Genomic DNA, 56817 nt, shown 5'->3' with positions numbered 1-56817 from the left:
GTGGCAAACCCCGGCATTTTATCCGCTGTCGGGGCTATTCCCGGGCAACGTCGTCGAGTCGGTTAAATTCCTGGCATTGTTCCGGCCGTTTCCGGCCGCTCTACAGGAGTCCCGCTTTGCTGCGCATCACGTCGATCAACCTCAACGGCATCCGGTCCGCCTTCCGCAAGGGCCTGCAACCCTGGATGGAGAAGCACGCCGCCGACGTGCTGTGCCTGCAGGAAATCAAGGTGTCGGACGAGGATCTGACCGAAGACCTGCGCCACCCGCCCGGCTACACCGGCCACTTCCACCACGCCGTCAAGAAGGGCTACAGCGGCGTCGGCATCTACCTGCGCGACGCCGCCGAGCGCGTCAACATCGGCCTGGGCTGCGAAGAATTCGACCCCGAAGGCCGCATCATCCGCGCCGACTGGAAGAACCTGTCCGTCATCAGCGCCTACCTGCCGTCGGGCTCCAGCGGCGACGAACGCCAGCAGGCCAAGTACCGCTTCCTGGACCGCTTCGGCCCGTGGATCGACGAACTGATGCACGAGCACAAGAAGACCGGCCGCGAATTCATCATCTGTGGCGACTGGAACATTGCCCACAAGGAAATCGACCTGAAGAACTGGAAGGGCAACCTGAAGAACTCCGGTTTCCTGCCCGAGGAACGCGCCTGGCTGACCGACGTGTTCGACAAGCGCGGCTTCGTCGACGTGTTCCGCGCCATCGACGACCGGCCAGACCAATACACCTGGTGGAGCAATCGCGGCCAGGCCTGGGCCAAGAACGTCGGGTGGCGCATCGACTACCAGATCGCCACGCCGGGCATCGCCGCCCGCGCGCGCAGCGTCGCCATCTACAAGGACGAACGCTTTTCCGACCACGCGCCGTTGACCATCGACTACGACGCCACGCTTTGAAGCCCCCGGGCGGCGGAACCGGGATTACGCCGCCCGCGCATGATCTGGCTCAAAATATAATTAGGGACATATAGAGCGGAAAGGGACGGGCTGAAATAGGACCATGCCCTGCGTCGGACATGGATTCCCCTATGAGGCGGGCATCCCCCACCGCTTTCAAAAATTGAATAATATTGGGGACGTATTAATTTTCCCTGTGAATTCAATGCCTCACGACCTTCCCTATGGCAGCAGGGGTTCCCTCTCCCTTGGCCAAAGCCCTATGCGACCCCAATAAAATAAGAAAAAAGTGCTTTGATATCAAGGTGATGGCGCGCTTTTCGGCTTTGCGCGGGGCAACAAATTAGCCCTACAATCTCGCACCAAGCCGGTGCGCATTGCACCAACTCGGAGATTCGACGCCCCAAAACAGCGCATCTCCGCACTCATTCGAAGCACCCCCAAGGAGATCATGTTGAAAGTGCAGCGTCTGGACGACTTCCTGCGTAGCGTCGCCGTGCGCGATCCGCAGCAACCGGAATTCATGCAAGCCGTCCAGGAGGTGATGCTGAGCCTGTGGCCTTTCATCGAAAAGCACCCCCACTACGCCGAGCACGCCCTGCTCGAGCGCCTGGTGGAGCCGGAACGCGTGATCCAGTTCCGCGTGTGCTGGACCGACGACAAGGGCCAGGCGCAGGTCAACCGCGCTTTCCGCATCCAGCACAGCTCGGCCATCGGCCCGTTCAAGGGCGGCATGCGTTTCCACCCCTCGGTGAACCTGTCGATCCTGAAGTTCCTGGCTTTCGAGCAGACCCTGAAGAACTCGCTGACCACGCTGCCCATGGGCGGCGGCAAGGGCGGCTCCGACTTCGACCCCAAGGGCAAGTCCGACGCCGAAGTCATGCGCTTCTGCCAGGCCCTGATGATCGAGCTGTACCGCCACCTGGGTCCGGACACCGACGTGCCGGCCGGCGATATCGGCGTGGGCGCGCGTGAAGTCGGCTTCATGGCCGGCATGATGAAGAAGCTGTCGAACTCCACCGCCAGCGTCTTCACCGGCAAGGGCCTGACCTTCGGCGGCAGCCTGATCCGCCCCGAAGCGACCGGCTACGGCACCGTCTACTTCGCCGAGGAAATGCTCAAGCGCGTCGGCAAGTCGTTCGACGGCCTGCGCGTGTCGGTCTCGGGCTCGGGCAACGTGGCCCAGTACGCCATCGAAAAGGCCATGGCGCTGGGCGCCAAGGTCGTGACGGTGTCCGACTCGAACGGCACGGTGGTCGACGAAGCCGGCTTCAACCACGAGAAGCTGGTGGCGCTGATGCACGTCAAGAACGACCTGCGCGGCCGCCTGGACACCTATGCCCGCCAGTTCGGCCTGGCCTATGAACCCGGCAAGCGCCCCTGGCACGTGCCGGTGGACGTGGCCCTGCCCTGCGCCACCCAGAACGAACTGGAACTGGCCGACGCCGAAACGCTGATCAAGAACGGCGTGCAGTGCGTGGCCGAGGGCGCCAACATGCCCGCCACCCTGGAAGCCGCCAAGGCCTTCATCGCCGCCCGCGTGCTGTACGCTCCCGGCAAGGCCAGCAACGCCGGCGGCGTGGCCGTCTCGGGCCTGGAAATGGCCCAGAACTCGGCCCGCCTGGCCTGGACCCGCGAGGAAGTGGACGCGCGCCTGCACGCCATCATGCGCGACATCCACGAGAACTGCGTGCGCCACGGTCACAGCGAGCGCGAATACGTGAACTACCTGGACGGCGCCAACATCGCCGGCTTCGTCAAGGTCGCGGACGCGATGCGCCAGCAAGGGCTGTACTGATCCACCGGCCGGCGCCCGCGGGCGCCGGTTGGCGGCAAAAGAAAGGCGGCAGGCTCGAACAGCCTGCCGCCTTTCTTCATTCCGGACCGCCCGGCGGGATCAGTGCTTCATCGCGCCGTGGTCGTGGCTCATGCCGGGGTTGTACGAAGCCGGCTTGACCTTGAACTGCACCGCCACCTCGCCCGCCTTCTCGAACTTGAGCGTGGCCGGCACCGTGGCGCCCTCGGCGAACGGCGCCTTCAGCTTGATGAACATGACGTGGTAGCCGCCCGGGGACAGCTTGATCTCGCCGTTGGCCGGCAGCGCGATGCCGCCCTCGACCTGGCGCATCTTGGCCACGCCGTTGGCGGTCTCGACCGTATGCAGCTCGACGCGCTCGGCGGCATCGGAAGAGATCGACAGCAGGCGGTCGGCCGTCTTGGCCTCGTTGTCGATGTCCATGTAGCCGGCGCCGTTGGACTGGCCCGGGGCGGACGCGCGCACCCAGAGATCATCGACCTCGACCTCGCCGACCTTGTAGTCCTTGGCCCAGGCCGAGCCGGCCGCGCACAGGCCCAGGACGGCGACAGCGGCGAACTTGCGGATGTTCATGGGGTGTTCTCCTATGGGGTTAACGCCGCCGGACCAGGCTGCGGGCGGCTGACAGGACCGAATCCGTCAAAGCTTCCATCGCTTCGGAGTTTACCCGCCAATGCTGCCAGTACAGCGGCACGTCCTCCCAGGCGCGGCCCCGCAGCAGCACCAGATGACCTGCGTCAAGGTGTTCCTGCACCAACGGCAGCGGATTCATGGTCCAGCCCAGCCCGCCCAGCGTCGCCTGCACGAAGGCACGGGTCGATGGCACCCACCAGACTGGCGGCTGCCACGGCGCCGGATCGGAGATCTTGTGCGCGAAGCGCGCCTGCAGCGCGTCCTTGCGGTTGAACACCAGCACCGGCGCCTGCGCCAGCGTCTGCGCGTTCACGCCCTGGGCGAAATAGCGCTTGTGAAAGGCCGGCGTGCACGTCGCCACGTAGCGCATGCTGCCCAGCGCATGGATGCGGCAGCCCTGCACCGGATCGGCCAGCGTCGTCACCGCGCCCAGCACCGACCCGTTGCGCAGCAGCGCGGCGGTGTGGTCCTGGTCCTCGGACTGCATGTCGAGCGTGGCGCGGGTGCGGCTGGAAAACTGCAGCGCCGCGTCGACGAACCAGGTTTCCAGGCTGTCGTGGTTGACCGCGATGGGGATGCTGGCGTGCGGCACGTCGTCGTCCGCCACGCCCAGCCGGTTCAGCGCGTCGTGCTCGAGCAGCGCGGTCTGTTCGGCCAGCTGCACCAGCACCTGGCCATCGCCGGTGGCCGCGGCCGGCACGGTGCGCTGGACCAGCAGCCGGCCCATGCGGTCTTCAAGCGCCTTGATCCGCTGCGAGACCGCCGACGGCGTCACGCTCAGCGCCAGCGCGGCGCGTTCGAAACTGCCTTCCCGCACCACCGCGGCCAGGGCGCGCAGGTTGCCGTGATCGATTTTCATGTAATTAGTTTTGCTTAAGATAGTGAAGGAAAATTAGCTGTATTTCATATTGGCCGCAAGCGAAAATGACATATTGCCGGTATGCGCGACGCTGCCGGCCCGGTATCCCAAGCGCCACCACAAGGCGTTGCAGTCAAAAAGGTTCGCAGTCATGTTCGCCACGTTGTCATCCCCCCTCTTCCTCACCGCCTGGGCCAGCGGCACGGCCACCGGGCTGGGCCTGTTCGCCGTCGTCGGCGCGCAAAGCGCGTTCATCCTGCGCCAGGGATTGATGCGCGCGCACCTGCTGTCCGTGGTCGCCATCTGCGCGCTGATCGACGCGATCTTCATCTTCGCCAGCGTCTCGGGCCTGCAGGCCCTGACCGCCTGGTTCCCGTGGCTGACCACCGCGGTGCTGTGGTTCGGCGTGGCCTTCCTCACCTGGTACGCGCTGCAATCGGCGCGCCGCGCCTGGACCTCCACCGGCGGGCTGGCCGCCGCGCGCGACGTGGTGCCCTCGCGCCGCGCCGCGATGCTGGGCGCGCTGGGCTTTTCGCTGCTGAACCCGCACTTCTGGCTCGACATGGTGGTGGTGGGTTCGCTGGCCCACGGCTTCGATGACGCCCGCATGGCGTTCGCCGCCGGCGCCTTCACCGCCAGCCTGCTGTGGCTGGCCGTGCTGGGCATCGGTTCGCGCCTGTTCGCGCGCTTTTTCGCCAGCGCCTCGGCCTGGCGCGTGCTGGACGGCGTCATCGCCGTGGTCATGGCCGGCCTGGCGATCAGCCTGGCGGTCAAGGGCGTCTGACGGCCGTGCCCGACGCCGCCGCCTGTCCCGCCAGCCCCGCCCACCCGGGGCCGACGCGCTATACCGCCACCTTCATTTTCGCCAAGAAGCAGTTCGACGACGACTTTCACCGGCTCGACCAAGCCATCGCCGAAGCGGCGCGGGCCACCCCCGGCTACCTGGGCGAAGAAGCCTGGGAAGATCCCGCGCGCGGCCTGTACGCCAACGTCTACTACTGGGAATCGCTGGAAGCCCTGGAGGTCCTGATCCGCCACCCCGCCCACCAGCGGGCCAAGGCGGCGCACTCGCGCTGGCTGGACGGCTACCGGGTCGTCATCGCCCAGGTGCTAAGGGAATACGGGGACGGACTACCGGGCCCAGCACTTTTATAATCGCCGGGTTGCCACTCTTTCGTCGGGCGCATGGCCGGCCCGCCAGACGATCATGCGCGGACCCTCTCCCTCCAAAGACGTGCGCCTGCCGCCCCTGGCCGCCATCCAGGCCTTCGAGGCGGCCGCCCGGCTCGGCTCGTTCGAGCGCGCCAGCGAAGAACTGTTCGTCACCGCCAGCGCCATCGGCAAGCGCATCGCCGCGCTGGAAGCGCAGCTCGACGTCACCCTGTTCATCCGCAGCAGCCGCGGCGCCACCCTGAGCGCCGCCGGGCGCGAATACCTGGAACAGGTGCGCACCGCGCTGGACCTGCTGTCGGACGCCTCGCTGCACAAGCGCGGCGAACCCAAGCTCGAACCCCTGCGGGTCGTGTCCACGCCCACTTTCGCCCGCCAGGTGCTGATCCCCGCCCTGCCCGGCTTCACCGCCGCCCATCCCGACGTCGAGCTGGAGATCATGCTGTCCATTCCCTACCTGGACATCATGCCGCCCAACGCCGACGTCTGGATCCGCTTCGGCAGCGGCAAGTACCCCGGCCTGCATGCCCGCCCGCTGACCAGCGACCCGGTGTTCGCCGTCTGCTCGCCGGCCTACCGCGACACCCATGGCCCCTTTGACCGTCCCCAGGACCTGTCGCGCGCCGCGCTGCTGCGCTGCCCGATGGAGCCCTGGCGCCCGTGGCTGGCCGCGGCGGGACTGGACTGGCCCGAGCCCGCCCGCGGCGTCTGGCTGGTAGACCTGGGCATGATGCTGGCGGCCGCCCGCGCCGGCCAGGGTATCGCCCTGACCCGCCGCACGCTCGCCGCCGAATGGCTCGACGAAGGCAAATTGCTGCGCGTGCTCGACATCGAGACCCCGGGCGAATCGCAGTACCACCTGTGCACCGAAATCTCGCGTCCGCCCGGCGGCGCGGCCCAAGCGTTTTCCCTATGGCTGGCCGAGGTCTGCGAACGCGCATCCCAATGGCCACGCGGCCTGCCGGCCAAGCCGGAATAAATTTCCAGCCCCGGGCGGAAGGAAATTCCGCGCACCATGGCGCATCGCTGGCTAGAATGCGCCGAACATGGCCGCGCCCGCCCGCAACCCGTGCGTCCGTACTAGGTATTTACGCGGAAAAACCCCGCCGGGTCAGATTCGCGTAAGCGATTAAGCAGACAGTCACAACACGCAACAGGAGTGCGCCACCCATCTTCTTTCCCCGCCGCCTGGCGCCGGCACACGGTTTTCCACGCAGTTCTACTAATTACAACGGAGACATCCATGGATTTTCGTTTGAAGCTGCTTGCAGGAACCCTTGCTTTTGCCGTATCGGCCGCGGGCTACGCCGCCGACCCCATCAAGATCGGCGTGGCCGGTCCCTACACCGGGGGCTCGTCCTCCATGGGCGTCAGCATGCGCGACGGCGTGCGCCTGGCCATCGAGGAAATCAACAAGAGCGGCGGCGTGCTCGGCCGGCAACTGGTCGCGGTGGAACGTGACGACGAAGCCAAGAACGAGCGCGGCGTGCAGATCGCCCAGGAACTGATCAACAAGGAGCAGGTCACCGCCACGGTCGGCTACATCAACACCGGCGTGGCGCTGGCCTCGCAGCGCTTCTACCAGGACGCCAAGATCCCGGTGTTCAACAACGTCGCCACCGGCAGCGTCATCACGCACCAGTTCAAGGCGCCGGAATACCCGGACAACTACGTGTTCCGCAACGCGGCGCACGACAGCATCCAGGCGCCGATGATCGTCGAAGAGGCCGTGACCCGCCGCGGCTTCAAGAAGGTCGCGATCCTGGCCGACTCCACCAACTACGGCCAGCTCGGCCGCGAGGACCTGGAAAAGGCCCTGGACGCCAAGGGCATCAAGCCGGTGGCCGTCGAGAAGTTCAACATCAAGGACGTCGACATGACGGCCCAGCTGCTCAAGGCCAAGGCCGCGGGCGCCGAAGCCGTGCTGACCTACGGCATCGGCCCCGAACTGGCGCAGATCGCCAACGGCATGGCCAAGCTGGGCTGGAAGGTGCCGATCATCGGCAGCTGGACGCTGTCGATGGCCAACTACATCGACAACTCCGGCGCCAACGGCGAAGGCGCGCGCATGCCGCAGACCTTCATCCAGGATCCGGACACGCCCAAGCGCAAGGCCTTCATCGACGCCTACCTGGCCAAGTTCAAGCCCAAGAACAACCGCATCGACTCGCCGGTGTCGGCGGCCCAGGGCTACGACTCGATCTTCCTGCTGGCCGCGGCCATCAAGCAGGCCAACTCCACGGAAGGCCCGAAGATCCGTGAAGCGCTCGAGAACCTGCAGACGCCCGTCGAAGGCGTGGTGATGACCTACAACAAACCCTTCACCCACGACAACCACGACGCCATCGGCGTCAAGGAAGTGGTCATCGGCGAGGTCAAGGGCGGCCGCGTGGTCAAGGCCAACTAAGTTCGTCCGAAGCAATGCGGCGGCGGCTGCCCGGTCGCCGCCGCCGGCGTCCCCGCGCGCGGGGCGCCGGCATGCAGTCGCCTGACAACAGCGTTCTGCCCAAGGGGGTTGGGACGGAACACAGCGCCTCACGACACACACCATGATTCTTCTACAGCTTATCTATAGCGGTATCGCGCTAGGCATGATCTATGCCGTCATCGCGTTCGGGTACCAGCTCACCTTCGCCACGTCCGGCACCCTGAACTTCGGCCAGGGCGAAGCCCTGATGCTGGGCGCGCTGGTCGGGCTCACGCTGGTCGGCCTGGGCGTGAACTACTGGGTGATGATTCCCATCGTCTGCCTCTTCGGCTTCGCGCAAGGCGTGCTGGTCGAGCGGGTCGGCGTGCGGCCGGCCATCAAGACGCGCTCCGAGTTCGGCTGGATCATGGCCACCATCGCGCTGGGCATCATCTTCAAGAACGTGGCCGAGAACATCTGGGGCCGCGACGACCTGCGCTTTCCCTCGCCGCTGCCCGAGGCGCCGATCGAGGTGCTGGGCGCCAACGTGCTGCCGATGGAACTGCTGGTGGTGTTCGGCGCGCTGGCCATGATGCTGCTGGTGGAAGTGTTCAACCGCAAGTCCATCTACGGCAAGGCCTTCGTCGCCACATCCAATGACCGCGACGCCGCCGGCCTGATGGGCATCAACACCGGAATGGTGATCACGTTTTCGTATGCCCTGTCGTCGCTGACCGCCGCCTTCGCGGGCGTGCTGGTGGCGCCGCTGACGCTGACTGGCGCCACCATGGGCGCGGTGCTCGGCCTGAAGGCCTTCGCCGTCGCCATCATCGGCGGCCTGTCCAGCGGCATGGGCGTGGTGGTGGGCGGGCTGATCCTGGGGATCGCCGAGACCACGACCGGTTTCTATCTTTCGACGGGGTACAAAGACGTGCCGGGACTGGTCCTGCTGCTGCTCGTACTGACCTTCAAGCCCGCCGGCCTGTTCGGCAAGACCGCGATCAAGAAGGTGTAAGCGATGAAACCCCTGCACCTTCTGCTATCCATCGTGGCCGTGGCCTGCCTGGCCGCCGTGCCGCTGGGCGTGACCAACACGTATTACCTGCACCTGATCGAAACCATCATGATCTATTCGATCCTGCTGTTCGGGCTCGATATCGTGGTGGGCTATACCGGCCAGGTGTCGCTGGGCCATGCCGGCCTGTTCGGCATCGGCTCGTATGTGGCCGGCGTGCTGTTCTTCCACCTGCAGATGCCGATCTGGGTGATCCTGCCGGCCGCCATCCTGATCGCGGCGGCCTTCGGCGCGGTGCTGGCGCTGCCCGCGCTGCGGGTCACCGGGCCGTACCAGGCGATGGTGACGCTGGCCTTCGGCACCATCATCCAGATCCTGATCAACGAGATGACCTTCATGACCGAAGGCCCGCTCGGCATCAAGATCCCCAAGCCGTCGATCGGCGGCCACATCCTGACCAAGAGCGAGTACTTCTGGCTGGTGGGGGCATTGCTGGTGCTGTCGCTGATCGTGGTGCACCGGATCCTGAAATCGCACCTGGGCCGTTCGTTCGAAGCCTTGCGCGACAGCCCGATCGCCTCGGACTGCATGGGCGTGTCGGTCTACCGGCACAAGGTGTTCGCCTTCGTCATCAGCGCCGGCTTCGCCGGCCTCGCGGGCGCGCTGTATTCGTATTCCGAGCAGTACATCTCGCCCAACACCTACAACTTCGAACTGACCATCCTGTTCCTGCTGGCCATCATCATGGGCGGGCGCAAGAGCCGCACCGGCGCGCTGCTGGGCGCGTCGATCATCGTGCTGCTGCCCAAGATGCTGGACGATATCGGCACCTTCCGCCTGATCGCGCTGGGCGTGGCGATCCTGGTGACGGTCGGCAGCGCCATCGCCATCTCCAAGGGCCGCACCGAGGCCCGCCGCGTGGCGGTGCCGGTGGTCGGCACCATCCTGCTGGCGGTGTTCTCGTACTGGCTGGACGCGGTGACCGACTGGCGCCTGACGATCTTCGGCGCCATGATCCTGTTCGTCGTGTACTACCTGCCCGACGGCATCGTCGGCTTCGTGCGCAACCTGTTCTTCTCGACCCGCCGCGCGGCGCTGTCGGTCAAAAAGGACCTGGTCAAGGAACAGGAGGCCGTGCCCGACGCGGCGCGCGGCCAGGGCGAGACGCTGCTGTCGGCCAAGCAGGTGCTGATGCAGTTCGGCGGCCTGAAGGCGCTGAACCAGGTCGACCTGACGGTCAAGCGCGGCACCATCCACGGGCTGATCGGGCCGAACGGCTCGGGCAAGAGCACCATGATGAACGTGCTGACGGGCATCTACGTGCCCACGGCCGGTTCGGTGGAGTTCTCCGGCAAGTCGCTGGTGGGCCTGGCGCCGGCCGACATCGCGGCCACCGGCATCGCGCGCACGTTCCAGAACGTGCAGCTGTTCGGCGAGATGACGGCGCTGGAGAACGTGCTGGTCGGCCTGCACCACACCTTCACCACCGGCCTGGCGGGCATCGCGCTGCGCACGCCGAAGTGGAAGGGCGAGGAACAAGGCGCCCGCGCCCGCGCGCTGGCGCTGCTGGAGTTCGTCGGCCTGGAGAGCATGGCTAACGAGGAGGCCCGCAACCTGCCCTACGGCAAGCAGCGGCTGCTGGAGATCGCCCGTGCGCTGGCGCTGGATCCGCAATTGCTGCTGCTGGACGAACCGGCGGCCGGCCTGACGGCGCCCGACATCGTCGAACTGCTGGCCATCATCCGCAAGGTGCGCGACCACGGCATCACGCTGATCCTGATCGAGCACCACATGGATGTGGTGATGGGAGTGTGCGACACCGTGTCGGTGCTGGACTTCGGCCAGAAGATCGCCGAGGGGCTGCCCAACGAAGTGCAGAGCAACGCCAAGGTTATCGAGGCGTATCTGGGCGGCGCGCCCGCCTGACGCCAAGGACGACAACATGCTATCGATCAAGAATCTGGAAGCGGGCTACGGGAAGGTGAAGGTGCTGCACGGCATCAGCATGGAGGTCCCGAAGGCCAAGGTGGTGACGTTGATCGGCTCGAATGGAGCCGGCAAGACGACGACGATGCGGGCGCTGTCGGGGATGATCCGGCCGACCGCGGGCGAGGTCACGCTGGGCGGCAAGCGCATCGACGGGCTGGAATCGCATCGGATCGCGCGTCTGGGGCTGGCGCATTCGCCGGAAGGGCGGCGGGTGTTTCCGACGCTGTCCGTCACCGACAATCTGCTGTTGGGCGCGTTTCCGCGCTTGACGGGGAGCCGGCCCAAGGGCGACGTGCAGGCGGATCTGGGACGGGCGATGGATCTGTTCCCTCGCCTGAAGGAGCGGCGCGAGCAGTTGGCGGGAACGCTGTCCGGCGGCGAGCAGCAGATGCTGGCGATGGCGCGGGCGGTGATGCTGAATCCGGAGCTGGTGCTCCTGGATGAGCCGTCGATGGGGTTGGCGCCGATCCTGGTGGAAGAGGTTTTCCGGATCATTGCGCGGCTCAAGGATGAAGGGGTGACGATGTTGCTGGTCGAGCAGTTTGCGGCGGCGGCGTTGAATGTGGCTGATTATGGGTATGTGTTGGAGAACGGGCGGATCTCGGTGCATGGGAGTGCGGAGAAGTTGAAGCATGATCCGGCTGTGGTGGCGGCTTATCTTGGGGGGTCGCACTGACTTTGCTGGCGGGTTGTTGAGTTCTTGAGACGCACGGCGGGGCGGCGGGCGGGGCTACGATTGCGGTCCGGAGCGTTCGCTCCGGACTAGCCTCGGCGGCCCCCCCCTTCGTCATCTTCGTCACAGCCTGCGGCTGTTCCTTCAGATTCCCTCGGGCGCATCTACACGCCCCGCCCGCCACCGGCCGCCGCCCCGCCGTGCTCGCGATTACGTTGGTGCCTGCGTTGCTGGGGTGGGTTGTGTGCTTGGCGTTCTGTTGACGCGCTAGCTTATCGCCAAAGATCTTGCGGGGCCCGCCCAAAGGCGGCCGCGCGGGCGGCCTTTTTGGGCTTACAGGGTGTTTTTGCGTTGGCGGATGACGCTGCGCGCCGATGGAGAGCGGGTTGGTGGGTCGCCTGCTCTTGGAGTGATGCGGATGAAAAAAAGGCAGGATTGCACTGGGTGCAATCCTGCCTTTGCTTTTTGCGCGCGGAACGCGCGCTTTGCTTAGACGGTGATGGTCAGGGTGACGTCGATGTTGCCGCGGGTGGCGTTCGAGTAGGGGCAGACGATGTGGGCGGCGGCGACGAGCTTTTCGGCTTCGGCGCGGTCCATGCCGGGCAGCGAGATCTTCAGTTCGGCTTCGATGCCGAAACCGGTGGGGATGGGGCCGATGCCGACCGAGCCGTCGATGGTGGCGTTGGCGGGCATGGCGATCTTGTCGCGGCCGGCGACGAACTTCATGGCGCCCATGAAGCAGGCCGAGTAGCCCACGGCGAACAGTTGCTCGGGGTTGGTGCCCGCGGCGCCGGCGCCGCCCAGTTCCTTCGGGGTGGTCAGCTTGACGTTCAGGTTGCCGTCGCTGGAGACGCCGGTGCCTTCACGGCCGCCGGTGACGTGGGCTTGGGCGCGGTACAGGACTTTTTCGATCGACATGGTGCTTTCCTTTTGGATGAAGGTTGGACTGCCGGGCTGGCGGGACCTTTCCCGCTGCGGCCCTTACTAATTAAATAGCACACAATTTCATAGCGCACTATCTTTAAGCGGGGATGACAGCACCTGCCATCATCCACCTCAAACACTAACAATCAAAGACTGCTGACCAGCTTTTCCCGCAATTCGTGCAACGCGCGCATGGTGCCCTGCACTTCGTCGAGCGAGCACTGGGCCGCGGCGGCGATGGCGTGCGGCACGGCCTCGGCCTGTTCGCGCAGGTTGCGGCCCTGCTTTGTCAGGGTGACGATGACCTGGCGCTCGTCCTGCTGGGCCCGGGCGCGGGTGACCAGGCCCGCCGCCTCGAGCCGCTTGAGCAGGGGCGTGAGGGTGGCGGAATCCAGGAACAGGCGTTCGCCGATGTCGGTGACCGTGACTTCGTCGCGCTCCCACAGCACCAGCATGACCAGATACTGCGGGTACGTCAGATCCAGGCCGCGCAGCAGCTTGCGGTACACCTTGTTCATCGCCAGCGAGGTCGAGTACAGGGCGAAGCACAGCTGGCTGTCTAGCAGCAGCGGGTTGAACGCGCTTTTGGGCTGGGATCTGGATTTCATTGCGCAATATTAAATAGCGCGCTATTTATCGTCAAGCACTTTTTTCTCCGACTTTTGTATCCGCCATGGTTGCTGGACGGTTGGCGTTCCTGCGCGTGCTGCGCCGCGGCAGGAAGGACGGGGCCGTCGAAGGTACCGGGGATCAGGCCAAGTACCCGGGGGCCTGGGTCTCGATCTGGGCGCCGCGCCCTCGCGACCCAGGCTGGCGCCGGCGCCTCGGCCGCCATCAGGCGGCGTGTTCGCCTTCCAGCGCGCCGCGGTCGGAGCCGTACAGTTTCAGCCCGTCCAGGTCCAGCACCCGCACCGCGCCGTATTCGACGTTCAGCAGGCCCGCCTCTTCCAGCTTGCGCAGCGCCTGGTTGGCGCGCTGGCGCGAGACCCGCGCCAGGTAGCCGACCTCTTCCTGCGTGATGGTCAGGCGCATGCCCATGCCGGGGTACAGCAGCGGGTTGAACAGTTCCGCCAGGCAGCGGGCCACGCGCGCGTCCGGATCCAGCAGGCGGTCGTACTCGGCCTTGCCGATGAACTGGGCGACGCGCTCGTTCAGCTGGTGCAGCAGGTAGCGGTTGAAGGGGATGCTGGTGTCCAGCAGCCAATCGAAGGTGGCGGCCGGCAGGCGCGCGACGACGGAATCGCGCAGCGCCACGATGTCGTACTTGCGGACTTCGCGCTTGAGCAGCGAGCCCTCGCCGATCCAGCCGCCGGCGGGCACGCCCGTCAGCGACGCGACCTTGCCCTCGGCATTGCCCACCGACACCTTCACCAGGCCGGCCAGCACGCCGATCCATGCCTGGGCGAGTTCGCCTTTGCGCTCTATGATCGACCCGGCGGCGGCTTGCTGCACGGACAGGTCTCGTTCGACGCGCGCTTGCTGCTCGCCGTCGAGTACGCGAAACCAGGCCGCGGCAAGTTGCAGGGAGTCGGATAGCTGCATCGGGAATACCCTAAAAGTTCCTTGAATGTCGCGATGGTGACAGTTGGTAGCAACCCAACCTTATACCTTAACTCCTGCCGTAAATCTAAAACCAACTGGTCAAGCGCAACCGCTCGTGCGCCGCGTTTCGTGGCTGCGGGTCCGATGCGCCCAAACCGGAGGAGACAACGTGGCACATTCTTCGCCCGCATCCGCACAGATGCCGGCGGCGCTGGATACTTTTCCGGCGCTGCTGTTCGCGCATGCCGACGTACGCGGGTCGCGGCCCGCGATACGTGAGAAAGACCTGGGTATCTGGCAAACCCTTACCTGGGCCGATGTGGCGGAGCACGTGCGCCAGGTCGCCCACGGGCTCGCGTCATTGGGCATCCAGCCCGGCATGCACGTGGCCGTGATCGGCGAGAACCGCCCGCGCCTGTACATGGCCATGATGGCCGCGCAATCGCTCGGCGCGATCCCCGTGCCGCTCTACCAGGACGCCGTGGCCCAGGAAATGGTCTACGTGCTGCAGGACGCCGAGATCAGCGTCGCGGTGGTAGAGGACCAGGAACAGGTCGACAAGATGCTGGAAGTGCGCGAGCAATGCCCCGCGCTCAAGCACGTGGTCTACGACGACCCGCGCGGCCTGCGGCACTACGCCGATGCGATGCTGCTGTCGTACGACCAGCTCGAAGAGATCGGCCGCGGCTACGCCGCGCAGCATCCCGACTTCTTCGCCCGCGCCGTGGCCGCGGTGCAGCCGCACGACGCCGCCGCGATGTTCTATACCTCGGGCACCACCGGCAAGCCCAAGGGCGTGGTGCTGACGCACCATGCGCTGATCGACCGCGCCCGCGCCGTTTCCGAAATGGAGAAGCTGACCGACCACGAGGACGTGCTGGCCTACCTGCCGCCGGCCTGGATCGGGCAGAACATGTTCTCGTACACGCAGCTGTTGGTCACGGGCTTCACCGTGAACCATCCGGAGTCGCCCGACACGGTCTCGATCGACATGCGCGACATCGGGCCCACCTACTACTTCGCGCCGCCGCGCGTACTGGAAGGCCTGCTGACCCATGTGATGATCCGCATGGAAGACGCCGGCTATCTCAAGCGCAAGCTGTTCCATGCCTGCATGAAGCTGGCGCGCCGCGTCGGCACCCGCATCCTGGACGGCGAATCCGTCAACGCCTGGGACCGCCTGCGCTACGCGCTGGGCAACGTGATGATCTACGGGCCGCTGCGCAATGCGCTGGGCATGAGCCGCGTGCGCGTGGCCTACACCGCGGGCGAGGCCATCGGCCCCGACCTGTTCGTGTTCTACCGCTCCATCGGCATCAACCTCAAGCAGCTCTACGGCTCCACCGAGACCTCGGTGTTCGTCTGCGTGCAGCCGGACGGCCAGGTGCGCGACGACACGGTCGGCCCGCCCGTGCCCGGCGTCGAGATCCGCGTGGCCGACAACGGCGAGATCCTGGTCAAGAGCCCGGGCCTGTTCAAGGAGTACTACCGCAACCCCGATGCCACGCAGGAGGCGCGCAGCGCCGACGGCTGGTTCCACACGGGCGACGCGGGCTACCTGGACACCGATGGCCAGCTCAAGATCATCGACCGCGCCAAGGACGTCGGCAAACTGGCCGACGGCAGCCTGTTCGCGCCCAAGTACCTGGAGAACAAGCTCAAGTTCTTCCCGCACATCAAGGAGGCGGTAGCGTTCGGCGCCGGCCGCCAGGACGTTTGCGCCTTCATCAACATCGACCTGGAAGCCGTGGGCAACTGGGCCGAGCGCCGCGGCCTGCCCTACGCCGGCTATACCGACCTGGCGGGCAAGGACGAGGTCTACCAGCTCATCGCCGATTGCGTCGAACAGGTCAATGCCGACCTGGCCACCGATCCGAAGCTGTCGGCCTCGCAGATCAGCCGCTTCCTGATCCTGCACAAGGAACTGGATCCCGATGACGACGAACTGACGCGCACCCGCAAGGTGCGGCGCGCCTTCATCGCGCAGAAGTACGGCGTGCTGATCGACGCCCTGTTCGAAGGCAAGCAATCCCAATTCATCGAGACCGAAGTGAAGTTCGAGGACGGCCGCAGCGGCAAGATCTCCGCCGACCTCAGGATCCGCCCGGTCAAGACGTTCCCCGCCATCACCGCCCGAGCCGCGTAGAGACCATGAGCAACAACGACCGCGACCAGCGCATCGGCGACGTGATGCTGGACATGCAGAACATCTCGCTGTCCTTCGGCGGCGTCAAGGCGCTGACGGACATTTCCTTCAATGTGCGCGAGCACGAGATCCGCGCCATCATCGGCCCCAACGGCGCGGGCAAGAGTTCGATGTTGAACGTCATCAACGGCGTCTACACCCCGCAGCAGGGCGGCATCGCATTCCGCGGCGAGCGTTTCTCGCGCATGAATCCGCGCCGCGCCGCCGAAATGGGCATCGCCCGCACCTTCCAGAACCTGGCCCTGTTCAAGGGCATGAGCGTGCTGGACAACATCATGACCGGCCGCAACCTGCGCATGAAGTGCGGACTGCTGGCGCAGGCCTTCCGCCTGGGCGCCGCCGAACGCGAAGAGATCGAGCACCGCCAGTTCGTCGAGAACATCATCGACTTCCTGGAAATCCAGGCGTATCGCAAGACGCCCGTGGGGCGCCTGCCCTACGGCCTGCAAAAGCGCGTCGACCTGGGCCGCGCGCTGGCCATGGAGCCGCGCCTGCTGCTGCTGGACGAGCCGATGGCCGGCATGAACATCGAGGAAAAGCAGGACATGAGCCGCTTCATCCTCGACGTGAACGACGAATTCGGCACCACCATCGTGCTGATCGAGCACGACATGGGCGTGGTCATGGACATCTCCGACCGCGTGGTGGTGCTGGACTACGGCAAGAAGATCGGCGACGGCAAGCCCGATGAGGTGCGCGCCAACGAAGACGTCATCCGCGCCTACCTCGGCGTGTCGCACTAAGGCGGACGAGACATGGGATTTTTTCTGGAAACCTTATTCGGCGGCCTGATGAGCGGCATGCTGTATGCCCTGATCGGCCTGGGCTTCGTGCTGATCTTCAAGGCATCGGGCGTGTTCAACTTCGCCCAGGGCGCCATGGTGCTGGTGGCGGCGTTGTCGATGGCGCGCTTTTCGGAGTGGATACCGCGCTGGTTCGGCTTCGAAAACATGATCCTGGCCAACGTGCTGGCGTTCATCGTCAGCGCCATCGTGATGTTCCTGCTGGCGGTGGCGATCGAGCGCTTCGTGCTGCGCCACCTGGTCAACCAGGAAGCCACCACGCTGCTCATGGCCACGCTGGGCATCAGCTATTTCCTCGACGGCCTGGGCCAGATCTCGTTCGGCAGCTCGGTCTATTCCATCAACGTCGGCATGCCGAAAGACCCGTTGATGATCCTGGACTCGGTGTTCGAAGGCGGCTTGCTCATCAACCTCGAAGACCTGACCGCCGCGGTCATCGCCGCATTGTTGGTGGCGGCGCTGGCGCTGTTCTTCCAGTTCACCTCCACCGGCCGCGCCCTGCGCGCCGTGGCGGACGACCACCAGGCGGCGCAGTCCATCGGCATTCCGCTGAACCGCATCTGGGTCATCGTCTGGAGCGTCGCCGGCCTGGTGGCGTTGGTGGCCGGCATCATCTGGGGATCCAAGTTCGGCGTGCAGTTCACGCTCTCGACCGCGGCGCTGCGGGCGCTGCCGGTGGTGATCCTGGGCGGCCTGACCTCGGTGCCGGGCGCCATCCTGGGCGGCCTGATCATCGGCGTGGGCGAAAAGCTGTCCGAGGTCTACCTGGGGTCGCTGGTGGGTGGCGGCATCGAAATCTGGTTCGCCTATGTGCTGGCGCTGGTGTTCCTGCTGTTCCGTCCGCAAGGGCTGTTCGGCGAGAAGATCATCGACCGCGTCTGAACCCCGGCCTTCTAGGATAAAAACATGTTCTATCGCGAAAACGGCCAATTCAAGACCAGCTATCGCGCCGACCAGCAGATCTTCCCGATCCGCCAGGACCGCGTCTTCATCTGGCTGCTGCTGGCGGTGGCGTTCATCGCCGTCCCGGCGCTGTCCAGCGACTACCTGCTGCGCGCCATCCTGATCCCGTTCCTGATCCTGTCGCTGGCCGCGGTCGGCCTGAACATCCTGGTGGGCTATTGCGGCCAGATCTCGCTGGGCACGGGGGCCTTCATGGCGGTGGGCGCGTATGCCGCCTGGAACTTCGGCGTGCGCTTTCCCGGCATGCCGCTGATCATCCAGATCCTGCTGGGCGGCTGCTTCGCCACTCTCGTCGGCGTCATCTTCGGCATTCCCAGCCTGCGCATCCGCGGCCTGTACCTGGCCGTGGCCACGCTGGCGGCGCAGTTCTTCGTCGACTGGGCGTTCCTGCGCATTCCCTTCTTCACCAACTACTCGTCGTCGGGCAACGTCTCGGTGCCGCCGCTGACCGCCTTCGGCCTGCCGGTGCAGAGCGCGCTGGAAAAGTACCTGTTCGTGCTGATCCTGGTGGTGATCTTCAGCCTGCTGGCCAAGAACCTGGTGCGCGGCGCCATCGGCCGCCAGTGGATGGCGATCCGCGACATGGACGTGGCCGCCTCGGTCATCGGCATCCGCCCGATGTACGCCAAGCTCACCGCGTTCGCGGTCAGCTCGTTCATCGTCGGCGTGGCCGGCGCGCTGTGGGGCTACATCCACCTGGGTTCGTGGGAACCACTGGCCTTCGACCTGACCCGCTCGTTCCAGCTGCTGTTCATGGTCATCATCGGCGGCCTCGGTTCCATCATCGGCAGCTTCTTCGGCGCGGCGTTCATCGTGCTGGTGCCGGTGGCGCTGTCCAACGTGCCGCACATGCTGGGCCTGCCGCTGTCGGTGGACACGGCCGCGCACATCGAGCACATGGTGTTCGGCGCGCTGATCGTGTTCTTCCTGATCGCCGAGCCGCACGGGCTGGCGCGGCTATGGAGCATCGGCAAGGAAAAACTCCGCATCTGGCCTTTCCCCCATTGATTTCGCATTGATTTCTGCGGGCCCCGGCGGCACGAGCGCCGTGGCCCACATCCTGAATACCCGGCTCAAGACCGGGCCAACCCCGGTGTCCGAGGGTTTATGACCCAAACACCACGCAGGAGGTAAATGGAGATGAAGCGTCTTAACCTGAAGTTGGCGGCAGCCTTGGTGGCCGCAGCCGGCGCCATCGGCGCCGTGGCCACGCCGGCAATGGCGGCGGAAGAGCAGTTCGTTCCGTTGCTGGTGTATCGGACCGGGTCGTTCGCGCCGCTGGGCATTCCCTGGGCCGACGGCAAGCTCGACTACCTGAAGCTGGTCAACGAGCGCGACGGCGGCGTCAACGGCGTCAAGATCACCTACGAGGAATGCGAAACCGCCTATGCCACCGACCGCGGCGTGGAGTGCTACGAGCGCCTGAAGGGCAAGGGCACCGGCGCGTCCGGCTTCGACACGCAATCGACCGGCATCACCTTCGCGGTCAGCGACAAGGCCATGGTCGACAAGGTGCCGGTCGAGACGATGGGCTACGGCCTGTCGCAATCGGTCGACGGCAGCGTGTTCGAGTGGAACTTCCCGCTGCTGGGCACCTACTGGACCGCCGCCGACGTGATGATCCAGGACATCGCCAAGAAAGAAGGCGGCATGGACAAGCTCAAGGGCAAGAAGATCGCCCTGGTCTACCACGACTCGCCCTACGGCAAGGAACCGATCCCGCTGCTGCAGAAGCGCGCCGCCAAGGAAGGCTTCGAGCTGCTGCTGTATCCGGTGACCGCCCCCGGCGTGGAACAGAAGTCCACCTGGCTGCAGATCCGCCAGGCCCGTCCGGCCTACGTGCTGCTGTGGAGCGCGGGCATCATGACGCCCACCGCCATCCGCGAAGCCCAGGCCAGCGGCTACCCGCGCGACAAGATGTACGCGATCTGGTGGGCCGGCTCCGAAGGCGACGTGAAGGACCTGGGCGATGTCGCCAAGGGCTACAACGCCATCACCGTGCACAACAGCGGCGCCGAGCACGACAAGGTCTATGACGATCTGAAGAAGTACGTCTACGACAAGGGTCAGGGCTCGGACAAGACGGGCAAGACCACGCTCGGCACCATCGCCCACACCCGCGGCATGATGATCTCGATGCTGCAGGTCGAAGCGATCCGCACCGCGCAGGAAAAGTTCGGCAAGGGCAAGGCGCTCACCCCCGAGCAGGTGCGCTGGGGCTTCGAGAACCTGAACCTGACGCAGGAACGCCTGAACCAGCTGGGTTTCGGCCAGATCATGCGTCCGGTCAAGACCTCATGCAGCAACCACAAGGGTGACGACTGGGCCCGCATCGTGCAGTGGGACGGCGCCAAGTTCAAGGTCGCCTCGGACTGGTACCAGGCCGACAAGACCCTGCTGGACCCGATGGTGAAGGAAGCCGCGGCGAAGTACGCCAAGGAAAAGAACATCACGCCCCGCACTTGCGAGAACTGATGTGAACCGGCGGCCGGCGCCCCAGGGCGTCGGCCGCCACCAAGCCGCAGGAACCGCCATGACCGCAGCAACGACTACCGCTACTACCGCCGACACCCCCAAGGTGCTGCTCGATGTGAATGGCATCGAGGTGATCTACAACCACGTCATCCTGGTGCTCAAGGGCGTTTCCCTGCAGGTGCCGGAAGGCAAGATCGTGGCCCTGCTGGGCGCCAACGGCGCCGGCAAGACCACCACGTTGCGCGCCATCTCGAACCTGCTCAAGGGCGAGCGCGGCGACGTCACCAAGGGCCACATCCAGTACCGCGACCAGCGCATCGAGAAGCTGTCGCCGGCCGAACTGGTCAAGCGCGGCGTGGTGCAGGTGATGGAGGGCCGCCATTGCTTCGCCCACCTCACCATCGAAGAGAACCTGCTGACCGGCGCCTACACCCGCGACCTCAGCCGCGGCGACACCAGCGCGGCGCTGGAGCGCGTCTACCAGTATTTCCCGCGCCTGAAGCAGCGCCGGTCCAGCCAGGCCGGCTATACCTCGGGCGGCGAACAACAGATGACCGCCATCGGCCGCGCGCTGATGGCCAACCCCAACATGATCCTGCTGGACGAGCCGTCCATGGGACTGGCGCCGCAGATCGTCGAGGAGATCTTCGAGATCGTGCGCGACCTGAACCAGCGCGAGCGCGTCAGCTTCCTGCTGGCCGAGCAGAACACCAACATCGCGCTGCGCTACGCCGACTACGGCTACATCCTGGAAAACGGCCGCGTGATGATGGACGGCGCCGCCAAGGACCTGGCCCAGAACGAGGACGTGAAAGAGTTCTACCTGGGCATTTCCAGCGGCGAGCGCAAGAGTTTCCGCGACAACAAGTTCTACCGCCGCCGCAAGCGCTGGCTGGCCTGATCCCTGGAGCGGCGACGCCGGCGCGGTCCGGCTCGCCGCCGGCAACGACACCGCAGTACGGCACACGAGAGGGTGCGATCCCATGTCCGAGTTTTTCGATGTCCTGGAAACCCGAGCGCCCGAGCAACGCGAGCGCGAGCTGATGGCGGCCCTGCCCGGCGCCATCGCCCGCGCCATCGCCGGCGCGCCGGCCATTGCCGAGCAGCTGCGCGGCATCGACCCCGCCACGGTCACGTCGCGCGCGGCGCTGGCGCGCCTGCCGGTGCTGCGCAAGCACGAACTGCTGGAACGCCAGCAGCACAGCCGCGAGCAGGCCGCGCAACCGGCCGGGCCACAGAAAGCCTTCGGCGGCTTCTCGGCCATCGGCTGGGGCGAGGCCATGCGCGTGTTCGCCTCGCCCGGCCCGATCTATGAACCCGAAAGCGCGCGCGCCGACTACTGGCGCTTTGCCCGCGCGCTGTACGCCGCCGGTTTCCGCGCCGGCGAACTGGCCTACAACTGCTTTTCCTACCACTTCACGCCGGCCGGCTCGATGATGGAGACCGCCGCGCACGCCGTGGGCTGCACCGTCTTCCCCGGCGGCACCGGCCAGACCGAACAGCAGGTGCGCGCCATCCAGGACCTGGGGCCCAGCGGCTACACCGGCACGCCCAGCTTCCTGAAGATCATCCTGGAAAAGGCCGACGAGCTCGGCGTGAAACTGGATTCGCTGCGCCGCGCCCTGGTGTCCGGCGAAGCCTTCCCGCCGTCGCTGCGCGACTGGCTGGCAGCGCGCGGCATCGAGGGCTACCAGGCCTACGGCAGCGCCGACCTCGGCATGATCGCGTTCGAGACGCCGGCCCGCCAGGGCCTGGTGCTGGGCGAGGACATCATCGTCGAAATCGTGCGCCCCGGCACCGGCGAACCCGTGCCCGACGGCGAAGTCGGCGAAGTCGTGGTCACCACGTTGAACCCCGACTACCCGCTGGTGCGCTTCGGCACCGGCGACCTGTCGGCGGTCATGCCCGGCATCTCGCCCTGCGGCCGCACCAACACCCGCATCAAGGGCTGGATGGGACGCGCCGACCAGACCACCAAGGTGCGCGGCATGTTCGTGCATCCCTCGCAGGTGGCCGACGTGGTGCGCCGCCATCCCGAAATCCTGCGGGCGCGGCTGGTGATCAGCGGCACCACCGGCTCGGACAAGATGGTGCTGCGGGTGGAGTCGCGCGTGCGCGGCGAAGACCTGGGCGCCCGCATCGCCGAATCGGTGCGCGACGTGACCAAGCTGCGCAGCGACGTGGAATGGGCCGAGGCCGGCGCCCTGCCGAACGACGGCAAGGTCATCGACGACATCCGCACCTACGAATAAGAAGGATAAGAAGAAGAAAGGCGCGCGCCCGGGACCGGCAAAGCCCGGGCGCGGCACCGCCTCGCTTGACGCCGCGGGCTCAGTTGCCCAGCGGGCGGGCCAGCCATTCGCGGCCCTTGAGCATGCCGTTCCAGTAGATCCACGGCAGCATCGTCGCCTTCAGGAACCACGCGCTCTTGCGGGGCACGGTCGGATCCAGCGGGAAGGTGGGCAGCAGCTTGCCGCCATAACCGAACTCGGCCAGCACGATGCGGCCGCGCTCGACCGTCAGCGGGCAGGAACCGTAGCCGTCGTACGTGACCGGCAGCGCATGGCCCTCGCGCACCGCCAGCAGGTTCTCGGCCACCGTGACGATCTGCTTGCGCGCCGCCGCCGCGGTCTTGGCGTTGGTGGTGCTGATGCCGTCGCCCAGCCCGAAGATATTGTCGTGGCGCACGTGACGCAGCGTGGCCGGGTCGACCTCGCACCAGCCCGCCGCGTCCGCCAGCGCGCTCTGGCGCAGGAAGTCGTGCGGCACCTGCGGCGGCACCGCGTGCAGCATGTCGAACGATTTCTCGACGCGCGTGACCGCGCCCTCGGCATCCTTCACATCGAACCACGCCTTGCGCGCCGGGCCATCGACCGCCACCAGCGCCGAATTGAAGGCCAGCCCGATGCCGTAGCTTTCGACGTAGCGCATCAACGGCGGCACGAAGGTCGGCACGCCGAACAGCACCGCGCCGGCCAGGTCGAATTCGACGTCAATGCGATCCAGCACGCCGCTGCGGCGCCAGTGGTCGCACGCCAGGTACATGGCCTTCTGCGGCGCGCCGGCGCACTTGATCGGCATGGCCGGTTGCGTGAACAGCGCCTTGCCGCCCTTCAGGCCGCGCACCAGTTCCCAGGTGTAGGGCGCCAGGTCGAAGCGGTAGTTGGAGCTGACGCCGTTGCGGCCCAGCGTTTCCGACAGGCCGTCCACCTTGTCCCAGGCCAGGCGCAGGCCCGGGCACACGATCAATTGCTGGTAGCTGACCGCGCTGCCGTCGGCCAGCCGCACCTGGTTGGCCTCGGGCTCGAAGCCGGCCGCCGCGGCCTGCAGCCAGGTGGCGCGGCCCGGCATCACCGAGCGGGTCGGCCGCACCGTCTTGGCGATGTCGAACGCGCCCCCGCCCACCAGCGTCCAGGCCGGCTGGTAGTAGTGCTTGTCGCTGGGCTCGATGACCGCGATGCGCAGGTCCGGACGGCGGCGCAAGAGGCTGGCGGTCACGCCGATGCCCGCCGAACCGCCCCCTACCACCACCACGTCGAAATCGCGCTGCGCCTGTGCTGCCGTCTGCATGCTTGTCTCCCGGTTATGAACCGGTCCGCGGGGGCCGGCGATTGAAATGTTGAACGATCGAAAACAGCGCCATGCCCGCCGCCATGGCGGCCACGAAGATCAGCGCTTCGCGCACGCCGGCCGCCGCCGCGACCAGGGCCGGCCCCGGGCAGAAGCCGGCCAGGCCCCAGCCCGCGCCGAACGTCAGGCTGCCCAGCGCCAGGCGCGGGTCGATGCGCGTGGCCGTGGGCCATTGCAGTGGTGCGCCCGAGACGCTGGCGCCGCGCCGCCGCAACCACGCGAAGCCCACGGCGGTCACGGCCAGCGCACCGCCCATCACCAGGGCCAAGGACGGATCCCACGGCCCCGCCAGATCGAGAAAGCCCAGCACCTTGGCCGGGTTGGCCATGCCGGACACGATCAGGCCCAGGCCGAACACCAGTCCCGCGATGAAGGCGAATACGGCGATCATGTCAGCCTCCGACCGCGTGGCGCACGACGTAGACCGTGACGAACCCGGCCGCCATGAACAGCCCGGTCGCCACCAGCGAGCGGCGCGATCCGCGCGCCAGGCCGCACACGCCGTGGCCGCTGGTGCAGCCCGAGGCGACGCGCGTGCCGATGCCCACCAGCAGGCCGGCAACGATCAGCCGGCCCGTGCCCGCGTCCACCGTGATGGGCGGCAAGGCGGCGGCCATGCGGTATAGCCAGGGCGAGACGCACAGCCCCACCAGGAACGCCAGCCGCCAGCCGCTGCGGCGATCGGGCGGCAGCAGGCCGCCCAGGATGCCGCTGATGCCCGCGATGCGGCCCGCGCCCAGCATCAGCAGCACGGCGGCCACGCCGATCAGCGCGCCGCCGGCGGCGGCCGTCCAGGGCGTGAAGGCGGCCCAGTCGATCATGACGCCAGCGCCGCCATGGCGCGGCCGCAATACAGGCTCGACAGCGTCTTCATGACCTGGTTGACCTCGAAGCTGGCCAGTTGGTAGTACACGTACTTGCCCTGGCGCCGCGTGCTCACCAGGCCTTCGTCGCGCAGCACGCCCAGTTGCTGCGACAGGGTCGGCTGGCGGATGCCGGTCAGGGATTCCAGTTCACCGACGTTGCGCTCGCCCTGCACCAGTTGGCACAGCAGCAGCAGCCGGTCTTCGTTGGCCAGCGCCTTGAGCAGCGCGCAGGCCTGGGAGGCGGATTCGCGCAGCGCGGCGACTTCGCATTCGTTCAGGGCAGTCAGCATTTGATGAGGATCAATCGGCGGAACGGAGTTTGATCATTATATTGACGGATAAACTATCCAACAATATTATTGAAATTCATATATTGTTCGGCGCGCATCGCCGCCGCACGCCCCAGGCGACCGCCCATGACCCCGCAGATCCAAGCCTTCTTCGACCCGGCCACCGCCACCGTCACCTACGTGGTGCACGAACCCGCGCCCGGCGGCGCCTGTGCCATCATCGACTCGGTGCTGGACTACGACCCCAAGTCCGGCCGCACCAGCACCGCCAGCGCCGACCGGGTCGCCGCCTACGTCCGTGAACACGGCCTGCGCACCGAATGGCTGCTGGAAACCCACGCGCACGCCGACCACCTCTCGGCCGCCCCCTACCTGCAACGCCAGCTGGGCGGCGTCATCGCCATCGGCCAGAGCATCCGCACCGTGCAGGGCGTGTTCAAGAAGATCTTCAACCTAGAACCGCAGTTCCAGCTCGACGGCTCGCAGTTCGGCCGCCTGTTCGCCGACGGCGAAACGTTCTCGATCGGCGCGCTCACGGCCAGCGCCATGCACGTGCCCGGCCACACCCCCGCCGACATGGCTTACCGCATCGGCGACGCCGTCTTCGTCGGCGACACCCTCTTCATGCCCGACGTCGGCACCGCCCGCTGCGACTTCCCCGGCGGCGACGCCCACCAGTTGTTCCGCTCCATCCGCCAGCTGCTGAGCCTGCCGGACGACACCCGCCTCTACATGTGCCACGACTATCCGCCCGCCGGCCGCGACGCCGCCTGGCAGACCACCGTGGCCGAGCAGCGCCGCGCCAACATCCACGTGCGCGACGGCATCACGGAAGACGACTTCGTCGCCATGCGCACGCGGCGCGACGCCACCCTGTCGATGCCCACGCTGATCCTGCCGGCCATCCAGGTCAACATCCGCGCCGGCCACTTCCCGCCGCCGGAAGACAACGGCGTGCGCTATCTCAAGATCCCCGTCGACGCCCTGTAGCGGCAGCCCGGTTGGGTTCGCCCGGCGACGCACTTGCGCGCCGCCGGGATATCCCGCAAGATCGGCCGGTCACAAGATTGCCGATCTCACGGAACCGTCCATGTTCGCCGAAGCCGAAGCCGACCCAGTCCTGACCAAGGAAGCCTTCAAACCGCTGGAAGCCAAGCTGCGCGTCGCGCTGCTGAACGCGCAATACCAGCGGCTGCAGAAGGCCGAGAAATCCCTGCTGGTGGTGGTGGCCGGCATCGACGGCGCCGGCAAGGGCGCCACGGTCAACCTGCTCAACGAATGGATGGACCCGCGCCACATCAAGACGCTGGCCTATGGTCCTCCGGAAGGCGACGAGCTCGAGCGCCCGCCGATGTGGCGCTACTGGAAAGACCTGCCGCCCAAGGGCAGCACGGGCATCGTCTTCGGCTCCTGGTACACGCCGCTGATCCGCGAGGCGGCGCGCAAGCATCCCAACCAGGACAGCATCGAGGCCCAGTCGGTGGCCATCCGCCGCTTCGAGGCCATGCTGGCCGCCGAGGGCGTGCAGATCCTCAAGCTCTGGTTCCACCTGTCGTCGGACGCCCAGCGCGCACGCGCCAAGCGGCTGCTGGCCAGCCCGGAAACCTCGTGGCAGGTCAGCCCGGTCGACCTCAAGGTCTACAAGAAGTACGACCGTATCCGCAACGGCGGCCAGGTCGTCATCAACCATACCGACAGCGGCCATGCGCCGTGGGTGGTGATCCCCAGCGCCGACGAGAACATGCGCGCCGCGCGCACCGCCGAGGCCGTGCTGGCCGCCATGCGCCAGCACCGCGTGCCGCGCATCCCGGCGTCGTTCGTGGCCCATACCGGCCCCGCCCGCATCCTCGACCGCCTCGGCCAGCTCGACTACGACGCCAAGCTCGATCGCGACGACTACGAATCCGAACTGGGCCTGCTGCAGGGACGCCTGGCGCGCGCCGCCCGTTCCAAGAAATTCCAGGAACGCTCGCTGGTGCTGGTGTTCGAAGGCCAGGACGCCGCCGGCAAGGGCGGCGCCATCCGCCGCATCACGCATGCGCTGGACGCGCGCCAATTCGACATCACCCCGGTGGCCGCGCCCAACAGCTACGAGTTGTCGCGTCCCTACCTGTGGCGCTTCTGGCGTCACGTGCCGCGCCAAGGGCGCATCGCCATCTTCGACCGCTCCTGGTACGGCCGGGTGCTGGTCGAGCGCGTCGAGAAAATCACCCCGCCCGCCCACTGGCGCCGCGCCTACGCCGAGATCAACGACTTCGAGGCGCAACTGGCCGGCAGCGGCGCGCTGGTGCTGAAATTCTGGCTCGCCGTCACCGCCGACGTGCAGCTCGAGCGCTTCAAGGACCGCGAGAAATCGCCCTTCAAGAACTTCAAGATCACGCCCGACGACTGGCGCAACCGCGACAAGTGGAAGGAATACGCCGCCGCCACCAATGAGATGCTGGCGCGCACCGACGTCAAGCACGCGCCGTGGCACCTGGTTTCGGCCAACGACAAGCGCTACGCTCGCCTTCAAGTGCTGCGGCATATCGTCGAAGCCCTGGAAAACCAACTCTGACCCGCAGGAGACCTTGCCCATGAGCTCGGCTGAAATCCGCCCCGTCGTCGCCGCCGATTTTGATGTCTGGCTGCCGCTCTGGAAGGGCTACCAGGACTTCTACCGCGTCGACATCGCCGATGCCGTCACGCGCAACACCTGGGCCCGCTTCCTCGATCCGGCCGAGCCGGTGAACGCCGCGCTGGCCTACGACAGCGGCAAGGCGGTCGGCATGGTCCACTGGATCTTCCACCGCTCGACCTGGACGGCGGGCGACTACTGCTACCTGCAGGACCTGTATGTGGACCCGGAGACCCGCGGCACCGGCGCCGGCCGCAAGCTGATCGAGCACGTCTACGCGCAGGCGGCAGCCGCCAACTGCGCCCGTGTCTACTGGCTGACCCATGAAACCAACGCCACGGCGATGCAGCTGTACGACCGCATCGCCGACCGTTCCGGCTTCATCCAATACCGCAAGGTGTTGCCTTGAGCGCGCGCGACCCCGACTGTCCGCTGTGCCAGACCGACGGCGGCACGTTGCTGTGGCGCGGGCCGCACCTGCGCCTGATCGAGGTCGACGACCCCGACTACCCCGGCTTCACGCGCGTCATCTGGAACGCCCACCTGGCCGAGATGACCAGCCTGTCGACCCACGGCCGCGACCTGCTGATGCGCGCGGTGTACGTGGTCGAGGAAGCGCAGCAGTCGATCCTGACGCCCGACAAGATCAACCTGGCCTCGCTCGGCAACATGGTGCCGCACCTGCACTGGCACGTGATTCCGCGCTGGCGCGGAGACCGCCACTTTCCCGACCCGATCTGGGCGCCGCCGCGCATTGCCGCCGGCGCCGAACCGGCCGAGTGGACCGAGCGCCAGGCTCGCGTGCAGGCGCTGCTGCCGCGTTATCGCAACCGCCTGGTCGAGGCCATGAACGCGCTGTTGTGGCATTGAGGCGCCGCCAGGTCCGGGAGGCCGCGACCCGGCCCTCGCCCGGTCATGCCGGCGCCTGCGGTGCGTACCAAATCCTATAGAAATCAAGACCTTCCACCCACGAAGCGCTTGCAATTCAGGTAAAATTCAGGTTTTACGCTGTATCGCAGCACCCAAGGAGTGGATCTTGACCCTGCAGGCCTCGCCCCCGTCCCGGCCCGTCTCTTTCCTGCAGGCATTCCTGCGTTCCGAAGCCCTCGGCGGCTACGTCCTGATGCTCGCGGCGGTGGTCGCCCTGATCGTCGCCAACAGTCCGCTGGCGGCCGGCTACTTCGACATCCTTGGCACCAAACTGGGCTTCCAGGTCGGACCGGTGATGCTCAAGGAATCCGTTCTGCACTGGATCAATGACGGCCTGATGGCCGTGTTCTTCCTGCTGGTCGGCCTGGAGATCAAGCGCGAGGTGCTGGACGGCCAGTTGCGCGGCGCGGCCCGCATCGTGCTGCCCGGCATCGCGGCGCTGGGCGGCATGGCCATGCCGGCGCTGATCTACGTGCTGCTGAACCTGGGCAGTCCCGACACCCTGCGCGGCTGGGCCATTCCCGCCGCCACCGACATCGCTTTCGCGCTCGGCATCCTGGCCCTGCTGGGCAGCCGCGTGCCGACTTCGCTGAAGGTGTTCCTGACCGCGCTGGCGATCCTGGACGACCTGGGCGCCATCGTCATCATCGCGCTGTTCTATACGTCCGAGCTGAACCTGTTCGCATTGGCCATGGCCGGCGCGCTGCTGGCCTGCCTGTTCTGCCTGAACCGGGCCGGCGTGCTGCGCCTGGCGCCCTACCTGCTGATCGGCGCGGTGCTCTGGTACTTCGTGCTGAAGTCTGGCGTGCACGCCACGCTCGCCGGCGTGGCGCTGGCGCTGACCATTCCGCTGCGTCCGCAGAACCAGGGCCGCGCGGGCGCGCATTCGCCGCTGCATGCGCTGGAACACGCGCTGCACAAGCCCGTGGCCCTGCTGATCGTGCCGCTGTTCGGCTTCGCCAACGCCGGCGTCTCGTTCGCCGGCATGGGCCTGTCGAGCCTGGCGCAGCCGGTGCCGCTGGGCGTGGCGCTGGGCCTGTTCCTGGGCAAGCAGCTGGGCGTGTTCGGCTTCGCCTGGCTCGCCATCCGCGCCGGCGTGGCCAGCCTGCCGCGCCACGCCAGCTTCACCCAGCTGTACGGCGTGGCCCTGCTGTGCGGCATCGGCTTCACCATGAGCCTGTTCATCGGCGCGCTGGCCTTCACCGATCCGGCGGCCGTCGACGCCACCAAGATCGGCGTCCTGACCGGCTCGCTGGCCTCGGCGGTGGCGGGCTTCCTGCTCTTGCGCACGGGCGGCTCGTCGGTGCCGGCCACTGCCAAGGCCTGACACGGCCGGCCCGCGGGCGGCAGTGCATTGCGGTAGTAGACTGGGGGATCCGTCACAGGAGCCCCCCGCGATGAAACCGTCCGCCATTTCCGTGCAACGCGTCTATGAAGGCCTCGGCCCCGAAGGCAGCTATCGGGCGCTGGTGGACCGCATGTGGCCGCGCGGCCTGCGCCGCGCCGACCTGGCGCTAAATGAATGGGCCAAGGACATCGCCCCCAGCGCCGAATTGTGCAAGTGGTTCAGCCACCTCGACGAGCGCTGGGACGCCTTCCGGGAAAAATACCTGGCCGAGCTGGCCGACCCGGCGCAGCAGGCCCGCATGGCCGCGCTGCTGGAGGCCGCCGGCGCGCGTCCGCTGACGTTGCTGTATGGCGCGCGCAATACCGCGCACAACCAGGCGGTAGTACTGCGCGACGCGTTGCAGGACTACGCCAGGCACCACCGCAAGCGCCTGGCCCGGGCCGCCGCCGACGACCCGGCCTGATACGGCCCCGCCCGGCGCACCCCGACCCGGCTAGCGGCCGGCGTCCTTCGGGTTGGACAGCGGGAACGACGGGTCGGTCAGGCAGGCCTTGAGCCAGCCGTACTCATCGTCGTCATGCACTTCACCGTCCACCTTGGGCAGCGGCGTGGAGGAATAGTCGACCTTGTGCACGTCGGGTCCCGTGTTCCAGTGCGCGTCATCGGAAATGCCGCCGGGACAATTGGCGTCGACGCCGTTGAACGAGCAGGACGCCACCGGCACCGGCTTGTTCTCGACCACCTTGGCCACGTAGCGCTGCGCATAGACCGAGCCCGTGGCCCAGTATTCTTCCGCGCTGCAGATGCGATCGTTGTTCTGGTAGTGGCGGATCGCGAAGCAACCGTAGTACTTGTAGTCGCGTGGCAGGACATCGCACGACACGTCAAAGCCGGCGAAGGGCCCGCCCGTGAACTGCTTGTTGAACTCGCGCTGGCGCAGCGCCGTGGCGATCATGGCGGGCAGCTTGTCGCCCTTCCTGATTTCCTTGAGCGCGGCCACGCGGTTCAGGATCATGTCGGCCGCCAGGCCGCCAGGCGTCTTGTCGTCCTGCAGCGCATCGGAATCGTCGGTCAGCCCTTCCAGCGCGCGGTCGCGAGCCTCGATCCAGCGCCGCTGGCTGTCCACCAGCATCTTGCGGATCTCCTCGTCCGGCGCCTGCTTCAGCACCGCCGCATAGGCGCGGTTCAGCTCGGCGTCGGCGGCCACCGCCTTGCGATCCGAGCAGATCAGCTTCTCCGACGGGCTGCTGGCCTTCTGGCAATTGATCGCCAGCGCCGGCGCCGCCAGCACGCCCAATCCCACCAGGCACAACAGCTGCGCCGCGCGATTCCTGAAACTCATTGCAGTTCTCCCTGGCATCGGGCCGCTGCGTCAGCGGCTGATGACCTCGCTGTCTTCCATGACGATGCGGTAACGGTTGCGCAGGTCAAGGACGTAAGTGAAATTCGACGTGCCGGTCGCGGTCTTGCCGCGTTCCGGGCTCGATACCTTGTAGTCGTAGAGGCCCTTGACCATGCACATCTGGTCCTGGCACTTGGCCCGCAGCGAATTCTGGTCGACCACGAAACGACGCACCGGCCAGCGCGCGAAGTACGCCTCCTTGTCCGCCAGGATCTCGGATTTCGGCCGCTGCTTCTTGAAGTAGTCGACCGTATCGGCGTAGAACTCGCGCGTGAACTTCAGCGCTTCCTCATTGGTGCCGCTGCCCGCCTGGATCATCAGGGCCGCGGCATTGATCGCCTTCTGCTCGTCGGTAATCGCCGCGGGCGCGGTTTCCTTGGGCATGTACGGGTTGGCCACGGGGCCGGCCGGCGCCGGCGCGGCATCGGGCGAGGCCGGCTTGCGCGGCGGCAGCTTGGCATCCCCGGGCGACTGCGCCTGCGGCGCGGGCGCCGCCGCGGGCGCCGGAGCCGCGCGCTGGCCCGTGCCCGGCTGCACGTCATTGCTGGCCGTGCGGACGTTGCCGGTGCGGTTGATGCCGTACTTGATGATCTCCTGCGGCGAGAAGAAGTACATCTCCTTGGGCGGCGTGCTGAACATGATCCCCAGCACGTCCGCCGACACGCCGTACTTCGGCAGGGTCGCGACGATGTCCGAAACCCCGAACTGCGCCTGTTCGCCCGTCATCTCGGGCGCGGAAATCTGGTGCACGCCCAGCCGGCCTTCGGCCAGGCGCTGGCGCCCCGCGAAGAACACGAACGAGCAGGCCGACGCACAGTAGCTGTCCTTCGGGATATAGGTATTCAGGCCGCGCTCGTAGACCTCTTCGGCCACCACCAGCCCGATATGCACCAGGCCGCCGCCATTGTTCTGCAGGATCAGCGTGGAGATGGTCGGATGCTCGCGCAGCGCCTTCTTCAAGTTGAGCATGTCGTTGGCGCCCACCGCGCCCACGTAGACCAGCAGATTGGGCTGGCTGGGCAGGAAGAAGAACGGGCCGTAGCGCTCGGGCTCCTCTTGCTGCTGCGCCGGCGCCTGCGTCTGCGCCACCGCGACGGACAGCCCGGTCATCGATAGCGCCAGGGACGCGGCCAACATCGTCAGTTTTCTTTTCAGCATCATCAGTCCTTGTTCTCGGAACGCACGCCACGGCCGGGATCGCCCCCGCCCTGCGCAACCGCGTCGTCCGGGCGCGGCGGCCCACCATACGAATGCCGGATTTTATCCATCCCTTGCGATTTCATCCCGCATCCGCCCGCTGGCCCCCTCGCCGCGCTAGCGCAGCTGGCAGGCGTGCGTGCCGTCCGCGATCGCCCGCGCCAGGCGCTGGATGGTCTCGGGCCGCGCCAGGCGCGCCTCCTCGTCGGGATTCACGATCACACCCGCCTCCACCAGCACCGCCGGCATCGCCGCGGTCTTGAGCACCGCCAATCCGTCGTAGCGATGCACGCCCAGGCGGCGGTCGAGCAGCGGCCGGTTTTCGCCCGCGATGGGCTCGGCGTGGTACAGCGACGGCTTTTCGCCCGCCGCCACCAACGCCTCGCCGATCGCCTTGGCGCAGCGCAGGCTGTCCTCGTAGCGGGGATTGAGCTGCGAGACAAAGATGGCGAACCCCGCGAATTCCCGCTGGCGGCCAGCATCGATGTACTTCTGCTGCATCGAATCGTGATGGATGGAGATGAAGAAATCCGCATCGGGCGCGGTCAGCGCGCGCCGGCCCAGCGCAATCTCGGCGCCATCGGCCGACACGCGCGTCACGCGATCGCCCAGCGCCAGCAGATCCGTCGCCACCGCGCCGCTCAGGTCCAGGTTGTATTGGTATTCCACCCGGCCACTGGCGCCCGTGGCGCCCGGCTGCTTGGGCGTGTGGCCCGTGTCCACCACCACGTAGGCCGCCTGCGCCGACAGCGCCGCCAACCCCAACACGGCCGCCGCGACACCGCGCGCCCACCCTGCCACACCTTGCTTGCCCGCTCGACCGTTCATGACTGATGCCACGCTTGACTTCGCCTTGTAAGAAACAAGGATCCCGCCATCCAGGGCGGGACCGAATGCGGCGGATTCTCGCGCAGCCCGGCGCAACCGGCAATGGCCGAATACCGCGCATCGAGCGGCTTCGTAACAAAACCCGCTTAGCAGGGTGGCTGGCGCGGCGTCGAAGGCGCGCGGCTTGCCCCGGGGACCACGCCGCCCCGCCGTGCACCGGCCTGACATGCGGCGGAAGCAAATGACATAGAAAGTTACCCTGGCCGTGGCGTTCAGGCTGCGCTCATCCTGGAGCGCTACCATCAAGCCATGCCCCTCGCATCCGCGGGCGCCCCCCGGCCCGCGGCATCCTTACCCGGAGGTTCCCCAGCATGAGCAATCTGAACGGAAAAGTCGCCGTCGTCACCGGCGCCGCCAGCGGCATTGGCAAGGAAATCGCGCTGACCCTGTCGCGCGCCGGCGCGGCCATCGCCATCGCCGACCTGAACCAGGCCGGCGCCGACGCCGTCGCCCGCGAGATCGAACAGGCCGGCGGCAAGGCCATGGGCGTGGCCATGGACGTCACCAACGAAGACGCCGTCAACCAGGGCATCGACCGCGTCGCCGCCGCCTACGGCAGCATCGACATCCTGATCTCGAACGCCGGCATCCAGATCGTCAACCCCATCGAGAACTTCGCCTTCGCCGACTGGAAGAAGATGCAGGCCATCCACGTCGATGGCGCCTTCCTCACCACCAAGGCCGCGCTCAAGCACATGTACAAGGATGATCGCGGCGGCGTCGTCATCTATATGGGCTCGGTCCACTCGCACGAGGCCTCACCGCTCAAGTCCGCCTACGTCGCCGCCAAGCATGCGCTGCTGGGCCTGGCGCGCGTGCTGGCCAAGGAAGGCGCCAAGCACAACGTGCGCTCGCACGTCATCTGCCCCGGCTTCGTGCGCACGCCGCTGGTCGAAAAGCAGATCCCCGAGCAGGCCAAGGAGCTGGGCATTAGCGAGGAAGACGTGGTCAAGAAGGTGATGCTGGGCGACACCGTCGACGGCATCTTCACCACCGTCGAAGACGTGGCGCAAACGGCGCTGTTCCTGTCGACCTTCCCCAGCGCGGCGTTCACCGGGCAGTCGTTCGTGGTCAGCCATGGGTGGTACATGCAGTAGGCCCAGCGCCACTTGGAATGCGGCGCTCGCAGCGGGCCGCGCGCCGCTTCGAATCTCGACAATCGACAGGGAGCCTCCCGGGTTGGCCGCCGGCCCGGAGGTTTTTTTCCGGGCGCGCCTCCGCCTGCCCGGCCCGTGGCTTAAGATAGGCGCGCTTTGGCTGCCGATGCCATAACCGGATGCAAGGAAGTGCATGGCCTTCGACTATAAAAACGCGTCGCCCGAACAACTGAAAGCGCGCTATGACGAGATCGCCCGTGAAATCGGCGACGACCAGTTCTTCACCAAGAAGGAACTGAACCATCTGCCCCACGTGCTGCACGACGGCGAGGAAATCCTGGCCTTCACGACAGGCATGATGAACAACAACACCTGGCTCATCACGCTGACCGACAAGCGCATCATCTTTCTCGACAAGGGCCTGATCTACGGACTGCGCCAGACCGCGATCGACCTGGACAAGGTCAACGCCGTGTCCGGCGAGACCGGCATCATGTTCGGCAACATCTCCATCCAGGACAGCGCCGGCAGCTACCAGATCCGCAACGTCTGGAAAAAGACCGTGGTCCGGTTCACCAATCGCGTGCAGCAGGCCATCGAAGCGCGCAAGTCACGCTTCATGCAACCCGCCGCCCCAGCCGTCGCCGCGGCATCCGACGACGACATCATCCTCAAGCTGGAACGGCTTGCCACCTTGCGCGACCGCGGCGTATTGACCGACGAAGAGTTCGCCGCGCAGAAAGCCCGTATCCTGGCAGCCTGAACGCCATGGAATTCCTGATCGTCGTCGCCGTCCTGGTAGGACTGGTAGCCGGCTATTTCTTCCTCGGCATGCTGCTCAAGCTGCTGCTGCAATGGTGGCTGGCGCTGGTCTGCGCCGTGCCGCTGATCCTGCTGGCAGTGAGCTTCAGCTGGCTGGGTGCCATTGCCGCCATCGTCGGCGTGCTGTTTTTGATCGGCGCCTGCCAGGCCTGGCAGGAATCCGCCGCCTACCTCAGATTCGAGGCCAAGATAAACAAGGCCTTCTATTTCGACGACATCTGACCGCGCGCGACCGCGATACGAACCCGCCGACGCGCCGCGCAATTGTTGATACCCTTGGATCCTCAACCCCGACGCGCGCGCACGCGCCGTCCGATTTCGCCTTGAGGATTGCCATGTCTTTCAGCACCGACGCCTGGGCGCGCAATGCCGCTCTGTACGAAAAAACGCGCACCATGCCGTTCAACCAGGAACTGGCCAGCGGCCAGCTCAGCGAACAGGCGTTCCGCCACTACATGATCCAGGACGCTCACTACCTGCTGGCCTTCGGCCGCGCCCTGGCGGTCGCCGCCGCCAAGGCCGACCATGCCGACGGCGTGGTGCAGTTCGCCGACGCCGCCAAGAACGCCGTGGTGGTCGAGCGCAGCCTGCATGAGGGGTTCATGAAGCAGTTCGGCATCGACGCCGAGACGTTCGCCAGCACGCCGCTGTCGCCGGCCAGCCATCACTACACCAGCTTTCTCATCGCCACGGCGTGGAGCGCGCCGTACCCGGTGGCGTTGGCCGCGCTGCTGCCGTGCTTCTGGATCTACGCGGAAATCGGCCGCGACATCCACTCGCGGGCGACGCGTCCCAATCCGTATGGGGCCTGGATCGATACGTATGCCGGGGATGAATTCCACGCGCTGGTGCGTGAAGTGATTGCGTCGGTGGACCAGGCGGCCGAGAAGGCGTCGGCGCAGACGCGGGATGAGATGCACCGGGCGTATACGCATGCGGCGCAGTTGGAATGGATGTTCTGGGATTCGGCGTATCGGTTGGGAGCGTGGCCGGTGTGAACGCGCGCTGGAAAACTAGTCTTACCTCTCGCGATAGAAGCCGTTATCAATTCGTAGAGATCTTCATAACTCAGACCAGTAGAAGCAAATGACTTCTTGAGCCTCTCAAGCCAAGCCAAATTAGTCATCATTTTGTCCTAGGCAGCATAGTTATAAAGGAATTTGTTATTTCCTTAGTCTTGCCACCAGTTCGTGCTGTGTTGCTCGAAGGCGTTCTGGGCGGCACGCACCAGATAGGCCCTGCAACCGCGGTCAGACCTTCGGCATCACAGTTGCAGGGGGTTCCGGGCAGGGCGAAGACGGCATCAACGACACCTGCCGTTCCGCTGCGCTGGCGCCGGGCACCGTGATGTCCTGCACCACGACCGCGCGCCGCTCCACATAGACCTCGTAGTCCTTGCCCGGGCTGGCGTGAAGTACGCGGCATTCTTCGTCTCGCGCCGGCTCGTGGTGATCGCAGAGCCGTAAGGCCCGGCGTTTTGGTATGTCCCGCCGACCTGACCGTAGATGGTCACCGGAATACCCGCCTTAATGATGAATTCGTCGAACACCAGGCCCGAGATGTTCGGCGAAGGCGGCATTCCGACGCTGCCGCCACCACGCATGTGCGAGCGCTGAATCGTTTCCAAGCCATCACCGTGGCCGAACAGGCCCGACGCGGGCAGGAAGCACGTCCTGTCAAAATCCAGGCGGATGCGATCGGCCGTATACACATACACGCGAACCCGCGCACTGCTGCCAGCGTCGTAATGGCTGAGGATATTGGGATTGGTGGCGGAGCAACCCGCCAAGGCGCCGCCCCGCAATAAAGCGGGCGCCATGCAACGCAACATAGCAAGCATCCACTACTCTCAAGAAAAAAAGAAATTAGCCACGGCAAACGTGGTGCTCACTTGCCATAGGCATCGCGAGGCTCGGCCAAACGCAGCAAGCCGGACTGAGTGCACTGGTAGGGGTAAGCCTCGACGCAACGCTCGCGCATCGTGCGAGCCAACCTGTTGGCAAAATCCGCAGCGATGCGCAGCCCATCCTTGGCCAGCCCACGGTTGAAATAGTCACGTACGCCTAGCACGAGCTAGCGTGACTCGTCGTCGCACGATCAGCAAGACCCGCCCTCGGCGTGACAGCACAACCTGAAAGCTGGATCAGGAGGACAACGAGTGCTGTGTCCGGAAGCACAGGTTGCCATGCACAATGCAAAGACTTATGACGAAAACGTAGTCTGACACCCTATTTTCCTGAAACACCCCTTTCCCTTTTTTAACCACAAAACTCCCGCATTCTTCTAAAAATTCACAACCCCGGAAGCCTTCACCGCGCCTGCAAATTTTTCGAGATCAACCGCATCAAGATCGCAATACTCAGAATTCAGTTCAGAACCGCAAGCAAAACCGATGCTTTCACAATAGGCCGCATATACTGATCCCGCACCACTCTCCGGATGAAATACGCTTAGTGAAGGGCTGGATAATTCACCACCGCACCACGATATGAGTGCCCCGTTGTCCACAAACCAACGCAACGAAGCCTCGATATTTTTCTTCCACAACTTTTCAGTTGGCCAAGAATTTATTTTTATCTCGACAGATAAATTACTCAAAGCGCCGCCCTCCCACTCCCTGAGCTTTATATCGGCAAACTCTTTCCATATATCATTTAGGAACGAAGCCTTCTCCATAATGCTAGGCGAATACGACGCCTTCCAAAATCCGAATAAAATCAATCCGGCCACTTCGTCTTGATACAACTCACCACTATCATCATCCACAAAAGCCCAATAAATTCCAAGACTCTCACTAGTTCTCATAGCCCAAAGTTCCTCATTTGTTGCACGGACGGTTTTATCGCTGTCACAATATCTCCAACCCCAACCTTTCCAACGCCTTCTTTTGCGACAAAGATAATTACATCCACTCCATTAACCTTTCCATAGAAGCCTTTCACCGCTTGCCCTCCCTGCGCCATAACATGATCGAAGGTTTTTTCAGGATTCGTCAGGATAACCTGCCCAATTTCCTGAAATGCTTGTCTGGCCGCCTTTGATCCAGAATTCGCAGTAATTACCCCCGCTTCAATCAAATGCCTAGCGGAATGATCTACTCGACCGATATTAGAAAGCGCAGCTCGCGCCGCATCTTCAGAAAATCCTATAGCCGCCTTCGCCCCCGCCACCCCACCAATCTTGCCGACATCGACCGCCTTCCCCACGTCAGCAAAAACATGCAGCGCCTGCCCCCCCTTCTTCAGCATCCCCCCAACAACAGGCACCAACCCCAACGAAGAGAAGAACCTGTTCGCTTCTTCGCCCGTCGCCGTCCGCCCCGTCACCAGTTCATACAGCGCACTGGCGTTTGACACTCCGGGCGCGAGGTCCAGCACAGCCTGGGCAAGCGTGTCGGCCTTTTCTTTAGTCAGTTGCGGGTAGTGGCTGAGTATCAGCGCCACATCGTAGGCTGATGCCATACGATCCGCCCGATCGAAGCCCTCCTGGAAGCAGCTCGCTTCGGTACACTCCCTCAACAACTCGTCAGTCAGCTCAGCTTTCAGCCGCCCAACCTTATCGCGGTTCATGTAGCGGCTGTTGTTCTCCAGTTCTATACGCGCCGCGACTTGGGCGGCGCTGGCCGCATTCGGGTCGATGGCAGCGGCAATGCCGGCAACAATGCTGGTTATCAAATTGACGCGGGTCTGCTGATCCTCCGCAGATAGATTCTTACCACCATCTCCCTCCAGATTTTCCAGCAGTTTGCTCAGCACCACGCCTGATAGCGCGCCCACACCGCCCGCTCCGCAGGAGGCTCCTTGAGCAGCGGCTCCCGCGCAGCCAAGCACGGCATGCAACGCCGCATGCCCCGCCGAGCCTTCACCACCTAGTTCACGGCTCAACTCTTTGATCTGCGCAGCGCCCAGCGTCTGCAGATAATTTACGGCGGCCGCCTGAACGAACTGACCTGTACCTCCCATTACGTTGCCACTTGCCGCACCCAGAATGATGGTGCCCCACTGGCTGTACGTTCCTCTAGCCCCCCATTTACCTTCCAGATCTGCATACTCTTTCGCGGCTTGGATGCGCTCGGCATAAGACAAGCGCGGGTCTTCAGAGCGCTGCTTGGCGTCCTGGATTTCCTTAGCCCGATTCGTCAAGAACTGCCCCAACTGCCGGCTGGCCTCCGACGCAATCTCAAACCCCGCCTCGATCTTCTCCTTGTCAAAGATCGGCTTCAGCGCATTCAACGTATCCGACGTATCCCGATTCAGCGCCGCAATCGTCTCCGCCGCGGTCTTGCCTGTCAGCGCTCGCTGTCCTTCTTCGTCGCGGATGATGATGGTGCCGCCACTGATGGCGCTTTGGGTCGTGGAACTGCTATTGCCGCTGGCCGCAACCACCGTCGGTAGATTGGCGGAAAAGCCGCCGCTTGACGACAAGGAAGTGCCTGCGTCCTTGGTCGCGCCGCCGGCCACCTGGTTGCCCTTGGTGGTGCCCAGACCCGCCGAACCTTCTTTCGAGGCACCGCCGCCAAACCCGAAGCCTCCGCCTACCGCAATCTGATTGGCGCTGTAGCTGGCGGAGTTCTTGATGTCCTGCGTGACCAGGGTGCCCGTGCTGAGCTTGTTCAGGCCCTCCGCTACAGCCTTGTCACTGCTGGCGATGACGCTGCCAATCAAGGTCGTGTTGTTCTTGACGTCAATCAGGAAGCCCCCGTCACCTGCCCACAGCCCAGTTTGATCGGTAACCGATTGGAAATTGCTGTTCATCTTGCCGGTGCCGAAATTTGCACTGACGCTGCTGGCCCCGGCGCAGAATGGCGGAATACAAAGACTCAAGCCAATACCGGCACTGCTTTGCTTCGATTTATAAGTGCTGGAATCCTGCAGACTCTCCAGGAGCAGGTTTCCCCCTACAGAAGCTATGATCTGCTCCGCCTTTCCACTAGCACCTACCAGCTTGGTATCACCACCTGATTGCAAGGCCAGCACATTCCCGGCGATAAGCTGACTGTTCGTCCAGGTCTGATCCTTACCGTCCGAACTACCCCGTGATGTAGATGCGCCCAGTTCCAGCGTGACGCCATTGGATTTTCCTGTGCTGAAGCCAATCCCGACGCTGAAGCCGCTGCTTTTGCTATCTGTCTTCTGCTCGAAGGTATTCTTGGCGGCTTGCAGCAGAATATCGCCATCCGCCTTCAGCACTGCGTTATTGCCGGCAGACAGATTCGAGCCGATGACGTTGATACCCGATGCGCTGCCTGCACCCTTGGCGACGATCGTCAAATCCTTGCCCGCTGCAACGTTCGACCCTACCGAAACAGATGAGCTTCGATCGGTCGTACTCGAACTCTTGCTGCTGCCGAAACTGATCTTGATGCTGGCACCACCCAACTGGGCCGGATTCGCCATGACCGCATCGTAGGCGTTGCTCGCCGCAAGTCCGGTAGTGATACCGGCCAGACCCATCATGACTGGGTTATCCACCTTCCCTGCGGCCTGTGCCATACGACCACCCGTCTGCATGGCACTGACCACTGGATTGCTTGCCGTGACTGTGACACCGGATTGCTTAACCTCATGCACCTCTCGTTGACGCATGGTGTCGGCACCACCCACGATACTGACATCACGACCGATCATCATGATGTCACCCTGGCGCGCGATGACGTCACTGCCAAGAACATTCAGCGACGCTCCTGCATTGATCAGGACGTCACCCGTTACACTGCCAATGGTGCTGCCGGTATTGAGCCCCCGCTTGGTATCCGCCCAATCCGTCGTCTGGCGCGAGCCATAGCTGATGCCACCCAGCGCGCCAAAACCCGACTTCTTGATCTTCTCGTACTGGTAGTCGTTGGCCGTGTTCTGCTCCGCGACGATGTTGACATTGCGGTCCGCCGACATGACCAGGTCTTTCTGCGCAGCCACATTGGAGCCGGCCACGTTGAGGTCCCGCCCCGCCATCAGCACGGCGCTATCACCGGTAAAGGTGGAAGACACCGCCTGTGTCCACGACGCCTCCTTGATGCGATGCGTCGTCTTGCTGGAAAGGAACCCCTTCGTCTTGTAGTAAATCTCGTTATACGTATACCCGCTGGAATCCCCCGCCAGCACATTGATATCGCGCCCCGCGCCCACCGCCAACTGCTTGTCGGAAGACACTTGCGCGGCAATGGCATTGATGTCCTGCGCGGCCATCAACGTCAGGTTTCCGGCGGCGGCAATGCGAGTGCCGACGTCTTCCGTCGTACGCATCTCCGACCGGTTCTTCTTGCCGAAGTTGAACGACTCCCCGTAGCTCGTGCCGACGGCGGTCAGGTTGATGTCGTTGCCGGCGCGGATGCTGGCGTCGCCGGTGGCGGCGATGGCCGCGGCCTGCGCGTTGACATCACGGCCCGCCTGCACGTTCAACGAGCCGGCATCGACGCGCGCCACCCCATCAATGATGGTGTTGCTGATTCCGCCGCGAACATTCGATTGCGTGCTGGAAGTCAGGTTGACATCGCGGCCCGCCGTCAGCGCGACCGCATCCCCCTTGAGCAGTCCCGCCAGGTTATCGATGTCATTGCGCGCATTCAGGTTGACGGTCTTGCCCTGGATCGTGCCCACGGTGTTGCGCACGTTCTGGGCATCGACCACCAACGCATTGCGCGCACCGATGGTGCCGCTGTTGTCCACGTCGCCCGTCGTGCTGATCTGCGTGTCGCGGCCCGCGATCAGCGTGCCGTCGCCGCGCAGGTCGCCCGGCTTGACGGCCAGATAGACCTGCGGGGCCAGCACCTTCTGCTGGGTGCCATCGGGCAGCGTCACGGTCTGCTCCACCATCCAGACGATGTCGCTGGTCAGGTGGCGCATCTGATCTTCGGTCAGCGCGGTGCCCACGGCCAGGCCGAACGTGTTGGCGAAGTCGGCGCCTGACGACAGCAGCGCCTTGTACTGGGTTTCGTTGTCGGTGTAGTCGCCGACGAAACGCTGGCCGCTGGCCAGCATGACTTGTTCGGCGACCAGCTTCTGTTCATAAAAACCGTCGCCCAGGCGCTTGAGGATATGGCCGGGGTCCTGGTTCAGTTTCTCCAGCAGGAAGTCGCTGGACACCACGGTGCGCGAGCCGATGAACTGGCTGTCGGTGGCGATCAGGTAAGGCGCGTTGGGTGCCGTGATGACCTGGTACAGCTTGCTGGTCGGAATGGTCGGCGGCAGCACGACGACAGCGATGGTCTGGTTGCCGGGTAGCGTGACGCGCGTCAGCGTGGCTGGCGGCAACGCCTGGACGACGGTGCTGGACCCTGGCGTCTGGCCGGACGGCGCGACGGCGGCGCCGCCTTGCGCGTCGCCCAGGCCGGTTTCGATGCGTTCGGCCAGGACGGTGGCGTTGTAGTCGGAACGGTTGTACTTGCGGGAGTCGTTCTTCTCGTAGGTGTAGGCCATGGTGCCGACACGGTCGACCGTGCGCAGCCCCTCGGCGCCGACGTTGCTCAGCGTGCCGCCTTCGGTCTTCAAGGTGCCGCCGGCGAGGATGCGGCTCTTGTCGTTGACGATGTTGCCCGACAAGCGGGCGTTGCCACCGACGATGATCTTGCCCGGATCGCTCTGCGTGATGCGGGTCTCGCGCGTGATCTGGGTCACCTGATAGAAGGTGAAGTCCTTGATCATGCGGCTGTTGCGGAAGTCGGTGTTGAAGGCCTTGATCTTGTCGTTCAGCGTGTCGTACAGCTGGAGGTCATGCGCATACTGGGCATGCTGCTGATCCAGGTCGGCCGGGCAGCGAAAGCCGCAATCATCGCGTGACGGCGGCCGCCTGATTCCGCTGGGACGCTCCATTTCGAATACGGACCAGATCTTGGCGTCCGGCTTGTAGAGGAACTGGGCGGGATTCGTATAGCAGTTGCCCGCGTCGCCGCCACCACAATCATATGTCTCGGGAACGTACGCCAGGCCGATCGGCGCGCTGTACCCGGCACGGCCTTGCTGATCCTCCTGGATGTTGCTGTAGTCGAACGGCGGCCCATACTGGCTTTCCGGATAGCGCGCCGACGGCATCAGCAGGCGCCGCTCGTCGTACTGGCCCATCCAGCTCGGGTCGCGGCCGCAGATGGACTTGACGGTGTTGCAGAACCACATGCCTTCGCCATCGACGATGTCGGTGGTGCCGTCCAGGCGATAGAACCACTTGGCTTCGCGGCCGACTTCGACGGTTTCGCTGGCGAAATGCAGGTTGCGGTTCTGGATGCTAGCGGCGGCGATGTCGGCGTTGCGCTCGACCTCGATGGTGGCGGACTCGTTGGACAACAGGGTCGCTTGGCCGACGGCCTTGCCGCTGGCGTCAAGCGCGCCGCCCACCCGCAGGTCGCCCGCGGCATAGATCAGGGCGTGCTCGCGGTTGGTCAGCGTACCCACGCCCAGGTCCATGTCGCCGCGCGAGGCGATGACGGCGTTGGGCTCGTTCTGCAACAGTGGCGTCTTGATGCCGATGCGATCGCCGTAGATGCGGCCGGTGTTGAGAAGATTGCCGGCGTTGATGAGCGTGTAGCCGCCGTCGATCAGGCCGGCGTTGGCCAGCAGGCCGCCGATGATCAGTTCGTTGTTGCGCACCGCGATCAATTCGCCGCCGGCGCGGTTGGTCAGCGTGTCGGCGGTGATCTTCAGGTCCTGGCCCGAATGGATCTTGCCGTCGTTGTCGAGGTTGCCGGTGACCAGTTCCAGCGAGGCGCCGGCGGTCAGGGCGCCGCCGCCGTTGGCCAGGCTGCTGAACGCGAGCTTGGCATTGGCGTCGGACGACACGTTGCCGCGCGCGTTGTCGAGCGCGCCGGTGGTCAGGCCAAGGTCCTGGCCGGCGCCGATGCGGCCGGCCTGGTTGTCGATGGAACCGGCGTTCAGCGTGACCTGCTTGCCCATCAGGCCCAGGGCGCCGGCGGCCGTGCCGCCCGCGCCGGCGACGCCGTTGGCGAGGGTGTCGCGATTGCTCAGGCTGCCGGCGTTGAGGACCAGCGCGTTGTCGGCCTGGATCAGGCCGGCGTTGTTATCCAGCAGGCCCTGCGTCTTGAGCGTGAGGCCATTGGCGGCGACGATGCCGCGACGGTTGACGAGGCGCTGCGCGTCCAGCGAGGCCAGGCCCTGGGCGGCGATGGTGCCGCCGGTGTTGTCGATCGCGCCAGGGGTGGTGACATCCAGCGCGCCGCCGCTGGCGATCTTGCCGTCGGCGTTGGCGAGGCTGCCCGCCTTGAGGTCGGCCGTGCCACCATACAGGCCGCCGCCCTGGTTCTGCAGGGCACCGCTATTGGTGACGGCGAGCTTGCCGTCGGCTTGGGCGATGCCGCCGCGGTTGTCGAGGCTGGCCGACTGGAGGTCGGTGCTGCCGCCGAGCAGCTTGCCGCCACGGTTGTCGATCGCGCCGGCCGTATCGACGCGCAAGGCGTCGTTGGCCTGGACCGAGCCGCCCTGGTTGTCGATGCCGTCGGCCCCGCGCAGCGCCACGCTTTGGCCCGAGACCACGCCGCCCGCCGCGTTGACCACGGACCGGCCGCGCAGGTCGACCGCGCCGGCGCCGGCCAACGTGCCGCCGGTGTTGTCGATGGCGCCGGTCACCTGGCCGCCAAGCGCCGCGCCGCTGGTGAGCTTGCCGCCGGCGTTGTCCAGGTTGGCGGCGCGCAGCGCCACCGAACCGCCATAGACCGCGCCGCCACGGTTGGTGATTGCGCCCGAGGCGTCCAGGGTCAACTCGCCGCCGGCGACGAATTTGCCGCCCGACAGGCCCAGCACATTCGCGGTGACGGTGGCATCGCCGCCCGCCACCAGCGTGCCGGGATTGAGCAGCTGGTCCACCTGCGCGCTCAGCGCGCCGAGCGGGCTGATGGCGCCATCGGCCTGCAGGCCCGCCGTGAGCGCGCCGCGGTTCTCCAGCTGGCGCGCCATGATGCTGGCGTTGCCGGCCGAGGACATGGCCTTGTTGTTGAGGACCCTGGCGGCGGCGTTCAAGCCGAGCGCGCCGCCCGCGACGACCGTGCCGTCGTTGACGATGTCGCGCGCGCTTTGCACCGCCAGGTCGGTGGCCGCCTGCAGGCGGCCCGACGGCATGATCCTGACGTCGCCGTTGGCGCTGACGGTGAGCTTGCCGGTCAGTGCGGCCAGGTTGCCGCCGATGTTCACGCCCACGCCGGCTTCGGTGCCGATGAGGCGGATGCTGTTGGCGTACATGCCGCCCAGCGCGGCGACGTCCAGCGCCACGCCGGTGCCGGCTCCGGCGCCGGTCAGGGCCGAGACGTCGATGCTGTCATAGCCCACCCGCGCCGCCCCCGCCACCACGTTGAGGTTGTTGGCCCAGACCTGGGCATTCAGTTCCAGCGTGCGCGCCATCAGGTCGAGCTGGCTGAGGTTGGCGCCGTACAGGCCGGCGCCTTCAATGCCCAGGCGGCCGCCGGTGATGTCGAAACCCAGCGTGCCATCCGGACCGATGACCGGCTTGCCGGTGGTCAGCGTGGCGCGGTTGGCGTTGAGGAAGCCGCAACCGTTGCAGGTGATGCCGGCCGGGTTGGCGACGATGACGTTGGCGCGGTTGCCGGCCACTTCCAGCATGCCCATCAGCTGCGACGGATTGGGCGCCGTCACCTGGTTCAGGATGGTGGTGGCGCGCTGGTTGCCCAGCATCGGATTGCCCGCCACCTGTCCGGCCACCTGCGTCTGGCTGGCCGCGCCGCTGTTGTTCAGCACCACGCCCGAGGGGCCGACGTTGAACTGGGTGAAGCGGTTGTTCGACACCCCGCCGGCCGACGGCGGCGCGATGTTGACCACCGGCACGCCATTGGTCACGCCCACCACGGGCTTCTGGCCCGGCACGTTCTTGTCGACGGAGATGGGCAGAGTCTGCGCCAGGACGGGCGTCCAGATCTGCGTGTACAGCACCAACCAGACAACTGCGGAGCGAAGCTTGGACATGACGTGGCGACTCTCGGTAAGCGTGAAGCAACTGGCGTACTACCGGGCTGGGGCAGGCGGGCCCCGACCGGACTAGAACTCGAACATCAGCGTGGCGGCGAAGACCGTGCTTTGCGTCTTCAGGTTGTCGGGCTTTTTCAGGGGCCAGCCGGCCGACAGGTCATAGCTGGCGTTGATCGCATTGGCGACACCCGGCACGGCGATGCGGCCGCGCAGGCCCGCCACCGCGCCCACCAGGGTGCGGCTGGCCAGGTATTGCGCCGCCGGACCGCCCACGCGGCCGGCATCCAGGCCCGCGTACAGCTGCTGGCCCAGGTTGCCCAGGTTCAGCGACAGGTCATTGCGCAGGGTCCAGCCGTCCTCGGCAGCCAGGGTCATCTGGCCGTCGAAGCCGCGCACGGCGTAGCGGTTGCCGATGGTGAAGTAGTCGGCGGGCACGACCGGCGTGCGGGCGTGCTGGATCTGCCAGTTGGCCTGGTAGGCCAATTGCTGCCCCGCCACCTTGAAGGGCAGGTACAGGCCGGCGTTGGCCGTCAGGATGGTGCTGCGGCCATTCCAGTCGGGGTCGCCGTAGACGTAGCCGGGCTGGTCGGAGAACTGCGGCAGCGTGCCGCGCACGCCGCCGCCGATGTCCAACACGAGCTGGTCGATGTAGTGGCGGTGGCCGTAGCTGAATTCGTAGCCGACGACGTCGCGCCGCTGCACCTCGATGTCGACGTCGTTGAGCGTGCTATTGGCGCGCTTGCGCAGGAACTTCAGCATGGCGGTGCCTTTGTAGCTGGCGCCGCGGTAGGGCACCACCGACACGCCCGCCTCCACCTGCTTGCTGGTGCCGCCGTAGACAATGGGCTCATCGAAACCGGCCACGGTCTGGCGGTAGCGCGACTTGCTGGCGCCAGCGAACAGGGTCCAGTAGCCGAACGGGATGCTGTAGTTGATGGACGCGGCGCGCGAGCCGGCATCGCCGTTGCGCAGGTCGGCGTTGCTGTTCCAGGAGACCGACAACTGGTCGTACAGGAACAGCGGCGAATCGAGCGTGAGGCCGGCGTTGACCTGGTTCTTGCCGGTGGACTCCATGCCGGCGTTGTCGCCGCCCACGTAGGCGTGCCAGCGCTTGCCGGTGCCGGGCTTGATGATGATGTCCGAGTCGCCCAGTTCGGGGCCGGGCGCCACGTCGATGGAGGCATCGGCCTGGCCGGCCAGCCGGCGGATGTTCTCCAGCGCCTGATCCAGGTCGCGCTGGTTGACGTCGCCGCCGGGCCAGGTGGGCAGCGCGGTACGCCACCAGCCGGGCGCGCCCTCGCTCTTGACGCCGGAGATACGTCCCGGCACATAACGCAGGGTCAGCGTGCCGGCGGCCAGCGATTGCTCTGGCACCAACACGCGGGCGGTGATCAGGCCACGGTCGATCAGGCGCGCCATCAGGTGCTCCTGCAGGACGCGCAGCCCTTGGCCGCCGATGCATTTCCCCGGGACGGTGTCGAGGTCGCGGCGCAGCGCCGCGGGCGGGTCCGCGCCGTCCCACGCCACCTGGCCGATCGTGAAGCACGGTGCTTCCTGGGGGAACACCAGCGGGCCTTCGCCCGCGACGGCGGGCGGCGCCGACAGCACATCCGGCCGTTCCGCGGCGCGGGCCCGCTGGGCGTCCAGCTCCTGCTCCTGGCGGCGTTGGATGTCGTTGGCGCGCGTGGCGGCCTCCGCGGGCAAGGATTGCGCGGCCAGGCGAGGCGGGAAGGTCAGGGAGGCGATGGATGAAACGCACAGCGCCAGGCAGGGAAGCAGCCTCTGCCGGAGGCGGCTTCGCGATACGATGGTATGCACTTGTTTCTTATTGAAATTACCGGTTTCCTTCCATAACGGAGGAAAATCGAATTAATTAAGCGCATATTTCAATTTATGCCAGCTTTTTCACGGATCTTCTGGCGACAATCGAGAATATGCAGCGGCAAAACGGCAGCCATGTAGTTACATGCCATTACGGTGCTAAGTTAGCGGGCCGTGCCGCCACTGACGATGGGAACAGTCTGAAATCGCTTGGGGAACGTCGCCTTGCCGGCAACGCTGGCGTGGCTCGCGCTGTGCCAAAATCGCGCCCATGCCGATCGACAACCGCCTGATTCCCTCCGCCCTCGCCGCCCAGACGGCGCAATTGCCCGCCGCCTGGCAGGCCGCCCTGCAGGCCCCGCGCGTCGCCGCGGCGCTGGCGGCCGTGACCGCCCACGTGGAAAAGCGCCTGGCCGAAGGCGCGGTGGTCTATCCGGCCGAGCCGTTTCGCGCCCTGCACGGGCTGGCGCCCTCGGATGTGCGGGTGGTGATCCTGGGACAGGACCCGTACCACGGCCCCGGCCAGGCGCAGGGGCTGGCGTTCTCCGTGCCGGACGATTGCAAGCGCCCGCCCAGCCTGCGCAACATCTTCAATGAGATCGCCCAGGAATATCCGGGCACATCGTTGCCGGCCGGCAACGACCTCACACCGTGGACCGAACAGGGCGTGCTGCTGCTGAACACGGCGCTGACGGTGGAAGACGGCCAGCCCGCGTCGCATGCCAAGCGCGGCTGGGAAACGGTGACGGACGCACTGATCGCGCGGGTGGCCGAAGACCCGTCACCCAAGGTGTTCATGCTGTGGGGCGCCCATGCCCAGGCCAAGCAGGCGTTGCTTCCCGACAACAGCGGCCACCTGGTCCTGATGTCGAATCATCCCTCGCCCTTGTCCGCCCGGCGCCCGCCCGTGCCGTTCCTGGGCTGCGGCCATTTCCTGGCGACCAACCGGTGGCTGGCCGACCAAGGGAAAAACCCTATTGATTGGGGGCTGGACAAAAAAACAATTCCCCTGCAAGGCGAATTCGGGTTATGATCGCCGCACTGCACCAAACGAGTTCGGCATTTACCGCCTTGATTTAGCGGAAATTTCAGCAGTCTGCCGGGCAACCAAGCCCAGGCCCATGCCGAACATCATCGATTCCTGACCTCCTTTCCTTTCGCCCTGCGTTCCAAGCAGTATTACGGGAACGCGCCACGCGCACGGTTGATTCGGTCGGCACGATGCTCCATCAACCGTCGCCTGGATCCGGCCGCCTAATCCCCTGGCCCGACCAAGCACTGCGTCGCATTTGATCGCGGCAAGGGAAAGTTATGTCTTTCGAAAACCTGGGCCTCGCGCCCGCTCTGTTGTCGGCCCTGCAAGAAGCTGGCTTCAGCACCCCCACCTCCGTGCAAGCTTCGGCCATTCCGCAAGCGCTGGCCGGCCACGACCTGATGGTGTCCTCGCAGACGGGTAGCGGCAAGACCGCCGCCTTCATGCTGCCGGCCCTGCATCGCATCGCCCAGATGCCCGCCAACAAGGGCGTCGGCGTGCAAGTGCTGGTGCTGGCCCCGACCCGCGAACTGGCCCTGCAAGTCACCGAAGCCACCGCCACCTACGGCCGCAAGCTGGCCGACCTGCGCACCGCCACCGTTGTCGGCGGCATGCCCTACGGCGCCCAACTGAAGGCGCTGTCGCGCCGCGTCGACGTCCTGGTCGCCACGCCGGGCCGCCTGATCGACCACCTGCAAGCCGGCCGCGTCAAGCTCAACACCGTGCACACGCTGGTGCTGGACGAAGCCGACCGCATGCTGGACATGGGCTTCATCGAAGATATCGAAACCATCATCAGCCGCCTGCCGGCCGAACGCCAGACGCTGCTGTTCTCGGCCACCCTGGACGGCACCGTCGCCAAGCTGGCCGCGCGCATGATGCGCGACCCGCAGCGCATCGAGATCGCCGGCGCCAAGGAAAAGCACACCAACATCACGCAGAGCCTGCTGTACGCGGACGACGCCAGCCACAAGATGCAGCTGCTGGACCACGTCCTGCGCGACGCCTCGCTGGACCAGGCCATCGTCTTCACGTCGACCAAGCGCGGCGCCGATGATCTGGCCGACCGCCTGGCCGACCAGGGCTTTGCCGCCGCCGCCCTGCACGGCGACATGAACCAGCGCCAACGCACCCGCACGCTGTCGCAACTGCAACGCGGCCAGCTGCGCATCCTGGTGGCCACCGATGTGGCCGCCCGCGGCATCGACGTGCAAGGCATCAGCCACGCCGTCAACTTCGACCTGCCGATGCAGGCCGAAGACTACGTGCACCGCATCGGCCGTACCGGCCGCGCCGGTCGCAACGGCCTGGCGTTCACGCTGGCCACGCACTCCGAGCGCCACAAGGTGCGCCGCATCGAGCACTACATCGGCCAATCCATCACGCCCGAAGTGATCGCCGGCCTGGAGCCCAAGCGCACCCCGCGTCCCTCGACCGGCGGCGCGCCGCGCGGCGGCAAGCCTTTCGGCAAGCGCCCGGGCGGCTTCGGCGGCGGCTACCAGGGTCACCGTGAAGGCGGTTCGCGTGAAGGCCGTTCGTTCGGCGGCCCGCGTGGCGAATTCAAGCCGCGTGAAGGCGGCTACCAGGGCGCCCGCGAAGGCGGCGCCGGTGGCTACCAAGGCAATCGCCCGTTCGGCGACCGCCCGGCCCGTTCGTTCGGCGATCGTCCGAGCTTCGGTGATCGTCCCCAGCGCGAAGGCGGCTACCAGGGCAATCGTCCCTTCGGCGACCGCCCGCAGCGTGAAGGCGGCTTCCGCGGCGGCGACCGTGATTCGCGTCCGAGCTACAACAACGACCGCGCCAGCTTCGGCGACCGTCCCAGCTTTGGCGACCGCCCGCAGCGCGATCCGCGTCCGTTCAACGAGCGCGCCCCGCGTGAAGGCGGCTTCCGTGGCGGCGACCGCGATTCGCGTCCGAGCTTCAGCGATCGCCCCAGCTTCGGCGACCGTCCGCAACGCGAAGGCGGCTTCCGCGGCGGCGACCGCCCGGAAGGCGGTTTCCGTGACCGTCCCAGCTTCGACAAGCGCCCCGGCGGCCCCGCCAAGCGCTTCAGCAAGCCGGCCGGCGCCCGCCGCGGCTAAGCCCTGATCGGCACCCAACAAACCCCGCGCCTGTCGCGGGGTTTGTTTTTTGGGAAAATGCCTTATTCACGACGCCCTTCTTTCGCCATGCAACGCCCCGCCCCTGCCAACCTGCCCCCGCTCTCCCCCGCCGACCAGGCCCACAGCGACGCTGCCGCCGCGCACCTGCGCGCCGCGATCGCCGCCGCTTCCGGCTGGCTGCCGTTCGATCACTGGATGGCCGAGGCGCTGTATGCGCCGGGGTTGGGCTACTACGCGGCGGGCAACGTCAAACTGGCGCAAGCCGATGCGCGCGCGCCCGCCGGCGATTTCGTCACGGCGCCGCAACTGACGCCGCTGTTCGCGCGCACCCTGGCGCGCCAGGCGGCCCAGGTCCTGCGCCAGACCGACACCCAGACGGTGCTGGAGTTCGGCGCCGGCACCGGCGCGCTGGCCGAAGGCGTGCTGCGCGAGCTGGATGCGCAGGGGCTGCAAGAGACGCAGTACCTGATTCTCGAAGTATCAGCCGACCTGCGCGCGCGCCAGGCCGAGCGGCTGGCGCCGTTCGGCGACCGGGTACGCTGGCTGGACACGCTGCCCACGGACTTTCGCGGTTGCGTGCTGGCCAACGAGGTGCTGGACGCCATGCCGGTATCGCTGTTCCGCTGGAGCGAGGATGGCGCGGTGCTGGAACGCGGCGTGGCGCTGGACGCCGCGCAGGATTTCGTCTGGGAAGACCGGCCGGCCGCGCCGCGCCTGGCCGAGGCGGTGGCGGCGCGCATGCCGGCGCTGCCGGGCTATGTGTCCGAAATCAACCTGCAGGCCGAGGCCTGGATCGATGGCATGAGCGGCTGGCTGGAACAGGGCGCGGCGCTGTTGATCGACTACGGTTTTCCGCGCAGCGAGTACTACCACCCGCAGCGCGCCGGCGGCACGCTGATGTGCCATCTGCGCCACCACGCGCACGGCGATCCGTTCACCGCCCCCGGCCTGCAGGACATCACGGCGCACGTCGACTTCACCGCCATGGCGGACGCGGCGCAGGCGGCCGGCCTGCAAGTGCTGGGCTACACCTCGCAGGCGCGCTTCCTGATGAACGCCGGGCTGATGGAGTTGCTGGCGCAGCTGGATCCAACCGATGCGCAGGCCTACGCGCAGGCGGTGGCGCCCGTGCAAAAGCTGCTGTCGGAAGCCGAGATGGGCGAACTGTTCAAGGTGCTGGCGGTGGGCCGCGGCATCACGCAACCGCTGATCGGCTTTGCCCGCGGCGACCGTCTCGGCAAGCTGTAGGACGCGGCGTCAGGCGGCGCGCAGCCGCTGCAGGCGCGCATCGCGCACGCTCTGCTTGATGCGTGCCGGATCGCCCGCGCAGGCCCGGGCAATGGCGCCGGCATCCACGCCGCGTACCGCCTGCGCGCGTTCGCGCCAGGCGTCGATATCCACCGGCCGCAACACCGCCACCGTTTCCAGCAGATCGAAAAAGCGTTCGGGCTTGCGCAGCGCATCGACCCGCTCCATCAGCGCGAGCTGCGTGTCGGCCTGGTCGGCGCCGGCGGCTTGCGTGGCCTCCAATCCCGCCAACATCTCGGGCAGGAGGCGTGCGTAGTCGTTGCATTCGGTCGGCACGCGCAGGTGCCGGCCCAGGGCCTCACGTTCGGGCGACAGGCGGCACAGCAACGCGTAACGGCCCGGCAAGGACAGCTTGCGGGCGGCCGCGCGATCGACGTCGCCACCCGTTTCCTCGGAGCTCAGCAACTCGGGCATGACGCGCTCCAGCGCGCCGGACTGCCGCAGCACGTCTAGCATGCGCGATGGCGCGGCGGCCATCAGGCCGCGCGAGACTTCTTTCCAGACGCGCTCGGCCACCAGGGCGTCGGCCTCGCCGGCCTCGACCATGCGGCGGCACAGCGCCAGGGTCTCGGGCGCGACGCTGAAGTCGGCGAAACGCGCGGCGAAGCGCGCCAGGCGCAGGATGCGCACCGGGTCTTCCTCGAAGGCTTCGCCCACGTGGCGGAACACATGCGCCCGCACGTCGGCGGCGCCGCCAAGCGGGTCGACCAGTTCGCCGTCCTGCTTCTGCGCGATGGCGTTGACGGTCAGGTCGCGGCGGCGCAGGTCTTCTTCCAGCGTGACGTCGGCGCCGGTGTAGAAGGTAAAGCCCTTGTAGCCACGGCCCGACTTGCGCTCGGTGCGCGCCAGCGCGTATTCCTCTTTGGTCACCGGGTGCAGGAACACCGGGAAATCGCCGCCCACCGGAATGAAGCCGCGCCGCGCCATGTCCTCGGGCGTGGCGCCGACCACCACCCAGTCGTGGTCGCCGGGCGTCAGGCCGAGCAACGCGTCGCGCACCGCTCCGCCCACGATGTAGACCTGCAGGCCCTGCGTTGCCGCATCCCCCGTCATGGCAGGGTGGTGCTTTCCGCGCCCAGCGGCACCACGTTGCCCAGCCGCTCTTTCAGGGACTGCGACTGGCCGCTGAACATGGCGGCGTAGTAGACCGAGTTGGACATCACGTTCTTGACGTAGGTGCGCGTCTCGTTGAACGGGATGGTCTCGGCGAAGATCGCGCCTTCGACCGGATGGTTGAAGGTGGAGCGCCAGTTGTGCGGCCGACGCGGCCCGGCGTTGTAGCCGGCGCTGGCCAGCATCTGCGAGCCGTTCAGGTCGCGCAGCACCATGTTCAGGTAGTTGGTGCCCAGCTCGGTGTTGGTGTCGAAGTCGTTGACGCTGTCGGGCGTGAAGTTGCTCATGCCGATCTTGCCCGCGACCCACTTGGCCGTGGCCGGCATCAGCTGCATCAGGCCGGACGCGCCGACGTGCGAGCGCGCGTCCATGATGAAGCGCGATTCCTGGCGGATCAGGCCATAGACCCAGGCCGGGTCCAGCGCGATGGCGTTGGCCTTGGCGGTGACGCGGCCTTCGAACGGCGCGATGAAGCGCTGGCTGAAATCGAATTCCTTCTCGGTGCGGTCGGACGTGTTGACCACGCGGTCGTAGATGTTCTCGGCGCGCGCCAGTTCGGCGGCGGCGAGCAGCTGGCGATCGCTCATGCCGCGCAGCGCGTAGTTCCATTCGGGCACGGCTTCCTGGCGCCAGCCCAGGCGGAACAGCTGCACGGCGCGGCGCAGGCCGGGATTGGCGCGCGCTTCGGCGATCTCGCTGTCGCTGATGGGCACCGGGCGCGGCGGCACGGTGATGCGGCGGCCCAGTTCCTCGGCGGACAGCTGGCCGTAGAAATCGAAGCGGTCGGCGATGGACGCGTAGGCCGCATTGGCCTGGTCGCGGCGGCCGGTGGCGGCCATGCCGCGCGCCTTCCAGTAGATCCAGGAGGGATCCTGCTGCTGCGCCTGCGGCATCTGGTCGATGGATTCGATGACCCACTTCCAGTCGATCTTCGGTTGGCGCAGCGCGGCGCGCACCTTCCAGCCGGCGTTGTATTCCGTCATGCGGATATGGCCGGCCTCGTGGTACCAGTCGTCGGCGCGGCTGTCCAGGTTGAGCGCGGCCACCAGCGCGTACTGGCCACGGATCCAGGCCAGGTTCGACTTGGCCATGGACTTGGCCCATTCGCGCCGCAGGTAGGAATCGGCGACGTTGATGTCGGAGCGGGCCAGGCGCGCCAGGGCGATGGTGACCAGCTCTTTTTCGTTGCGGCCCACCGGCAGGCGATCCTGCCGCGTCAGCCAGCGCATCGGGTCCTTGATGAGGACGTCGTAGGTCTTCTGGTCGCGCGGCTCGAACATGTACTGCACGAACTTGCGCGCGTCGGTGGTCTTGTTGGCCTCGATGGCATCGCGCAGTTGCGGTTCGAGCTGCTCCCAGCCCAGGACGTTGTCGGCGACCAGCTGGTCGTACAGCGTCCAGCAGGCGCCGCCCGGCGCGAACACGGCCACGGCCTGCGCGGCGGTGGCGCGCTGGCCGGTCATGTGCTTGGCGTTGAGGACGGCGCACTCGACCTGCGCGTTGCTGTTCTTGACCGGCGCAAGCTTGCGCACCAGGTCGAAATCGCCGCTGCGCGCGGCGGCCAGCAGCCAATCGGCGCGCAGGCGGTCGGCCAGGTAGGCGTCGCCGTTGCCGTTGATGAACTTCTGCAGATCGGTGTTGGGCCGGCCGCCCGCGGGCGGGCTCCACAGCTGGTAGCGCAACAGCCAGTATTCGGGGTACATGCCGAGCGTATCGCCCTTGGCCTGCGGCACGAGGGCGCCCAGCACCGACCACTGCTTGCGGTTCATGGCTTCGCGCGCGGCCACCACGGCGGCCAGCGCCGGCGTATCGGCGGTGGGCGGCAGGCCGGCCAGCACGGCCGGCGGCACGGCGATGGCCGGCTGCGGCGCCTGCGCGGCGGGTTGCGGCTGGGGACTGACGGCCGCGGTGCGCTGCTGGGCGTCGACCGGCGCGCACGCGGCGGTGAACAGCGCCAGCAAGGGCAGCCAGCGGCGCAGGCCGGCACGGGCGTCGGCGCCACGCGGGGATTTCCCGCCGGTTTTCTGATACCGTCCGGATTGCGGGGCCCGGACTGCCGTCATGGGGTTGCGCGCGGCCTTCATGCGCGGACCTTGCCGGCGGCTTGCGGGTCGGCGCAGTGATAGGCGCAAAGACAGGCGTGGTGATACGCGCGGTTGTTGGCGCGGCCGCCGCTGCGGTGGCTCGCGCGCAGGTTCGCGCCGTTGTACGTGTTATCGCTGACCCGCATTGTCGCCTTCATTTTTCACCCCTGTTACAGCTACCGCATGACTACGCAAAATACTCCAGAGGATACCGCAAGCCAGCTACGCACGCGATTGCGGAAACTGCGTGCCGAACTGCCCGAAGACCAGCGCAGTCGCGGCGGCCTGCTGATGCGCGCGCGCCTGTTCACCTGGCTCAACGTGGCCCGCGACGAAGCCGCCCGCGCCGGCCGTCCCGCCCCCCGCACCGTGGCCGCCTTCTGGCCCATGGAAGACGAACCCGACCTGCGTCCGCTGCTGGAGCAATGGACGGAAAACGGTGTCACGGTGGCGCTGCCGGTGGTGCGTGAACGCAACGCGCCCCTGGCCTTCCTGCCCTGGACGCCCGAGGCCGAACTGCGCGCCGGCCCCTACGGCATCCAGGAACCGGTGCACGGCGCCGAGGTGCTGCCCGACGTGCTGCTGGTGCCCACCCTGGGTTACACCGAATCCGCCGACCGCCTGGGTTACGGCGGCGGCTACTACGACCGCACCCTGGCGGCGCTGCGCGAACGCGGCCATGCCTTCACCGCCATCGGCGTGGCCTGGAGCTGCGGCGAGCTGGATGCCGACTACGAGCCGGCCGCGCATGACTTCCGCCTGGACGCCGTCATCACCCCGGACGGCTGGGTGCCGCATGTGCCCAACGAGCAACCGGGCCCCGGCGGCACCACGCTGCACCACTACACCCTGCGCTGACGCACCAGTCTCGCCCAAGGGCTTGCACCAAAACGGTGCAAGCCCTATGATCTGCCCCTGATATTGCCGATTGCCGCCTTGCGCGGCGTCCCCCGCGGGTAGCCCCCGC

General features: G+C 66.3%; 49 protein-coding genes. 30 read left to right on the top strand and 19 right to left on the bottom strand.

Features of this window, described 5'->3' with window-relative positions:
- Nucleotides 1-116 precede the first annotated feature (116 nt).
- Both AC1HFW_RS22700 and gdhA read left to right on the top strand, forming a co-directional pair.
- Nucleotides 117-905, top strand: coding sequence for an exodeoxyribonuclease III (locus AC1HFW_RS22700; RefSeq protein WP_006391836.1), 789 nt, complete (start codon nucleotides 117-119; stop codon nucleotides 903-905).
- A gap of 451 nt (nucleotides 906-1356) precedes the next feature.
- The gene (gene gdhA, locus AC1HFW_RS22695; RefSeq protein ID WP_006391837.1) at nucleotides 1357-2703 is read left to right on the top strand and encodes an NADP-specific glutamate dehydrogenase; all 1347 of its coding nucleotides are present in this window, start codon (nucleotides 1357-1359) and stop codon (nucleotides 2701-2703) included.
- 99 nt (nucleotides 2704-2802) lie between these two features.
- Here gdhA and AC1HFW_RS22690 read toward each other — a convergent pair whose 3' ends face one another.
- Nucleotides 2803-3294: a copper chaperone PCu(A)C gene (locus AC1HFW_RS22690; RefSeq protein WP_479285279.1), complete on the bottom strand. Its 492-nt coding sequence runs from the start codon at nucleotides 3292-3294 to the stop codon at nucleotides 2803-2805.
- Between the two features lie 19 nt (nucleotides 3295-3313).
- A complete protein-coding gene (locus AC1HFW_RS22685) occupies nucleotides 3314-4213 on the bottom strand; it encodes a LysR family transcriptional regulator ArgP (RefSeq protein WP_006391839.1) in 900 nt (299 codons plus the stop codon).
- A 151-nt stretch (nucleotides 4214-4364) separates the two neighbouring features.
- Here AC1HFW_RS22685 and AC1HFW_RS22680 point away from each other — a divergent pair, with 151 nt between their 5' ends.
- The 7 genes from AC1HFW_RS22680 to AC1HFW_RS22650 all read left to right on the top strand — a co-directional run bounded on the left by AC1HFW_RS22680 (nucleotide 4365) and on the right by AC1HFW_RS22650 (nucleotide 11470).
- Nucleotides 4365-4997 (top strand): LysE/ArgO family amino acid transporter, encoded by a 633-nt coding sequence (locus AC1HFW_RS22680; protein WP_479285278.1) that lies wholly within the window; start codon nucleotides 4365-4367, stop codon nucleotides 4995-4997.
- Nucleotides 4998-5002: 5 nt separating this feature from the next.
- On the top strand, nucleotides 5003-5368 hold the full coding sequence (locus tag AC1HFW_RS22675; RefSeq protein WP_479285277.1) for an antibiotic biosynthesis monooxygenase family protein: 366 nt from the start codon (nucleotides 5003-5005) through the stop codon (nucleotides 5366-5368).
- Nucleotides 5369-5420: 52 nt separating this feature from the next.
- A complete protein-coding gene (locus AC1HFW_RS22670) occupies nucleotides 5421-6362 on the top strand; it encodes a LysR substrate-binding domain-containing protein (protein ID WP_241074128.1) in 942 nt (313 codons plus the stop codon).
- Nucleotides 6363-6626: 264 nt separating this feature from the next.
- Nucleotides 6627-7790, top strand: coding sequence for an ABC transporter substrate-binding protein (locus AC1HFW_RS22665; protein ID WP_061073035.1), 1164 nt, complete (start codon nucleotides 6627-6629; stop codon nucleotides 7788-7790).
- A gap of 142 nt (nucleotides 7791-7932) precedes the next feature.
- Nucleotides 7933-8805 carry a branched-chain amino acid ABC transporter permease gene (locus AC1HFW_RS22660; protein WP_035359689.1) on the top strand — a complete coding sequence of 291 codons (873 nt, stop codon included), beginning with the start codon at nucleotides 7933-7935 and terminating at the stop codon, nucleotides 8803-8805.
- 3 nt (nucleotides 8806-8808) lie between these two features.
- Nucleotides 8809-10731, top strand: coding sequence for a branched-chain amino acid ABC transporter ATP-binding protein/permease (locus tag AC1HFW_RS22655; protein WP_479285276.1), 1923 nt, complete (start codon nucleotides 8809-8811; stop codon nucleotides 10729-10731).
- Between the two features lie 16 nt (nucleotides 10732-10747).
- Nucleotides 10748-11470 carry an ABC transporter ATP-binding protein gene (locus AC1HFW_RS22650; RefSeq protein ID WP_006389839.1) on the top strand — a complete coding sequence of 241 codons (723 nt, stop codon included), beginning with the start codon at nucleotides 10748-10750 and terminating at the stop codon, nucleotides 11468-11470.
- A 486-nt stretch (nucleotides 11471-11956) separates the two neighbouring features.
- Here the strand turns inward: AC1HFW_RS22650 and AC1HFW_RS22645 are convergent, their stop codons facing one another.
- The 3 genes from AC1HFW_RS22645 to AC1HFW_RS22635 all read right to left on the bottom strand — a co-directional run bounded on the left by AC1HFW_RS22645 (nucleotide 11957) and on the right by AC1HFW_RS22635 (nucleotide 13933).
- Complete coding sequence (locus tag AC1HFW_RS22645) at nucleotides 11957-12385, bottom strand: organic hydroperoxide resistance protein (RefSeq protein WP_006391847.1); 429 nt, start codon at nucleotides 12383-12385, stop codon at nucleotides 11957-11959.
- Between the two features lie 152 nt (nucleotides 12386-12537).
- Nucleotides 12538-12999, bottom strand: a complete 462-nt coding sequence (locus AC1HFW_RS22640) for a MarR family winged helix-turn-helix transcriptional regulator (protein WP_061073032.1) — start codon at nucleotides 12997-12999, stop codon at nucleotides 12538-12540.
- 226 nt (nucleotides 13000-13225) lie between these two features.
- The gene (locus AC1HFW_RS22635) at nucleotides 13226-13933 is read right to left on the bottom strand and encodes a Crp/Fnr family transcriptional regulator (RefSeq protein ID WP_006391849.1); all 708 of its coding nucleotides are present in this window, start codon (nucleotides 13931-13933) and stop codon (nucleotides 13226-13228) included.
- A 169-nt stretch (nucleotides 13934-14102) separates the two neighbouring features.
- Between AC1HFW_RS22635 and AC1HFW_RS22630 the strand changes: the two genes are divergently transcribed.
- The 7 genes from AC1HFW_RS22630 to AC1HFW_RS22600 all read left to right on the top strand — a co-directional run bounded on the left by AC1HFW_RS22630 (nucleotide 14103) and on the right by AC1HFW_RS22600 (nucleotide 22632).
- The gene (locus tag AC1HFW_RS22630; protein ID WP_241068495.1) at nucleotides 14103-16079 is read left to right on the top strand and encodes an AMP-dependent synthetase/ligase; all 1977 of its coding nucleotides are present in this window, start codon (nucleotides 14103-14105) and stop codon (nucleotides 16077-16079) included.
- A gap of 5 nt (nucleotides 16080-16084) precedes the next feature.
- Entirely contained in the window at nucleotides 16085-16882 is a 798-nt protein-coding gene (locus AC1HFW_RS22625; RefSeq protein ID WP_054474474.1) for an ABC transporter ATP-binding protein, read from the top strand.
- Nucleotides 16883-16894: 12 nt separating this feature from the next.
- Entirely contained in the window at nucleotides 16895-17824 is a 930-nt protein-coding gene (locus tag AC1HFW_RS22620) for a branched-chain amino acid ABC transporter permease (protein ID WP_006391852.1), read from the top strand.
- Nucleotides 17825-17848: 24 nt separating this feature from the next.
- On the top strand, nucleotides 17849-18913 hold the full coding sequence (locus tag AC1HFW_RS22615; RefSeq protein ID WP_241074656.1) for a branched-chain amino acid ABC transporter permease: 1065 nt from the start codon (nucleotides 17849-17851) through the stop codon (nucleotides 18911-18913).
- Nucleotides 18914-19039: 126 nt separating this feature from the next.
- Nucleotides 19040-20380: an ABC transporter substrate-binding protein gene (locus AC1HFW_RS22610; RefSeq protein WP_081105123.1), complete on the top strand. Its 1341-nt coding sequence runs from the start codon at nucleotides 19040-19042 to the stop codon at nucleotides 20378-20380.
- Nucleotides 20381-20438: 58 nt separating this feature from the next.
- Nucleotides 20439-21281 (top strand): ABC transporter ATP-binding protein, encoded by an 843-nt coding sequence (locus AC1HFW_RS22605; protein ID WP_116521873.1) that lies wholly within the window; start codon nucleotides 20439-20441, stop codon nucleotides 21279-21281.
- 82 nt (nucleotides 21282-21363) lie between these two features.
- Entirely contained in the window at nucleotides 21364-22632 is a 1269-nt protein-coding gene (locus AC1HFW_RS22600; protein ID WP_241068497.1) for a phenylacetate--CoA ligase family protein, read from the top strand.
- A 79-nt stretch (nucleotides 22633-22711) separates the two neighbouring features.
- Here the strand turns inward: AC1HFW_RS22600 and AC1HFW_RS22595 are convergent, their stop codons facing one another.
- Genes AC1HFW_RS22595 through AC1HFW_RS22580 form a run of 4 tightly spaced genes read right to left on the bottom strand, consistent with a single transcriptional unit; the run spans nucleotide 22712 to nucleotide 25166 of the window.
- Nucleotides 22712-23950: an NAD(P)/FAD-dependent oxidoreductase gene (locus tag AC1HFW_RS22595; RefSeq protein ID WP_479285275.1), complete on the bottom strand. Its 1239-nt coding sequence runs from the start codon at nucleotides 23948-23950 to the stop codon at nucleotides 22712-22714.
- 13 nt (nucleotides 23951-23963) lie between these two features.
- Nucleotides 23964-24401, bottom strand: coding sequence for a YeeE/YedE family protein (locus tag AC1HFW_RS22590; RefSeq protein WP_061073028.1), 438 nt, complete (start codon nucleotides 24399-24401; stop codon nucleotides 23964-23966).
- 1 nt (nucleotide 24402) lies between these two features.
- Nucleotides 24403-24831: a YeeE/YedE family protein gene (locus tag AC1HFW_RS22585; RefSeq protein ID WP_061073027.1), complete on the bottom strand. Its 429-nt coding sequence runs from the start codon at nucleotides 24829-24831 to the stop codon at nucleotides 24403-24405.
- Nucleotides 24828-25166: an ArsR/SmtB family transcription factor gene (locus AC1HFW_RS22580; protein ID WP_006391860.1), complete on the bottom strand. Its 339-nt coding sequence runs from the start codon at nucleotides 25164-25166 to the stop codon at nucleotides 24828-24830. The genes AC1HFW_RS22585 and AC1HFW_RS22580 overlap by 4 nt, the downstream gene beginning before the upstream one ends.
- Nucleotides 25167-25292: 126 nt before the next feature.
- Between AC1HFW_RS22580 and AC1HFW_RS22575 the strand changes: the two genes are divergently transcribed.
- From AC1HFW_RS22575 to AC1HFW_RS22550, 6 genes are all read left to right on the top strand, one after another.
- Nucleotides 25293-26156: an MBL fold metallo-hydrolase gene (locus AC1HFW_RS22575; protein ID WP_198486353.1), complete on the top strand. Its 864-nt coding sequence runs from the start codon at nucleotides 25293-25295 to the stop codon at nucleotides 26154-26156.
- A 100-nt stretch (nucleotides 26157-26256) separates the two neighbouring features.
- Nucleotides 26257-27723 carry a polyphosphate:AMP phosphotransferase gene (gene pap, locus AC1HFW_RS22570; RefSeq protein ID WP_479285274.1) on the top strand — a complete coding sequence of 489 codons (1467 nt, stop codon included), beginning with the start codon at nucleotides 26257-26259 and terminating at the stop codon, nucleotides 27721-27723.
- A gap of 19 nt (nucleotides 27724-27742) precedes the next feature.
- On the top strand, nucleotides 27743-28192 hold the full coding sequence (locus AC1HFW_RS22565) for a GNAT family N-acetyltransferase (protein ID WP_061073024.1): 450 nt from the start codon (nucleotides 27743-27745) through the stop codon (nucleotides 28190-28192).
- Complete coding sequence (locus tag AC1HFW_RS22560) at nucleotides 28189-28653, top strand: HIT family protein (protein WP_479285273.1); 465 nt, start codon at nucleotides 28189-28191, stop codon at nucleotides 28651-28653. The genes AC1HFW_RS22565 and AC1HFW_RS22560 overlap by 4 nt, the downstream gene beginning before the upstream one ends.
- A 166-nt stretch (nucleotides 28654-28819) precedes the next feature.
- Entirely contained in the window at nucleotides 28820-30040 is a 1221-nt protein-coding gene (nhaA, locus tag AC1HFW_RS22555) for a Na+/H+ antiporter NhaA (protein ID WP_479285272.1), read from the top strand.
- A 70-nt stretch (nucleotides 30041-30110) separates the two neighbouring features.
- The gene (locus AC1HFW_RS22550; RefSeq protein ID WP_116521879.1) at nucleotides 30111-30524 is read left to right on the top strand and encodes a DUF488 domain-containing protein; all 414 of its coding nucleotides are present in this window, start codon (nucleotides 30111-30113) and stop codon (nucleotides 30522-30524) included.
- Nucleotides 30525-30554: 30 nt separating this feature from the next.
- Here AC1HFW_RS22550 and AC1HFW_RS22545 read toward each other — a convergent pair whose 3' ends face one another.
- The 3 genes from AC1HFW_RS22545 to AC1HFW_RS22535 form a co-directional block, all read right to left on the bottom strand.
- On the bottom strand, nucleotides 30555-31403 hold the full coding sequence (locus AC1HFW_RS22545) for a lysozyme inhibitor LprI family protein (RefSeq protein WP_241068502.1): 849 nt from the start codon (nucleotides 31401-31403) through the stop codon (nucleotides 30555-30557).
- A gap of 30 nt (nucleotides 31404-31433) precedes the next feature.
- Nucleotides 31434-32600, bottom strand: a complete 1167-nt coding sequence (locus tag AC1HFW_RS22540; protein WP_061073021.1) for a COG3904 family protein — start codon at nucleotides 32598-32600, stop codon at nucleotides 31434-31436.
- Between the two features lie 177 nt (nucleotides 32601-32777).
- Nucleotides 32778-33488: an N-acetylmuramoyl-L-alanine amidase family protein gene (locus AC1HFW_RS22535; protein WP_479285271.1), complete on the bottom strand. Its 711-nt coding sequence runs from the start codon at nucleotides 33486-33488 to the stop codon at nucleotides 32778-32780.
- 371 nt (nucleotides 33489-33859) lie between these two features.
- Here AC1HFW_RS22535 and AC1HFW_RS22530 point away from each other — a divergent pair, with 371 nt between their 5' ends.
- The 4 genes from AC1HFW_RS22530 (at nucleotide 33860) to tenA (ending at nucleotide 36465) form a co-directional block, all read left to right on the top strand.
- Nucleotides 33860-34645, top strand: a complete 786-nt coding sequence (locus AC1HFW_RS22530; RefSeq protein ID WP_006391870.1) for a 3-hydroxybutyrate dehydrogenase — start codon at nucleotides 33860-33862, stop codon at nucleotides 34643-34645.
- A 193-nt stretch (nucleotides 34646-34838) separates the two neighbouring features.
- The gene (locus AC1HFW_RS22525; RefSeq protein ID WP_006391871.1) at nucleotides 34839-35408 is read left to right on the top strand and encodes a PH domain-containing protein; all 570 of its coding nucleotides are present in this window, start codon (nucleotides 34839-34841) and stop codon (nucleotides 35406-35408) included.
- A 5-nt stretch (nucleotides 35409-35413) separates the two neighbouring features.
- Nucleotides 35414-35689 carry a hypothetical protein gene (locus AC1HFW_RS22520; RefSeq protein WP_479285270.1) on the top strand — a complete coding sequence of 92 codons (276 nt, stop codon included), beginning with the start codon at nucleotides 35414-35416 and terminating at the stop codon, nucleotides 35687-35689.
- Between the two features lie 113 nt (nucleotides 35690-35802).
- Entirely contained in the window at nucleotides 35803-36465 is a 663-nt protein-coding gene (tenA, locus tag AC1HFW_RS22515; protein ID WP_479285269.1) for a thiaminase II, read from the top strand.
- Between the two features lie 305 nt (nucleotides 36466-36770).
- Here the strand turns inward: tenA and AC1HFW_RS22510 are convergent, their stop codons facing one another.
- The 4 genes from AC1HFW_RS22510 to AC1HFW_RS22495 form a co-directional block, all read right to left on the bottom strand.
- Entirely contained in the window at nucleotides 36771-37307 is a 537-nt protein-coding gene (locus tag AC1HFW_RS22510) for a hypothetical protein (protein ID WP_479285268.1), read from the bottom strand.
- Between the two features lie 443 nt (nucleotides 37308-37750).
- Complete coding sequence (locus AC1HFW_RS22505; protein WP_241072932.1) at nucleotides 37751-38272, bottom strand: hypothetical protein; 522 nt, start codon at nucleotides 38270-38272, stop codon at nucleotides 37751-37753.
- Complete coding sequence (locus tag AC1HFW_RS22500) at nucleotides 38269-46386, bottom strand: hemagglutinin repeat-containing protein (RefSeq protein ID WP_479285267.1); 8118 nt, start codon at nucleotides 46384-46386, stop codon at nucleotides 38269-38271. Before AC1HFW_RS22500 ends, AC1HFW_RS22505 begins: the two co-directional genes overlap by 4 nt.
- A 72-nt stretch (nucleotides 46387-46458) precedes the next feature.
- Nucleotides 46459-48207, bottom strand: a complete 1749-nt coding sequence (locus AC1HFW_RS22495; RefSeq protein WP_479285266.1) for a ShlB/FhaC/HecB family hemolysin secretion/activation protein — start codon at nucleotides 48205-48207, stop codon at nucleotides 46459-46461.
- Between the two features lie 274 nt (nucleotides 48208-48481).
- Here AC1HFW_RS22495 and AC1HFW_RS22490 point away from each other — a divergent pair, with 274 nt between their 5' ends.
- The 3 genes from AC1HFW_RS22490 to AC1HFW_RS22480 all read left to right on the top strand — a co-directional run bounded on the left by AC1HFW_RS22490 (nucleotide 48482) and on the right by AC1HFW_RS22480 (nucleotide 52593).
- Nucleotides 48482-49243, top strand: a complete 762-nt coding sequence (locus AC1HFW_RS22490; RefSeq protein ID WP_006391879.1) for a uracil-DNA glycosylase — start codon at nucleotides 48482-48484, stop codon at nucleotides 49241-49243.
- Nucleotides 49244-49521: 278 nt separating this feature from the next.
- Nucleotides 49522-51324: a DEAD/DEAH box helicase gene (locus AC1HFW_RS22485; protein ID WP_241075340.1), complete on the top strand. Its 1803-nt coding sequence runs from the start codon at nucleotides 49522-49524 to the stop codon at nucleotides 51322-51324.
- Nucleotides 51325-51411: 87 nt separating this feature from the next.
- On the top strand, nucleotides 51412-52593 hold the full coding sequence (locus tag AC1HFW_RS22480; protein WP_479285265.1) for a class I SAM-dependent methyltransferase: 1182 nt from the start codon (nucleotides 51412-51414) through the stop codon (nucleotides 52591-52593).
- 9 nt (nucleotides 52594-52602) lie between these two features.
- Here AC1HFW_RS22480 and AC1HFW_RS22475 read toward each other — a convergent pair whose 3' ends face one another.
- The 3 genes from AC1HFW_RS22475 to AC1HFW_RS22465 are packed head-to-tail and all read right to left on the bottom strand — an operon-like array spanning nucleotide 52603 to nucleotide 56008.
- Nucleotides 52603-53706 carry a tRNA nucleotidyltransferase/poly(A) polymerase-related protein gene (locus AC1HFW_RS22475; protein ID WP_479285264.1) on the bottom strand — a complete coding sequence of 368 codons (1104 nt, stop codon included), beginning with the start codon at nucleotides 53704-53706 and terminating at the stop codon, nucleotides 52603-52605.
- Entirely contained in the window at nucleotides 53703-55829 is a 2127-nt protein-coding gene (locus tag AC1HFW_RS22470; RefSeq protein ID WP_479285263.1) for a lytic transglycosylase domain-containing protein, read from the bottom strand. The genes AC1HFW_RS22475 and AC1HFW_RS22470 overlap by 4 nt, the downstream gene beginning before the upstream one ends.
- Nucleotides 55830-55846: 17 nt before the next feature.
- A complete protein-coding gene (locus AC1HFW_RS22465; RefSeq protein WP_157146204.1) occupies nucleotides 55847-56008 on the bottom strand; it encodes a hypothetical protein in 162 nt (53 codons plus the stop codon).
- Between the two features lie 25 nt (nucleotides 56009-56033).
- On the opposite strand from AC1HFW_RS22465, the gene AC1HFW_RS22460 reads away from it, so the two are divergent.
- Complete coding sequence (locus AC1HFW_RS22460) at nucleotides 56034-56708, top strand: 5-formyltetrahydrofolate cyclo-ligase (protein ID WP_035359701.1); 675 nt, start codon at nucleotides 56034-56036, stop codon at nucleotides 56706-56708.
- Nucleotides 56709-56817 lie beyond the last annotated feature (109 nt).

The sequence above is a fragment of the Achromobacter sp. ISS7 genome (genome assembly GCF_056523125.1).
This window is presented reverse-complemented; position numbering and strand designations above follow the sequence as displayed.

Bases quoted from the DNA above. Each gene is read 5' to 3' on its own strand.
- AC1HFW_RS22470 (WP_479285263.1), bottom strand. From the start codon at position 55,829: ATGACGGCAGTCCGGGCCCCGCAATCCGGACGGTATCAGAAAACCGGC.
- AC1HFW_RS22485 (WP_241075340.1), top strand. From the start codon at position 49,522: ATGTCTTTCGAAAACCTGGGCCTCGCGCCCGCTCTGTTGTCGGCCCTG.
- AC1HFW_RS22605 (WP_116521873.1), top strand. From the start codon at position 20,439: ATGACCGCAGCAACGACTACCGCTACTACCGCCGACACCCCCAAGGTG.
- AC1HFW_RS22565 (WP_061073024.1), top strand. From the start codon at position 27,743: ATGAGCTCGGCTGAAATCCGCCCCGTCGTCGCCGCCGATTTTGATGTC.
- AC1HFW_RS22655 (WP_479285276.1), top strand. From the start codon at position 8,809: ATGAAACCCCTGCACCTTCTGCTATCCATCGTGGCCGTGGCCTGCCTG.
- AC1HFW_RS22590 (WP_061073028.1), bottom strand. From the start codon at position 24,401: ATGATCGCCGTATTCGCCTTCATCGCGGGACTGGTGTTCGGCCTGGGC.
- AC1HFW_RS22660 (WP_035359689.1), top strand. From the start codon at position 7,933: ATGATTCTTCTACAGCTTATCTATAGCGGTATCGCGCTAGGCATGATC.
- AC1HFW_RS22525 (WP_006391871.1), top strand. From the start codon at position 34,839: ATGGCCTTCGACTATAAAAACGCGTCGCCCGAACAACTGAAAGCGCGC.
- AC1HFW_RS22665 (WP_061073035.1), top strand. From the start codon at position 6,627: ATGGATTTTCGTTTGAAGCTGCTTGCAGGAACCCTTGCTTTTGCCGTA.
- AC1HFW_RS22475 (WP_479285264.1), bottom strand. From the start codon at position 53,706: ATGACGGGGGATGCGGCAACGCAGGGCCTGCAGGTCTACATCGTGGGC.
- AC1HFW_RS22690 (WP_479285279.1), bottom strand. From the start codon at position 3,294: ATGAACATCCGCAAGTTCGCCGCTGTCGCCGTCCTGGGCCTGTGCGCG.
- AC1HFW_RS22635 (WP_006391849.1), bottom strand. From the start codon at position 13,933: ATGCAGCTATCCGACTCCCTGCAACTTGCCGCGGCCTGGTTTCGCGTA.
- AC1HFW_RS22505 (WP_241072932.1), bottom strand. From the start codon at position 38,272: ATGAGAACTAGTGAGAGTCTTGGAATTTATTGGGCTTTTGTGGATGAT.
- AC1HFW_RS22480 (WP_479285265.1), top strand. From the start codon at position 51,412: ATGCAACGCCCCGCCCCTGCCAACCTGCCCCCGCTCTCCCCCGCCGAC.
- AC1HFW_RS22465 (WP_157146204.1), bottom strand. From the start codon at position 56,008: ATGAAGGCGACAATGCGGGTCAGCGATAACACGTACAACGGCGCGAAC.
- AC1HFW_RS22645 (WP_006391847.1), bottom strand. From the start codon at position 12,385: ATGTCGATCGAAAAAGTCCTGTACCGCGCCCAAGCCCACGTCACCGGC.
- AC1HFW_RS22460 (WP_035359701.1), top strand. From the start codon at position 56,034: ATGACTACGCAAAATACTCCAGAGGATACCGCAAGCCAGCTACGCACG.
- AC1HFW_RS22490 (WP_006391879.1), top strand. From the start codon at position 48,482: ATGCCGATCGACAACCGCCTGATTCCCTCCGCCCTCGCCGCCCAGACG.
- AC1HFW_RS22595 (WP_479285275.1), bottom strand. From the start codon at position 23,950: ATGCAGACGGCAGCACAGGCGCAGCGCGATTTCGACGTGGTGGTGGTA.
- AC1HFW_RS22610 (WP_081105123.1), top strand. From the start codon at position 19,040: ATGGAGATGAAGCGTCTTAACCTGAAGTTGGCGGCAGCCTTGGTGGCC.
- pap (WP_479285274.1), top strand. From the start codon at position 26,257: ATGTTCGCCGAAGCCGAAGCCGACCCAGTCCTGACCAAGGAAGCCTTC.
- AC1HFW_RS22620 (WP_006391852.1), top strand. From the start codon at position 16,895: ATGGGATTTTTTCTGGAAACCTTATTCGGCGGCCTGATGAGCGGCATG.
- AC1HFW_RS22585 (WP_061073027.1), bottom strand. From the start codon at position 24,831: ATGATCGACTGGGCCGCCTTCACGCCCTGGACGGCCGCCGCCGGCGGC.
- AC1HFW_RS22625 (WP_054474474.1), top strand. From the start codon at position 16,085: ATGAGCAACAACGACCGCGACCAGCGCATCGGCGACGTGATGCTGGAC.
- AC1HFW_RS22650 (WP_006389839.1), top strand. From the start codon at position 10,748: ATGCTATCGATCAAGAATCTGGAAGCGGGCTACGGGAAGGTGAAGGTG.
- AC1HFW_RS22500 (WP_479285267.1), bottom strand. From the start codon at position 46,386: ATGTCCAAGCTTCGCTCCGCAGTTGTCTGGTTGGTGCTGTACACGCAG.
- AC1HFW_RS22575 (WP_198486353.1), top strand. From the start codon at position 25,293: ATGACCCCGCAGATCCAAGCCTTCTTCGACCCGGCCACCGCCACCGTC.
- tenA (WP_479285269.1), top strand. From the start codon at position 35,803: ATGTCTTTCAGCACCGACGCCTGGGCGCGCAATGCCGCTCTGTACGAA.
- AC1HFW_RS22680 (WP_479285278.1), top strand. From the start codon at position 4,365: ATGTTCGCCACGTTGTCATCCCCCCTCTTCCTCACCGCCTGGGCCAGC.
- AC1HFW_RS22535 (WP_479285271.1), bottom strand. From the start codon at position 33,488: ATGAACGGTCGAGCGGGCAAGCAAGGTGTGGCAGGGTGGGCGCGCGGT.
- gdhA (WP_006391837.1), top strand. From the start codon at position 1,357: ATGTTGAAAGTGCAGCGTCTGGACGACTTCCTGCGTAGCGTCGCCGTG.
- AC1HFW_RS22545 (WP_241068502.1), bottom strand. From the start codon at position 31,403: ATGAGTTTCAGGAATCGCGCGGCGCAGCTGTTGTGCCTGGTGGGATTG.
- AC1HFW_RS22530 (WP_006391870.1), top strand. From the start codon at position 33,860: ATGAGCAATCTGAACGGAAAAGTCGCCGTCGTCACCGGCGCCGCCAGC.
- AC1HFW_RS22520 (WP_479285270.1), top strand. From the start codon at position 35,414: ATGGAATTCCTGATCGTCGTCGCCGTCCTGGTAGGACTGGTAGCCGGC.
- AC1HFW_RS22540 (WP_061073021.1), bottom strand. From the start codon at position 32,600: ATGTTGGCCGCGTCCCTGGCGCTATCGATGACCGGGCTGTCCGTCGCG.
- AC1HFW_RS22685 (WP_006391839.1), bottom strand. From the start codon at position 4,213: ATGAAAATCGATCACGGCAACCTGCGCGCCCTGGCCGCGGTGGTGCGG.
- AC1HFW_RS22580 (WP_006391860.1), bottom strand. From the start codon at position 25,166: ATGCTGACTGCCCTGAACGAATGCGAAGTCGCCGCGCTGCGCGAATCC.
- AC1HFW_RS22640 (WP_061073032.1), bottom strand. From the start codon at position 12,999: ATGAAATCCAGATCCCAGCCCAAAAGCGCGTTCAACCCGCTGCTGCTA.
- AC1HFW_RS22670 (WP_241074128.1), top strand. From the start codon at position 5,421: ATGCGCGGACCCTCTCCCTCCAAAGACGTGCGCCTGCCGCCCCTGGCC.
- AC1HFW_RS22600 (WP_241068497.1), top strand. From the start codon at position 21,364: ATGTCCGAGTTTTTCGATGTCCTGGAAACCCGAGCGCCCGAGCAACGC.
- AC1HFW_RS22550 (WP_116521879.1), top strand. From the start codon at position 30,111: ATGAAACCGTCCGCCATTTCCGTGCAACGCGTCTATGAAGGCCTCGGC.
- AC1HFW_RS22510 (WP_479285268.1), bottom strand. From the start codon at position 37,307: ATGCTTGCTATGTTGCGTTGCATGGCGCCCGCTTTATTGCGGGGCGGC.
- AC1HFW_RS22615 (WP_241074656.1), top strand. From the start codon at position 17,849: ATGTTCTATCGCGAAAACGGCCAATTCAAGACCAGCTATCGCGCCGAC.